Source organism: Desulfosoma caldarium (assembly GCF_003751385.1).
GTDB lineage: Bacteria > Desulfobacterota > Syntrophobacteria > Syntrophobacterales > DSM-9756 > Desulfosoma > Desulfosoma caldarium.
In genome coordinates this window covers 285,081-342,751 of the sequence record NZ_RJVA01000009.1, presented here as the reverse complement: position 1 = coordinate 342,751, position 57,671 = coordinate 285,081, and the positions used below count along the sequence as shown (strand labels likewise).

General features: G+C 57.5%; 33 protein-coding genes (2 of these 33 cut by a window edge). 21 read left to right on the top strand and 12 right to left on the bottom strand.

All coding sequences use genetic code 11. The features are described 5' to 3' along the window. From EDC27_RS02120 to EDC27_RS02105, 4 genes are all read right to left on the bottom strand, one after another. On the bottom strand, positions 1–1,880 hold the 5' portion of the coding sequence (locus EDC27_RS02120) for a TonB-dependent receptor plug domain-containing protein (RefSeq protein WP_170161522.1). 280 nt of this gene lie to the left of the window's left edge; the window shows 1,880 of its 2,160 coding nt (coding positions 1–1,880); its start codon is at positions 1,878–1,880; its stop codon lies beyond the left edge, outside the window. Between the two features lie 106 nt (positions 1,881–1,986). Further along, entirely contained in the window at positions 1,987–3,684 is a 1,698-nt protein-coding gene (locus EDC27_RS02115) for a sensor histidine kinase (protein ID WP_170161521.1), read from the bottom strand. An 82-nt stretch (positions 3,685–3,766) separates the two neighbouring features. After that, positions 3,767–4,666, bottom strand: coding sequence for a hypothetical protein (locus EDC27_RS02110; RefSeq protein ID WP_123288958.1), 900 nt, complete (start codon positions 4,664–4,666; stop codon positions 3,767–3,769). Between the two features lie 114 nt (positions 4,667–4,780). Beyond that, entirely contained in the window at positions 4,781–5,764 is a 984-nt protein-coding gene (locus EDC27_RS02105) for a CAP domain-containing protein (protein ID WP_148045651.1), read from the bottom strand. A 716-nt stretch (positions 5,765–6,480) separates the two neighbouring features. On the opposite strand from EDC27_RS02105, the gene EDC27_RS02100 reads away from it, so the two are divergent. From EDC27_RS02100 to EDC27_RS02065, 8 genes are all read left to right on the top strand, one after another. After that, the gene (locus tag EDC27_RS02100) at positions 6,481–9,582 is read left to right on the top strand and encodes a DUF4214 domain-containing protein (RefSeq protein ID WP_123288956.1); all 3,102 of its coding nucleotides are present in this window, start codon (positions 6,481–6,483) and stop codon (positions 9,580–9,582) included. Positions 9,583–9,829: 247 nt separating this feature from the next. Continuing rightward, the gene (locus EDC27_RS02095; RefSeq protein ID WP_170161520.1) at positions 9,830–12,103 is read left to right on the top strand and encodes a tetratricopeptide repeat-containing sulfotransferase family protein; all 2,274 of its coding nucleotides are present in this window, start codon (positions 9,830–9,832) and stop codon (positions 12,101–12,103) included. A gap of 39 nt (positions 12,104–12,142) precedes the next feature. Continuing rightward, positions 12,143–14,179 carry a tetratricopeptide repeat protein gene (locus EDC27_RS02090; RefSeq protein ID WP_123288954.1) on the top strand — a complete coding sequence of 679 codons (2,037 nt, stop codon included), beginning with the start codon at positions 12,143–12,145 and terminating at the stop codon, positions 14,177–14,179. 878 nt (positions 14,180–15,057) lie between these two features. Continuing rightward, entirely contained in the window at positions 15,058–17,352 is a 2,295-nt protein-coding gene (locus tag EDC27_RS02085; RefSeq protein ID WP_123288953.1) for a tetratricopeptide repeat-containing sulfotransferase family protein, read from the top strand. Positions 17,353–17,371: 19 nt separating this feature from the next. Next, a complete protein-coding gene (locus EDC27_RS02080) occupies positions 17,372–18,952 on the top strand; it encodes a class I SAM-dependent methyltransferase (protein ID WP_170161519.1) in 1,581 nt (526 codons plus the stop codon). Between the two features lie 564 nt (positions 18,953–19,516). Continuing rightward, positions 19,517–19,873 (top strand): hypothetical protein, encoded by a 357-nt coding sequence (locus EDC27_RS02075; protein ID WP_123288951.1) that lies wholly within the window; start codon positions 19,517–19,519, stop codon positions 19,871–19,873. After that, positions 19,827–20,438, top strand: a complete 612-nt coding sequence (locus EDC27_RS02070; RefSeq protein WP_123288950.1) for a class I SAM-dependent methyltransferase — start codon at positions 19,827–19,829, stop codon at positions 20,436–20,438. Before EDC27_RS02075 ends, EDC27_RS02070 begins: the two co-directional genes overlap by 47 nt. A gap of 374 nt (positions 20,439–20,812) precedes the next feature. Next, the gene (locus EDC27_RS02065) at positions 20,813–21,184 is read left to right on the top strand and encodes a hypothetical protein (protein WP_148045648.1); all 372 of its coding nucleotides are present in this window, start codon (positions 20,813–20,815) and stop codon (positions 21,182–21,184) included. A gap of 248 nt (positions 21,185–21,432) precedes the next feature. Here the strand turns inward: EDC27_RS02065 and EDC27_RS02060 are convergent, their stop codons facing one another. Continuing rightward, positions 21,433–21,651, bottom strand: coding sequence for a hypothetical protein (locus EDC27_RS02060; protein WP_148045647.1), 219 nt, complete (start codon positions 21,649–21,651; stop codon positions 21,433–21,435). A 683-nt stretch (positions 21,652–22,334) separates the two neighbouring features. Between EDC27_RS02060 and EDC27_RS02055 the strand changes: the two genes are divergently transcribed. From EDC27_RS02055 to EDC27_RS02025, 6 genes are all read left to right on the top strand, one after another. Continuing rightward, positions 22,335–24,665 (top strand): DUF4214 domain-containing protein, encoded by a 2,331-nt coding sequence (locus EDC27_RS02055; RefSeq protein ID WP_123288947.1) that lies wholly within the window; start codon positions 22,335–22,337, stop codon positions 24,663–24,665. A gap of 807 nt (positions 24,666–25,472) precedes the next feature. Next, a complete protein-coding gene (locus tag EDC27_RS02045) occupies positions 25,473–27,440 on the top strand; it encodes a glycosyltransferase (protein ID WP_170161518.1) in 1,968 nt (655 codons plus the stop codon). Between the two features lie 458 nt (positions 27,441–27,898). Beyond that, positions 27,899–29,545 carry an O-linked N-acetylglucosamine transferase, SPINDLY family protein gene (locus EDC27_RS02040; protein ID WP_123288944.1) on the top strand — a complete coding sequence of 549 codons (1,647 nt, stop codon included), beginning with the start codon at positions 27,899–27,901 and terminating at the stop codon, positions 29,543–29,545. Positions 29,546–30,392: 847 nt separating this feature from the next. Further along, positions 30,393–32,522: a DUF4214 domain-containing protein gene (locus tag EDC27_RS16645; RefSeq protein WP_170161517.1), complete on the top strand. Its 2,130-nt coding sequence runs from the start codon at positions 30,393–30,395 to the stop codon at positions 32,520–32,522. Positions 32,523–33,002: 480 nt separating this feature from the next. After that, positions 33,003–34,250 carry a glycosyltransferase gene (locus EDC27_RS02030; RefSeq protein ID WP_123289152.1) on the top strand — a complete coding sequence of 416 codons (1,248 nt, stop codon included), beginning with the start codon at positions 33,003–33,005 and terminating at the stop codon, positions 34,248–34,250. A gap of 256 nt (positions 34,251–34,506) precedes the next feature. Next, positions 34,507–37,425 carry a glycosyltransferase family 4 protein gene (locus tag EDC27_RS02025; RefSeq protein WP_123288942.1) on the top strand — a complete coding sequence of 973 codons (2,919 nt, stop codon included), beginning with the start codon at positions 34,507–34,509 and terminating at the stop codon, positions 37,423–37,425. Between the two features lie 94 nt (positions 37,426–37,519). Here the strand turns inward: EDC27_RS02025 and EDC27_RS02020 are convergent, their stop codons facing one another. From EDC27_RS02020 to EDC27_RS01990, 7 genes are all read right to left on the bottom strand, one after another. Then, positions 37,520–38,995, bottom strand: coding sequence for a CAP domain-containing protein (locus EDC27_RS02020; RefSeq protein WP_211334741.1), 1,476 nt, complete (start codon positions 38,993–38,995; stop codon positions 37,520–37,522). Positions 38,996–39,892: 897 nt separating this feature from the next. Beyond that, positions 39,893–41,599 (bottom strand): methyltransferase domain-containing protein, encoded by a 1,707-nt coding sequence (locus EDC27_RS02015; protein WP_123288940.1) that lies wholly within the window; start codon positions 41,597–41,599, stop codon positions 39,893–39,895. Between the two features lie 194 nt (positions 41,600–41,793). After that, positions 41,794–42,840 (bottom strand): GDP-mannose 4,6-dehydratase, encoded by a 1,047-nt coding sequence (gene gmd / locus EDC27_RS02010; RefSeq protein WP_123288939.1) that lies wholly within the window; start codon positions 42,838–42,840, stop codon positions 41,794–41,796. Positions 42,841–43,028: 188 nt separating this feature from the next. Further along, positions 43,029–46,748: a glycosyltransferase gene (locus EDC27_RS02005; protein WP_123288938.1), complete on the bottom strand. Its 3,720-nt coding sequence runs from the start codon at positions 46,746–46,748 to the stop codon at positions 43,029–43,031. 666 nt (positions 46,749–47,414) lie between these two features. Continuing rightward, positions 47,415–48,638 (bottom strand): ABC transporter ATP-binding protein, encoded by a 1,224-nt coding sequence (locus EDC27_RS16640; RefSeq protein ID WP_123288937.1) that lies wholly within the window; start codon positions 48,636–48,638, stop codon positions 47,415–47,417. Further along, positions 48,638–49,510, bottom strand: coding sequence for an ABC transporter permease (locus EDC27_RS01995; protein WP_211334740.1), 873 nt, complete (start codon positions 49,508–49,510; stop codon positions 48,638–48,640). Before EDC27_RS01995 ends, EDC27_RS16640 begins: the two co-directional genes overlap by 1 nt. A 17-nt stretch (positions 49,511–49,527) precedes the next feature. After that, positions 49,528–50,685, bottom strand: a complete 1,158-nt coding sequence (locus tag EDC27_RS01990) for a glycosyltransferase family 4 protein (protein WP_123288936.1) — start codon at positions 50,683–50,685, stop codon at positions 49,528–49,530. A 693-nt stretch (positions 50,686–51,378) separates the two neighbouring features. Here EDC27_RS01990 and gspE point away from each other — a divergent pair. From gspE to EDC27_RS01955, 7 genes are all read left to right on the top strand, one after another. After that, entirely contained in the window at positions 51,379–53,025 is a 1,647-nt protein-coding gene (gene gspE / locus EDC27_RS01985) for a type II secretion system ATPase GspE (RefSeq protein WP_148045645.1), read from the top strand. Further along, complete coding sequence (locus tag EDC27_RS01980) at positions 53,025–54,233, top strand: type II secretion system F family protein (RefSeq protein WP_123288934.1); 1,209 nt, start codon at positions 53,025–53,027, stop codon at positions 54,231–54,233. The genes gspE and EDC27_RS01980 overlap by 1 nt, the downstream gene beginning before the upstream one ends. Then, the gene (locus tag EDC27_RS01975) at positions 54,217–54,669 is read left to right on the top strand and encodes a GspH/FimT family pseudopilin (RefSeq protein ID WP_123288933.1); all 453 of its coding nucleotides are present in this window, start codon (positions 54,217–54,219) and stop codon (positions 54,667–54,669) included. The genes EDC27_RS01980 and EDC27_RS01975 overlap by 17 nt, the downstream gene beginning before the upstream one ends. A 37-nt stretch (positions 54,670–54,706) precedes the next feature. Then, positions 54,707–55,168, top strand: a complete 462-nt coding sequence (locus EDC27_RS01970) for a pilus assembly FimT family protein (protein ID WP_148045643.1) — start codon at positions 54,707–54,709, stop codon at positions 55,166–55,168. Positions 55,169–55,170: 2 nt separating this feature from the next. After that, positions 55,171–55,920 carry a PulJ/GspJ family protein gene (locus EDC27_RS01965; protein ID WP_170161516.1) on the top strand — a complete coding sequence of 250 codons (750 nt, stop codon included), beginning with the start codon at positions 55,171–55,173 and terminating at the stop codon, positions 55,918–55,920. Between the two features lie 92 nt (positions 55,921–56,012). Beyond that, positions 56,013–56,858, top strand: a complete 846-nt coding sequence (locus EDC27_RS01960; protein ID WP_170161515.1) for a type II secretion system protein GspK — start codon at positions 56,013–56,015, stop codon at positions 56,856–56,858. 57 nt (positions 56,859–56,915) lie between these two features. Next, positions 56,916–57,671 carry the 5' portion of a PilN domain-containing protein gene (locus EDC27_RS01955; RefSeq protein ID WP_123288929.1) on the top strand. Its footprint extends 555 nt past the window's final position, so 756 of the gene's 1,311 nt are visible here — the first part of the coding sequence; it begins with the start codon at positions 56,916–56,918; its stop codon lies off the right edge, out of view.

Below are 57,671 nucleotides of genomic sequence, written 5' to 3'. Positions count from 1 at the left end.
CCCAGCTGAACGCTCCAGTCCGGGCCCACATCCAAGGGCGATGTCCACGCTTCTTCAATGGGTGAGCGGGTTCCGTCGGGCGCCACGAAAAAGGCCTTGGTGACCCGGTAGTGGACGGCATCATCCGCCACGTCAAAGGCCGCCGCGGACCCGTACAGGTCCCATTGAGGCCCAAAAGCCCAGCGCGCCTTGATTTCCGCACCCGTGATGGCATGGCGAGACGGTTGGGATAGGCCTCCGTAGGGGTCTTCCTGCAGATGGTCGGACACGCGGCTGTGATAGACGGTCAAGGCCACCTGCTTGTCCGCTTCTTTGGTCCAGCTCAGCTCCAGCGCCGCCGTTTCGATGTTTTCGGGATCCAAGAACCGGTCGCCGTAGAGCTGCGCCGCGTAGGGTGTGCGGTAGGCGGTGCCGTAGGTGGCCTTAATCTGCCAGTCGCGCCCCAAAGACCAGGCGGCGCCGGCGCTCAGGGTCGTGGTGGATGCGTAGGTGTCCGTATCATCCAGGCGCAATCCAAGCCAGAGGTCCACGGGACCCAGGCGGCGCCGCACCTGCCCGTAGGCGGAAAGCACGGTGTTTTGAAAGTCGGCCTGCACCACGGACGGCACAAACACGTAATAGGTGGGTTTGAGAAGATCGGGTAAAAACCCGTCCCGCACCACCGCGTTGTGCGTGTCATCGCGACGGTACCCGGCGCCCAGCGTCACGCCGCCGCCTTCGCCCCACGGCCGGTACCAGACCAGATCCGCCGCGACCATGTCGTCCTTTTGCTTTCGAGAAACGTCGGCATCGGTGACGTCCAAAGGTACATGGGTGTAGGACGCGGTAAGGGAAAGGTCCGATGTTCCCAGGCGCTGCCGCAGCGTGCCCTTGAGAAAGGACACAGGCGCCCGCTTTTCTCCGGCCCAGGTGATGCCGTCCGTGTTGGTCATGGTGTAGCGGTGGCGGCCATCGGCCAGGCGCCCGGTGAAGGCGAGGCGATCCCCCACGGTGAGGGTTCCCAGGGCTTCCCACGCGTAGGCGTCATCCACGGTGTTGGCGGTCACCTGGTGGCTCGACATCCCGGCAAATTCATGGCCCGTCGGCTGCAAACTCAGATAGGTGTCCGTCCACGATCGGTATCGCACGCCGTGAACGTTCAGGCGCGCCGACACGGGACCCTGACGCCCCTGCATCGTCCATCCGGCTCCCAATTCGTTCTGGGATCCCGCCCAGGCGCGAACGCCCGCGCCACTCCCGTGAACCATGGATCGCGGCACCACGTTGACAATGCCGGCGTAGGCGTCCGGGCCCCACAGAACGGATCCCGGACCCAGAACAATTTCCACGCGGTCGACCCCGGCCAGGGACAGTTCCTCGTCCAGCGGATGCACGCTTTTCATCATGGGGGATCGCAGCGGCACACCGTCGTAGAGGAACAAAATCCCTTCGCGAACACCCCTGAGATACGGCGTGGATCCGCGTTCTCCCGGCCGCACCACAAAGCCGGCTTCGCTTCGAAGCACATCGGCCAGCGTGCGATACCCTTTGGTGAGGATATCCCGGGCCGTGACCACGCGCACGATGGCCGGCGCCCGCTGCGCCGACTCAGGGCGCCGAGAAGCCACCGTGAGCACCGAAAGGTCTTCGCCGGCAAAAAACACCAGGGGATCCACGTCCTGGGAAGCGCTCACGGCCACCGCCCCCGCAAACCCGTAAAAAGCCAGGCCCAAGGCCACGGCCACAAGAAACACGACGCGACCAAAGATTCGCCGCCGTTGCGTCATGGATTCTTCCGAGTGAACATCAGGCCGCTTCACGCCAACGGTTTCACAAAAACCAAACCCCCAGTGGTGCTCCAAAAATGTGACTCGGCCGCGCCGTGGGCTCATCTTGTCCATGAGACCTCGTGGCCGCGGTGTGCATGCGTTTAAGGCATCCACCTTTGGCGGCGATCCGTCTTTTCGCGCGTGAGGGGCCGTGTTTTTTTTCATCGTTCCCATATTGTCATGACACCTGAAGGACCGCGGGCACCCGCACCACAAATCGAGACCCCTTTCCGCCGAGCCCGGGTGTCCAGAACACCGTGCCGCCGTGGGCTTCCACAATGCGCCGCACCATGGCCAATCCCAAACCGCTTCCCTTGGCTTTGGTGGTAAAAAAGGGTTCAAATATTTTTTCTCGATGTTCTTCCGGAACGCCGGGCCCAGAATCTTCCACGGCAAAGCACCACCAGATGGCTTGATGGCGGGTGGCATCGTCGAAAAGGGCGTTGGGTTCTCCCGCATCCATCCCCTTTTTCGAATAGGCGTGCCGATGAGAGGCCGAAATATCCCTCGGCGCCGCGTCCTTCAACGTGTCTTTTTCGAAATTTTCGGCGGTGTGGCCATCGGGGCTCTGTGCCGCCGTGGCGTGGGGTTCCGTCCAGCTTTTCACGCGCACCAGGCCCCCTTGGCGCGTCGCTTCCAGGGCGTTTCGCACCAAATGGCCCAGGGCCGTTTCCATGAGCGCCGCATCAAAGCGGCCGGCCACGTGACCTTCCCCGGTGATTTCCACGTGCAGCCGATCGCCCCCTTCGGCCAAAAGCCGCATTTTTTCGGAGGCCTTTTGCAGCCACGCCACCCAATTTCCCGGCCGTCGATCGGCCACCACGGGTTTGGCAAAGAGCAGAAAATCCGAAACCAACCGATCCATGCGCCGCACTTCTTCTTCCATGAAGCGAAGGGCCGTGTCGTGGGTCGTGCCGTCGGGATCCGGGCGTTGCAGCACCTGCAGGCTGCCGCGAAGAATGGTCAGCGGGTTTTTGATTTCATGGGCCACCATGCTGGAAAAGCGCCCCACTTCCGCCAGGGCTTCGCGGCGGCACAGGCGGGCGTTAAGCTGTTCCAAATCCTTTTCGCGCCGGGCCAGGGCGTCCAGCATGGCGTTGAACATGTGGGCCACCTGGTCCGTTTCGCGAAGGCCGCTTTGAGGTGCCCGCACGGCAAGGTGCCCCTGGGCCACGTCACGGGCTGCGGCTTCCAGACGACGGAGCGGGTGAGTAAGGCTGCGGGCGATGGCGCCGTAGACCAGGGCGGACACCACAATGAGGCCCGTCGTGAACAGGGCAAACCGAAGCACCAGTTGCCGAAGCAGTCCTTGAAGGGTGTCCAGTCGATAGCCCAAGCGCACCGTGCCGATGCGCCGCGGCGCCGTGTCGGTATCCAAACCCGGCAAAGTGTTCTGAATTTCCCGAGTCCACACGGGAACGTCCACCCAGCGAAGCCTGGCGTCTTCGACCCACGGATGCCGTTGATGGACGTAAACCGGGCGGTCTTTTTCATCCAGCACCTTGATCCCCTGCAAATCGGCCTGGTCCACCAGCGTTTCCACGGCGGATCGCACGACGTCGGGATCCTGCAGCAAAAGCCCCAGTTCCGTGTGCAAGGCCGCGTATTGGGCCAGCACGCGCAGGTGTTCTTGGTAGCGGGCGGTAAGGAAAGCCGATGTGGTTCGAAAACCCAGCGTGGCCACGGCCGAGGCGGTGACGGTAATGAGGATCGCTCCGGCCAGGGTCAGACGCCGGGCCAAAGAGGGCTTCATGGGCCCTGCGGCGCCAATGGAAGGTTCCACCGGGCGACGTCCACGAAAAACCCGCGCCAAGACCGAAGGCCGCTTTGTTGCCGCCGGAGAAGATGCCGAAGGTCGAAACGTCTCATCCGTCATGTCGTCGCGTTGCCCAATCTGGCCATGCATGGCTGTGCCCAATGGGCCGGTGCACCCCGCGCGGGTGGGCCGGCCACGTCCTTTATTCCACAAAAACCTTCAAAGGCAAAGGATCGGGGACCTTGAGATGCAGATGCCGTAGCGTGGACGCTCGAAGCACCACGCGGTAAGGGGCATGCATCACCATGGAATCCCGACCCCAGCCGGGGGACGTTAAAAGCTGCGCCGCCGCCGTGCCCGTGGCTTCGGGATCAAACAAAAAGGCCGCCGCGGCACCCGCTTCCAAAAACAATCGATTGTACCCCACGGCAAGAAGCCGACGAAGCACGGCGTGGCGCACCACGTGGCGAATGACGGCCGTGGACGAAAGCTGCCCATGCGGAAGAAAAAGCACGGCCTGGGCCGATGCCGCGGCGGCTTTCTGAAGCGCCCGTTCCCAGGCCGGGGAATCGGTCACGGCCAGAGGCAGTGTTCGAACCGGAAAAGATGGGGATGGCCCATTGGCAATGCTCTCATGAGGGCCCCGAGGCGGTTCGGTGGCCGAAAGCACGGCCACGGTGGTCACATGAGGAAAAAGGCGATGAATCCACGCCACCTGTTCGTCCACCGGAATGGAGAGAACGATGGCGGACGATGGCGCATGGCCCTGAAGGGCTTCGGGAGCGTGCAGGACCATCAAAGCCAAAATGGGCGCGTTGGGCTGCGATGCGGCCACAAGATCGGTGGCTTCCGGCCCCACGGTCACCACGGCATGAAGCGGGGTGGTGGGATCTCGAAGGGTGTCTGTGATCTGAGAGGGGCCGTCTTCCAGGTAGAGGCGCTGCACCGGGTGGGGGATGGCCTTTTCCAAGGCTTCCACGGCCACAAGGTAGGGCCGAATTTCACGGGATAGGACCACCACCGTGCGGGCCGGTGGTTCCGCTCCACGGGCCGAGGCGCACAGGACAAAAATCAGTGCGGCCAGGCCCCATTGAATCCGCACAGGGTCCGCCTTTCGATGAAATGGACGTGCCACGCCATGGTGCGTGATGGCTCGATGAAAAAGAAACGGCGTGTTCCTTTAAAAAAACCGGAACGCTTTGGCCCCATAGAATCCTTATCTGGTGGGAAAAAGATCCAACCACACATGCACGTCCCCCGCCGCCGCCCTTTCGGCGGCCACCACCTGACCCGTGGTCCGGTTCACCCCTTCCACCACCACAGCCTGCCATTCAGAAAGGGCCGGACAGATGTAGCCGCCCAGAGGATCGGTTCGCGTTTCCCACCACAGGGTGCCGTCGTCGCTGCGACACCGCACGGAAAAGGGTTCCGTCAACGGATTCCAGGGATCGAGAAAGGGCCCGGTGAATCCGTGCGGGCGCACGGACCCCACCACCATGGGAAAAATCTTCAGAGGTCGCCCCACATCGCAGACGGCCAGATAGGCGTGGATTTCCCGGCCGTCCACGACGCCGGTGACGGCTTGAAAATGAACCCCCATGTCCGTGGCCCATAGAGAAAAAAGACGTCGCTGCGCGGGATCAAAAGCGGCCAGGTCGGCCAAAAGCCATTGGCGAAACACGGTCCAGACGGCTTCCAGACCATCCATGAAGGCCACCTGATCCAAAAGACCCAAGAGTTCGTCCACGCGAACGACCCCATAGCCCAGGGCGGCCGCCCGTTCCTCGGGACCCAGGCCTTCCGGAGACCGAGTATCATAATAGGCACGGGCCACCATATCGGCGGCGTGAAAGCGGGCCGAAGCGGCCAAAAGATCATTGGGAGCCAGGGGAGGAAGGCCTGTATCCAGCATCCAGGCATCGGGTCCGAGGGCGTGCCGAGCGGCCGTTTCATCGATCCCGGCGCGCTGAAGCATGGCCAGGGGTACCGTGCGCGCTTCGTTAATGAGGCGCATGAGGGTGGCCGTTTCCAGATTCAGGGGCACGGTTTCTTGGGCTTCCACGTTGGGAACCATGAGGACCATAAGGGCCAGCACCAGGCCGATCCGCGCCGCGCGCCAAGGGGCCACGACGCCCGCAAAAACGAGCCATCTTTTAAAGGAGCCCGCCAACCGGGCCGGCACTGCGCTACAACGGGTCATCACCGGTTATCCTTCTGTTAAAGCTTTCTTCGCGGCCATGACGGCCGGCGAAGGGGTTCCATCGTGTTTTTGTGCGTTTCCTTCAGCCGGGGGCTTAAGAAAGGTATGAGGCCCCGACCATTCATGTTTATACCAAAGTCGTGCCGTTTTGGGGCATTGGGAAAAACCCGGGCGGCCGATAACCCTTGTTAAAAGAACGGCGCACGGCGCCATCGTGGGTGTGGCCCCGCGCCGCAGCGTGCCGATGGCTCGTTTCAACCAAGCACGGTCTAAGGCAACCAGGGGGTTTGATGGCCGGTGCTTTTGTTTTTGGGGTCGAACCGGCCCCGTGGCGTTGACGCCGTGGTGGCGTGCGCCTTGTCATGGCCGTTGGCGACCAGATCGTGGGCGGCTGAGGCCCGTGATGGTGGGGCGTTCATGGCGTTGGCATGTGGGGCACGTCCTTTGCTTGAGGTACGGCGGTGGAAAGAACGCTGTGCCGGAAAAGATGCGCTTTTCCCTTGACAACCCTTTGACCCTGGGGCAATAGGGAAGGCACAATGGCTTGTCATGGAAATCGAACCATCGCTTGAGGCGCACAAAAATTGAACGAATGAAGCTGAAAAAGAAAGGGGTGATGCCAAAAGAGAAACCGCCACGAGAGAAACAGGGGGTTTTTGAAAGGGCTGAACGATGTTTTGTTGGAACGGAATGAAAAACCAGGCGAGGAGGAAAGTATGGCTGATGCATTGACCAACAAACAATGGATTGAAGCATTTTACGTGGCCTATTTTGGGCGCGCCGGGGACCCTGACGGTGTGGCCTACTGGCTCGGTAAGGTGAACAGTGGTGAGTTGGATCTGGAGGGCGTGGCCGAAAACTTTGCGCAGTCAGCCGAAGCCACGGCGCAGTACGCGTATTTCAATATAGTCTACAATCTTCCGGGCTACCCCATTTCCGATGCCTTGTATGAGGGCTTTGTCACGCAGGTTTACCGGAATCTGCTGGAACGGGACCCGGACGACGATGGCCTGGCCTACTGGGTCAATGAGCTGAAGACGGGGAACTCCAGCCCTGGCGCCTTTATCGGCTACATCATCAATGCGGCGCAGGTGGACCAGGACGGTGATTCGGCAGACGATTGGGCCACCATTTATAACAAGGCCCAAGCGGCGGAATACTTCACCGACTACCTGGTGGAGAACAATATCGAATGGACCCAGACGCTGAGCAGCCAGGTGAGCGCCATTTTGGACAATGTGGACAAAGACAGTGACCTGCCCGCGGTGGAGCAGCAGATGGACGACGTCATCAGTGAGTCCGAAGGCGCAACGACCGGTGAGACCTTTGTGCTCACCACGGGTCTGGATACCTTTGAGTCGGTTGGCAACGGTGTGGTGAAAGCCGTTTTGTCGTCAAATACAGGTGAGACGACGTGGGGTGTGGCCGATATCATCTCTGGCGCCACCACCGGCAGCAAGATGGATCTGACGGCCGTCATCGGATCTGGTGGTACGTCCACGGCGGGCCGTTCCGTCGATGGCATTGAAAGCTACGACATCAAATTCGTTGATGACAACACTTCAGGTGGCGACACTCTAACTGTCAATGCATCGACGCTTACCGGCGCCAAGTACTTTACCATCGTGTCGGCCACGGCGTCGTCGGGTGATGGTCAGGAGACTCCGAATGATAAAATCGAATTCCAACAGCTCACCTCGGATCAAGTTGTGACCATTAAGTCCACCGACAGCGACCTTGATGTTGACCTGAGCTACAAGGATGGTGAAGATACCAGTTCCGCCGACACGGCAACGGTTTATCTGAATGGCGCCAAGGCAAACACGATCACCGTCAACGGCGCCTTCGAAACCGTCAAGGTGGATGGCACAGGCACCTCCAGTGTCAAAGAGCTCAATGCGTCGGGCGACGCCATGACCACGCTTGAAGTGACCGGCTCCGGCGCGACGACCCTTTCTGCCGTCAAGGGTTTCTCCGACACCGCAAGTGCGTTGGCGATTGACGCTTCCGCTGCAACCGGCGACGTCACCATCGGCACCAACCTTTCCACCAAATTCACCAGCGTCAAGGGCGGCAGCGGCAACGACACCCTGATTGCCACGAACACCAGTGGCGCCTCAATTACCACCGGCTTTAAGTCGGAAGGTTTCGAGACCATTCTTTTTAAGGAAGATGGCGTCGCGAGCTCTTCCTTGAGCCATACAATTAATTTGACGAATTCGACCGATGTCACCACGGTGGGGCTGCGTGGTAACGCGGGTGCATCTGGTGCTGGCGACACGGTCACCTTTTCCAATATCGCTGACGGAAGCACGATCCTGCTCCAAGGGAACAAACAGGCTGGGAACCAGTACATCGGTAGCGTAACGGCCACGGTAAAAGGCGCAACCCCCACAGCACCGGCTGAAGCCTTGACGGTGGAGATTAACAACCAAGGCAAAGACGTGGGTGTGTCGGGTGGCAACGAGAATAAAATCTATGTCGGTACCGTCACCGCCGATAACGTCAAGAACATCACCATTGACGCCGCCGACGGCGACGTGGCCCAATTCACGCTGGCTGCCAAGAACCTGGTCAGCCTGACCCTGCAAGCCACCGAAGATTTGGTACTCGGCACCGTTGGCTCGAGGGCTACAGGCACCTTGACCACCATCGACGCGACGGGCGTGGCGGGCAAGGCGGAATTCCAATTGGCGAAGGACATGGAGAAAGATTTGGATGTCACCACCGGAGCCGGCAATGACAAGGTGACCCTTGGCGATCAGAGTGGCTCCAGCGCCACCACCATCACGATTGATCTGGGTGACGGCAACGACACTTTCGTCACTGGCGCCGTTAGCGGTGGTGTCACCCTGAATGTGGATATGGGTGCCGGCGACGACACGGTTGAAGTCAGCGATAACAGCGACATCAATACCGATAAAGGTCACAGCATCGACTTTGGAGAAGGTACGGACACCCTGAAGTTTACAGGCACTAGCGGTTCAGACCTCAGCACCGTAGAGATGACCGGCCTCGAAAAGGTGATTTTGACAGGTTCCGGCAATCTGAACGTTCAGGCAGAAAGCTTCAGCGGAAAGGAGATCGAAGTCTCAACATTCAGCACCGGCTTGCTAACGCTCACCGGCACGAGCGGCGCTGATACGATCGACGCGTCGAAGCTGACCATCGTCGGCTCGACGGGCGTTGGCATTGAGGGCGACAGTGGCGCCGACACCATCACCGGCTCCTCCGGCGACGACAGCATCGATGGCGGCGCTGGCGACGACGTCATCTACGGCGGCGCCGGGGCGGATACGTTGACCGGTGGGTCAGGAGCTGACATCTTCACCTACACGGCGGCCAGTGATTCGAATAGTGGTAGCGGTGTTGACACGATCGACTTCAGCGCCAGCGATGGCGACAAGATCGCGTTTGACGCCGCCAGCGGCGGGTTGTTCGCTTCTGCTATCTTTTCTTCTTCTGGTACCAATTATGTAAGGGTCTTGAAATCAGCGTCGGCAAATTCTATTCAATTAATTGATGTAAGCCAGTCGCTTGCATCTGCAAGTGCGATAGCTGGTTTTTTCGGATCTACTGGTTATAATAATGCGACCGCTTTTAAAAATGCTCTTAACACCGTTTCAGACGTGGGCTCGGGTAGGCTCGTAGCTAATGCGTGGTACATTGTATTTGGGAAGGCAAATAATAGCAGCGCAATATGGGTCGCCAAGGCTAAGGCTAATGCATCTGCTAATGCCCTCTCAAGCGCTTCGATTATCATGACGATCAGTCTAACAGGTGGAGCTCCGGCAGCGAATGATATTGTTATTTACTAAAAAGATGTGGATCAACAACGAATGGAAGCGTAAGGGACATCGTTTATTGATCCGACGTCGGTTGAAGACAAACCGGAGTCATTGACTCCATCAGCAAAAAAAGGCGCCTTTACTTCGGTAGAGGCGCCTTTGTCCATCCATCATCGCTGAAAAGAGACATGGTGTGATGCAACCCATACAAGAGTTACTTCATAGTGAAAAATCAGCCGGTCCGGACCTCACCCAACTTCGGCAGTGGCAAAGAAGCATGCAGCCTGAGCTCGTGGTTGCGGCGCTCAAAGATTGTCCCATTGAATCCATGACCCCGAAGGTGAAGGCCGTCTTGGCTTTGGCGCAGGTCACCGCGGGTGCGATGGAATCCCTCGAGCTGTTACAGGAAGTGGCCTCACAGAATCCGGATGCCGAAGACCCTTTCTGGCTTTCCGACGTGGGTTTGGCTTGTCTTCTCACCGGCAATGTGGACAAGGCCTGTGACCTATTGCAACAGGCCACCCGAAGTTCCTTGGCCACAGCCGTCGACTTTGGGCGCTTGGCCGCCGTGTACCTGGCCCAAGGCGATTTGGAACAGGCTCGAATTCATTACCAGGAAGCTGTTGACCGCGAACCGGGCCATGCTGTCTGGCACAGCAACCTTGCGGGGATTTTGGTCCGTCAGCAGCGCCTGGAAGAAGCCCTGGCGCAGTACGAGGCAGCCCTGCGGCTTGATCCCGACCTGGTTCAGGCCCAGCAGGGCCGAACATCGGTCCTGGTTGCCATGGAACGCACGGAAGAACTGGTCGAGGAACTCACAAGCCGGCTGAAGCAGGATCCGGACTCTTTGGAGACACGCCTGCAACTGGCCAGATTGATGGACCTGGACAACCAGTTGACGGAGGCCGTGCGCACCCTTCGCGAGGCCTTTGTTCCGGTTGACGAAATCACGCCACCGCCGGCCGATCTTCCCCTTGAACAAAAGAAGGAAACCGAGTGGTGGAAGCAGATCGCCCTGCGGGCCGAATTGGCCCGGATTTTTATGGAACGCAGTCGACCCGCCATGGCGTTGCACCTTTACCGGCAGATAGAGAAATTACAACCCGAAAATCCCGTGCCGTGTTTTGTGGGCCAGGCGAGTGCACAATGTGAATTGGGTGAGTACCAGGAAGCCCTTGAACTGCTGAGCAAAGCAGAAGCCTTTTTAAAAGAAAAAAGAGAGTTGCCTGAAGCGGTTTTGTTGAGTGCACCATCCCAGAGCCTGCCTGAAACTCCGGGCACGTTTCTCAATATAGAGCTGGTTCGCTCGCATATTTTGTGTGAAAGCGGTGAGTACGAAAAAGCAGAGGAAATACTGCGCGAACAACTCAAGACCTACCCAGGCCATGCAGGGCTTTTATCGTCCCTTGGCCAGACGCTGCTCTGGACCGGTAAACTGGATGAAGCGGCAGAGCTTTTTCAGGAGGCGGCCAAGGTCAACCCCATGGCCCTGGCTCAACTGGTCAGCGCCAGACGCATGCCTGAAGACGAACAATCCATTGAGGTGATGCGCCAGGTTGCGGACAACCCCTTATACAACTATGCCGTCCGCTCCAATATGGCCTTTGCCCTGGCTGAGGTGTTTGAAAAACGAGGGGAATACGCCGACGCGTGGCATTACTTGGATCTGGCCAATTCGCTCGTCAACAAGCGCCTAAACTATGACCCCAAAGCCTTTTCCAGAAGGGTGGATGACAACTGTTTGTTTTTTACAAAGGCCTTTTTTGCCAAACAAGAACGCATTCGGCTCAGTGACCGAACGCCGATCTTTGTGGTTGGGATGCCCAGGTCCGGCACAACCCTGACCGAGCAGATTCTCTGTTCGCATCCCCAGATTTATGGTGCCGGTGAACTGGATATTATGTCCCGGCTGGTTTACCTCATGCCGCGGGTTCTCCAATCCAAAGAACACTACCCCTTCTGCATGGAGGCTTTGACACCGCATCTTCGCGAAGAAGCGGCTCGTTTCTATTTGTACAGGCTAAAATTCTATGACACCGAACACGAATATGTGGTGGACAAGATGCCGCACAACTTTATGCATCTTGGCCTCATCGCCATAATCTTTCCCAAGGCCAAGATCATCCATGTGCGGCGTGATCCCCGCGACACGGCGTTGTCCAACTACCAACAAAATTTCAAGGCCAGACACGGCGGCCTTGGGTATGCTTTTGACCTGGAAAAATTGGCCATGCAGCTTAATGACTACCACCGCATGATGAAACACTGGCGCGCGGTTTTGCCCATTCCCATGTTTGAATTTCGGTATGAAGACCTGGTGGAAGACCTGGCCACCTGGAGCCGCAAGCTGATTGAATTTGTCGGTCTCGAATGGGACGAATCCATGATGGAGTTCTACAAAACCCAACGCGCGGTGCGCACGGCCAGTGTCTCCCAGGTCCGCCAACCGATTTATAAAACGTCCAAGCAAAAATGGCGAAAATACGAAGCCTACATGAAGCCGTTTTTTGACAATCTCAATCCCAAAATACTCGAGGAATGGGAAGCGTAATTTTTTGATGACGTTCCACACGCTCAGGGATAAACACGTATGGAATTTGATGAAATATTCGCCAGGGCCAAGCAGCAGACATATCAGGGCGACTATGATTTAGCCATTCACCTGCTTTCTGATGCGCTTAAAAAACAGCCGGATAACCTTGAAGTGCTGTCGTTTTTGGCTGAAGTTTATATCCTTAAGAACAAAAAAGATGACGCCAAACAATGTCTGGAACGGCTCCAAAGCCTCGACCCCCATTCACCAAAACGCCATCGAGTGACCGCCAGATTATACCTGGCCGAAAACCAGCTTGATGAAGCTCTGGAAGCGGCTTCCAAAGCGGTTCAAGAAGACAACGTGAGTGCGGATAACTATGTGGTGCTGGCGGCGGTCCTCTGCAAAAGGCAGGATTTCGACAAGGCTGAAAATTTCCTGAATATAGCCATTGACCTGGATCCCAAAAACCCTGAGGCACATTATTATAAAGCTGTCCTATCCAACCAAGCCAAGCAGTATGCCTCTTCCATTCGTATCATCAAAAATGTATTGGAAGAATATCCTTCTTTACACAAATTCTGGTATCTTTTGGCCGTGGCGTATAAGGAAACCAATCAGCCGAAATTAGCTTTGGAAGCCATAGATAAAGCTCTCAAACTTCATGCCGACATTCCAGCATACTACCTCTGCAAAGCCGAAATTCTTCCCAACCTGAACCGCAAGGACGAAGCTGTCAACGTGCTTTCTGACTACATGGAAAAATTTGGCGAGGACGCGGAATCCTATACGGTACTGGGTTTTGTTTACAGTACCCTTGCCAAACATGAGGACGCCCTGAATTCTTTTGATAGAGCGATCCACCTGAATCCCAATCACAAACAGGCCTACCTGAAGAAGGCCAGGCTTTTGACGGAAATGCACGAACTGGAAAAAGCCGTGGAGTGCCTTGAACGCCTCGTTCCCATCGATCCTCACGACGCCGGTCTGATCGCTCAAATGGGCCATCTCTACAGCATGATGAATCAACCGGATAGGGCGGTGTCGTTCCTGGACAAAGCCATACGCATGGATGGCCATGATCCCATGGCCTATGTGTATAAAGGACAGCACTTTGTAAGGATGCATGACGTAAAAAGCGCCAAGACCATGTTTCAAAAAGCCATGGATTTGCCCTTAAAATCGCCCATGGCTTATGTGCAACTGGCCCGAATTCACGCTCATGAGGGAAAGTTTTCCGAGGCTCTGGATCTCCTGAACGAAGGATACCGGTTTTTTCCTGGCCACCAGGGGATTATCATGCTCTTTTCGGATGTGGTCGGGTGCGCACCGCCTGACTACCCCCTTTCCAAGGGCTTTTTGGGAAAGGTTCATTTAAACCTGGCCTCCGTTTGGAACAAGTACAATACGGAAAAGTTGCCGGACGATGATGCAATCAAAGACTTTGTAAACAACATATTCAATGTGTTAAGGTCTTTCAGGATTTATAATCTTCCCGTGCAGATATCACAGATATTCAGGGGAGATCCCTTGGAGGCGCACTGCCATAAGTGCAAGGCGTTGTTTGATTACAAGAACGTGATTCCCGAAGTCTGCTTTGGTTGCTACAAAGTGGTCCTGACCTTCAGCAAGCTGACCGATTGTCTTCGATACAATTTTCTGATGGACAGAGTGGATCCCAAGGCGCCCATTCGCCGCAAGCTGATGATTGATTCAAGAGGTTCCAACAAGGGAAGCCTGAAGGGATTTTACTACACTCGAGACTGGGATGAGGCGCACAGAATCGGTGCGCATTTACAAGAAGTCATGGCGGCCCATATGAAGTATGATTTTAGCGTCAAAGTCAAACGCGGCTGTTCTGAGTTTCAAGACGCACACCCTGAATACAATGACTTGGATGAGAACGGTATGTTGGTGATGACGTGCCCGGATTCGTGGAAGCAAATTGAGAAGGACTTTTTCAGCCGCCGAAACTTCGAAGTGCTTGAAGTACGCACCAAATACGATGAATTAGGCCTCACACTACAGGATGCGTTCGTAATCCGTAACTGGCTCAACATAAGAAGATTCCACGGACACGACGACCTCCAATAAGAGCCGGTGGGGGTCAGACCTTTACTTTTGAATCACCTTCTCCTTTGGAATGGAATGAGACTTTCCATTTTCCGCCTCAAATTCCCATAAGTGCGTGACGCACGGTCACCCTGCTCTGCATTCAAGACACATTACTGCGCAATACTAAGTTTAGGCTTTTATTTTTAAACCGCCTGGGGACGCATGAATCCTTGCTGTCTCGCGGGATAGGGAGGCGGCGGATAAATGTGCGCCCGGGATGACACGGAATACGCAATACTGGGGTCAGACCTTTTCTTTTGAGAGTGGGGTGATACTTTTTAGTTTCCGGCGGGTTGATTCAATCTTTTATTGCCCGCCAGGGCATTGAATTCTCACAAGGACGACACGGCAATAAATCATGCGCCGGTGGGAAGATCCTTAGACGGCGACGTCGGCACCCATACGATGGGCCGAGGTTGCGGCGCCGGAAGGGCGCGACCGGCGGTGCCGGCCAGGGCCGCAGGCTGGGCACAACGGCCGTGGATGGCATCAGGCGCAGAGCCGGGGAAGGCGGCGTGATTTTATCGGCCCTTGGCGGCGCCGAAATGATTCACCGCTTCGGGAGGATTAGGACGGACGACGTCTTTTAAGGCCTACCGACCATGATTTCCACCGCCGATGGCCGCCATAGCGTTGTCCGCAACACTAGGGGCACGAAAAAGCGTTCAGGCCATGGCCTTGATGCATGCGCCAAATGATCACCGGGACCACGAGACGGCCCACCCGTTAACCAAAGAAAGCTTTTTCTCAGTGACTACCTGAAGCACATTCACCGAGGATGGTCGGGCTGGGGGGCCTCTTTGGGGCTTGACAAAAGGGGAGGCGGACCGGCTTAACTCGAGGAAGATGGAAACCCCATGAACGACATTGAGGAAATTCGCCGCCGGCAACAGCAGGCGGACAATTCTTACCTTGAAACCTGGCTTTCGGAAAATCCCCACGTGCTTTTTACCGACGAGCCCGCCTGGCGGGCTTTGGTTTCGGTGATTCTTTTCCAACTGGGCCGGGGGGAGGATGCTCGGCCGTTGCTGGAAGGGCTCAGCGAGGCGTCTTTTTCCGAGGATTCGGCGGCGCTTTCCGACTATGGGCTGGCTCTTCTTTATGCCGGCGATGGCGACGGCGCGTTGGCCGCCTTGGAACGGGCGGCATCCCTTCCCGGCGCCGATGCCGTGGCCCATGCGCGCCTGGGTGCGCTGCAGGTGGGCCGCAACGAACTCGCCCTGGCGCGCCGGTCCTTTGAACAAAGCCTGGCCCTGGATCCCCAACGGGCCGAGGTGCTCAGCAACCTTGGGGGGGTGCTGGTTCGAGAATCCCGCCTTCAGGAAGCGCTGGAATACTACAACCGAGCGTTGGCCCTTAAGCCGGATTTGACCATCGCCGCGCAACAGCGTGACCTCATTTTGGCCCAGCTCGGGCGGCTGGACGAAGTGCTTTTGGAACGCCAGGAAGCCCTGGAAAAGAATCCGGACGATCCTGCGGCGCATCTGGCTCTGGCCCGTGTGCAGTGGCAGGCCGATCAGCGTGACGCGGCCGTGGCGACCCTGGAAGCGGCCATCGACCGCCTGCCGGGCAAAGACAGCGTGGTGGTGCGCCAGGTCCTCATCGGGTATCTTTTGCAAGACAAAAAAACCCACAAGGCCGGCGTCCTGCTGAAAGAGTGGCTGGAAGAACCGGACTGGCTGGCCGAGCTTCCGGACGATGAAGCCCATGAGGTCAAGCGCCGGCTGCGGTTGCTTCTCAATGAAGCGCGCATTGAAAGCGGCTTTTTGGATGCCGCCGAGGCGGACCTGGAGGAATTGGGTCAGGAGTGCGACGGCGAGCTGCGTCCTCGATGCCGACTGCTTTGGGCCAAGCTTTTGATTGAACGGCAGCGGGCCGAGGAAGCCGTGGCGGTGCTGGAAGAGATTGTGCATGCGTGGCCGGGGATGGTGGAAGCCTACACGCTGCTTTCCCACACGCTGGCGTCCCTTGGCCGAATGGACGAGGCCGATGCCTGGTCGGATCGCGTGCAGCAGCTCAATCCCATGGCCGTGGTGCAGCAGGTGGAAAAAGACCGGCATCAGGCCGACGAGACCCAGTTTGCAGCCCTCATTCGCATCAAGGACAACGTCATTCTTCCTCGCGAGCAGCGCAGTGCCGCGGCCTTTGCCCTGCACCGCGTGCTGGAAAAACGTGAAGAATACGACCGGGCCTTTGAGGTGCTCATCGAAGCCAACGAGCTCATGAAGCCCTTGCTTTCCTACGACTGGCGGGAGCATCGCCGAGAGACCCTCAAGGTGCTGGAAACCTTTACCCCTGAGTTGGTGGCCGAACTGGCCGGCAAGGGCATGCCCGGACGGCGGCCCATCTTTGTTGTGGGCATGCCGCGATCCGGCACCACGCTGACCGAACAGATTCTCGGCAGCCACAGCCGAGTGTTCGGCGCCGGGGAACTGGGCTGGATACCGCGCATCACTCGGCTAATCCCCAAGGTGGTGGCGAGCCGCCGGCCATGGCCCGCCGGAGTGGCGGACCTGGGCGAAGGGGGCCTCAAGAGCGCCGGAAGCTATTATCTGCAAAAAATCGGCGGGCTCGACAGCACCCATGAGCGCGTGGTGGATAAGATGCCCCACAACTTCGACTACCTGGGCCTCATTGCGCTGGCTCTTCCCGAGGCGAAGATCATTCACTTAAAGCGGGAGCCGCGCGACGTGGCGGTATCCAACTACCAGCAAAACTTTGCCCAGTACCATGGGCTCATGGGCTTTGCCTATGATCTGGAATGGATCGGTGAGATGCTTAACGACCACGACCGAATCATGAGCCACTGGCATGCCCTTTTTCCCGGGCGCATCTTTGAACTGGACTACCAGGAACTGGTCCACGAGCCGGAACGGGTGATTCGAGCCCTTTTGGACTTCTGTGAGCTGCCGTGGGAGGACCAATGCTTGCGGTTTTATGAAAACAAGAGCCAGGTGCGCACGGCGAGCATCCGTCAGGTGCGCCGGCAGCTCTATACGGCTTCCGTGGAAAAATGGCGGCGCTACGAACGTTGGCTCGAACCCCTGGAACGGACGTTGGCCAAAGGGTTTCGGCCTCTGGACGACGAGGAGCAGGCGCCGGAAGAGACGGTGGCCACCCCGACCCTCATCGGCGTCACCCGGGCATGGTGACAAGGAGGAAAGGCTGACCATGGATGAAGCAGGCGCATGGCTTGATCGGGGCGCGTCGGAATATGTGCAGGATGTGGAGTTTCCTTCCGGTTTCGTTGCCGATTTAACGCCGGCCATTTTGAGTGTCGTCGCGGCGTTTGAAGGGTATCAGCCTCCGGACCCGGCCGGTCCCTTTCGCTATGCCGAACTGGGCTGTGGTGACGGCACGACGCTGCTGGCCCTGGCGGCGGTGAACCCGCAGGCAACCTTTGTGGGGGTGGACTTTAATGCGGCCCATATCGCCGAAGCCGAACGGGTTCGCGCCCGGCTGGGCCTGGACAATGTCCGTTTCGTTCAAGGAAGCTTCGCGGAACTGGCGGCGGCATCGGGCCAACCTTTGGGAGACGACCCGTTTGACTATATGGTCAGCAACGGGTGTTACGGCTGGCTGGACCGAAAGCAGCGGCTGGCGGTGGAGGAGCTGGTGAAAGACCGGCTACGGCCCGGTGGCCTGTTGTTTGTGGAGTATTTGGCCCAGCCGGGTAAGGCGGCCATTGCGGCCATGTGGAAGCTGGCCCAGGCTCTGGCGCCGCCCACGGCATTTGACACGTCGCGCCGGCGGGCCGAACATGCCCTGAAAGAGCTTGAAAAGCTGGCCAAGCGAGGCATGGGCTTTTTTGCGGCCTATCCCGGGGCGGCGGCCACCCTTCGCCGCTACCTCACGGGGGGAGCTTTGCAGGGGGACACGGACCGGCTCAACCATTTTGCCCACAATTCCCTGGCCGCCGGTTTTGAACCCAGGTATTTTCACGAAATGTACGACCGCATGGAGGAAATCGGCCTTTCCTACGCCGGAAGCACCATGCTGCATCTCAATGATCCGGAACTGGCCGTGCCGCCGGCCCAGGTGCCCACGCTGCGGGAACAGACCGGGCACCGGCTGCGGGAACTGATCAAGGATTTCATTCGCAACACGCACACCCGGCGCGATGTGTGGGTGATGCGGGCCGAGGCCGACCGGGACGGGGCGGATGCGTGGTTGGCCGGGCTTCGGCTTTTTTCCCGCATGCCGGCCGACGCCATGCCCAGAAGCCTGGCGGTGAACAAGCAGCACCAGGTGCCGCTGGTGGGGCCGCTGTACGAGCAGCTGATCGCCGCATCGGATACACATGCCGGCGCGAGCCTTAAAAATCTTGGGTTGAGTCCGGCCCAGGCGGCGGTTGGGCGCAAGATGCTGCTGAGGCTGCTGGCCAGTGGCGGGTACCTTTTGGGCATTCGCCCGGCGTCGGAGATAGGCCACAGGGGACGGCTGCAGCCGGTGAACCGCTGGTTGTTGGAACGCGCGTTGGAGCGGGGAGGTGGCGGCCATCTGGTGTCGCCGGTGACCGGCGGGGCCGCCATTTCATGCCATGTTGTGGAAACGGCGTTGCTGCTGTCTTTGAACGACGCGGAAGATTGGAACGCGCCGGACCGTGTGTTGCAGCGTGCCCGAGCTCTCCTTGATCAAACCCAAAGCCAGAGAAAGAACCAACCCGAGGTGAAGGAAGACGACCTGCGCAGTGCCTTTGAGCTTCTTGCCGGCCGAAAACGCCTCAACATGCAACGCACCGCCATCATTTGACCATCCTGGGGTCGACGCACATGGGGTCAGACCTTTATTTTTGAGTAGCTGCGTCCCTTTCATCAACCTGACGCACATGGGGTCAGACCTTTATTTTTGAGTAGCTGCGTCCCTTTCATCAACCGACCGAATGTCAGTGCCGGGCCGTGGATTTAGGGCAGGCCGCAGGCCTGCCCCTACAGTTTTGGGGGGGAAATTTTCGGTTTTCGCCGTAGCCATGACACACATGGGGTCAGCCCTTTAACCATCCTGGGGTCAGACCTTTATTTTTGAATGGCCTTCTGCTTGATGAGCCGACCCAACGCGAGGGCCGGGCTGTGGATTTTGGGCAGGCCGCGGGCCTGCCCCTACAGTTTTTGGGGGGGAAATTTTTCGCACATGGGGTCAGATTGAGTTTTGAGCGGTATCCATCGCATGTTTAGGTGAGGCCTTTATTTTCTGTGAGCGGGCGGGGCATCGGCGTCCAATTGGACTGGGGAGTTCCCTCGTGGCGTGGCCTGGCGTCTCTCGATTGGACAACGCCAACATTGACATGGCCGGGCCCCGGGTCCTTTCACCGGTAGAATGACCCGTGTTGAAACCCTGAGGGTGAGCGTGTCGGTCATTGCCAGCCAGCAAAGCCGGTTTATCGGCGAGCAAGCCTATGCTATGGTGAGCCGAATCGGCCCGCCGGTGCCTGCGGCAATGCATGCCTATGCCAATGCGCGCATTGCAGTGGATCTGGCCCGCGAAGGTAAAGGGATGGCCAAACTGCGCGCGACGCCGCAAGACCGAATGGGGGCCACTTCACCGGTGGCCGTGGTTGGGTTTACCTGCCACGAGGAGACGACCTCATGGACCTTTTGCGCATTGGAGGCCAAAAAGGCGCAGCAGCATGAACCCCAAGACCTTCCTCCACATCGGCTGCGGTTCCAAGCGTAAAGACCAGACCACGCGCGGGTTCAACTCACCGGCGTGGCGCGAGATTCGGCTGGATATCGACCCGGCGGTGCAGCCCGACATTGTTGGCACCATGACCGACATGGCGGCCGTTCCCAATGAATCGGTGGATGCCATCTTTTCCAGCCACAACATTGAACATCTCTATCCGCACGAGGTTCCGGTTGCCCTGCACGAGTTTCTGCGCGTGCTTAAGCCGTCAGGGTTTGCCGTCATCACCTGCCCCGATTTGCAATCGGTGTGCGCGCTCATTGCCGAGGACAAGCTCACCGAGCCGGCCTACGTGGCCCCTGCCGGGCCCATTGCGCCCTTGGATATCCTCTACGGGCACCGCCCGTCGCTGGCGCGCGGGAACCTGTACATGGCGCACCGTTGCGGTTTCACGCAAAAGGTGCTGACGGGCACCCTGCTTGCTTCCGGCTTTGCCACTGTCGTGGCCATGCGGCGGGGCAGGCCGTACTATGATCTGTGGGCCATTGGCAGCAAGCGCCCCAGGTCGGACGACGAAATGCGTGCTTTGGCTGCGGAGCACTTTCCGCATACGTAGTGGGGTCAGACCTTTATTTTTGAATGGCCTTCTGCTTGATGAGCCGACCCAACGCGAGGGCCGGGCCGTGTGTTTGGGGCAGGCACAAGGCCTGCCCCTACAGTTTTTTGGGGGAAATTTTCGGTTTTCGCCGTAGCCATGACACACATGGGGTCTATTTTTGAAGGTGGCGAATCCTTCCTGAGGGGTGGCCAAAATCCCTTTGAGATTCATTGCACAAGAGGTATGGCGAGGGCGGCGCAAGCTTTTTTGTTTGGGTGCCAAACCATCGCCCCTGGCGACGGCGAAGACGTAAGTTCCCTTGCCAATTTCGGCGCCCATGACTCCCTGACGGCACCGAGCGGATCGAGATCGGTGCGGGTGATACCGAAGCCGTGAACGCGAACCTGACCAACGCGAAGAAATCCGAGAAGCTCTCGTTCAGCACCATGGGTACGTTGTCAAATGTTTCGGTCAACGCCACCCAGGTTGGTGCGGCGACCCTGGCATTGAACCAAGGCGCGGGCAGCGACACGTTGTATCTGTGCAACCTTACAACAAGTGTGAGTGGTATGCCCCGCATGACGATGACCGGCGCGTCCGGCACGCGTGCGCCGGCCACGATCAACACGAGTGCCACGCCGGCGTTCGGCGACATTTACATGATCTGGGCCATGCGGTTTTGTATCCGGCGTTCTTCCTCCGTGCAGGGCGCCGCTTTTTACGGAAGACGATGGACCCATGCGAGGGTGAAGCGAACGACGTGAGTCGCCTTGGGGTCGTTCGATTCCTTTGAAGACAATTAGGGCCAGAATGGGCGCGTCGGGGTGCGATGAGACCACGAGCTCGGTGGCCGCGGTGCCGTTGGGTCTCAAAGGGCGTCCGTGATATGACGGGGCCGTTTTGAAGAGCGTAACGCGGCACCGGCTGGGTCAGGGCTTTTTCTGAAGCCTCCAAGGTCATAGGGTAGGGGCGCATTTTACGGGAAAGCACGACCACCGTGCGGGCAGACGGCCTAGGGACCGTCCATGAGCGTGACCTTGTGCATGAATCCCAAAAGCACGTCCATCCGCACGGCCGCACAGCCCAGCGCAGAGGCGCGTTCCATAGGATCGAAGCCTTCCGGAGACCGAGAATCGTAAAAGAGTTGGCCCATCACATGGCTGGCGTGGGAATGGCCCGAGGCGGTAAGAGGGTTGTTGGAAGCCAGAGGGGGAAGACCCGTGTCGAGCATCCAGGCGTCGGGTCTGAGAGCTTGCCAGGCCTCCGCCTCATGGATGCCGGCGCGTTGATGCGCGGCACCGGGGCCTGAAGGAAAGTTTGAGACGCCGGCAGGAAAAGCATGTACCAAAGTCGGCGCGACTCGGCACGCTTTGCAAACATAGGCGGCCGATGGTTTCCTCCGTCGGACCGTGCCACGGCGCGGTCTTTGTTGCTAAACTGTGGTGAGTCTTTGTTGTCGCTCGTTTAGACCAACCACGGTTTTGGGCTTCCAAGTGTTTTGTTAGCTTTTGCCTTTGTTTTCTTTCGCATGCCGCTCCCGTCTGCGATTCCCGGCCGCGATTCCTTTCGAGCACGTCGTGTCGCCGTGTTTCGGCTTTTGAACCTTTGGTCTTAGGGCGTCTATGATGTTTTTATGTTGGGGACGTCCTTTGCTTGATCCGCAGGTGTTATGGGGCGCTTGGGCCGTAAGGTGCGCTTTTTCCTTGACAACCCTTTGACTTTGAGAAAATAGAGACGTCAAACTATTGTGTTTTATTAAGCCATGGATCGCTTGAGTTAGTCTCAATGATCAAAGCCAAAAAGGGAACCGAGTGATGCCAAAGAGGAAAAAGCCGCCACGGCAAGAGTAAGAATTTTGCGCGGGGTGAACGGCTTTTTGTTTTCATCGGATGAAGACCAGGCGAGGAGGAAAAAATGGCTGAATTGACCACCAAACAATGGATTGAAGCTTTTTTCGTGGCCTATTTTGGGCGCGCCGGGGATCGTGAGGGTGTGGGTTACTGGTTGAACCTTGTGGAAACCGAGCTGTTGGATCTTGCCGGCGTGGCCGAAAACTTCGCGCCGTCAGAGGAAGCCAAGGCGAAGTATACGTATTTCAACGCCGTGTTCGACTATGAAGGCTACCCCATTACCGATGCCATGTACGAGCAGTTTGTCTCGCAGGTTTACCAGAACCTGTTCGAACGGCTCCCCGACGACGGTGGGAAGGCCTACTGGGTGAATCAGTTAAAGACCGGTGCGTCCAGCCCCGGCGCCTTTATCGCTCACCTCATCAACGCCGCGTACGAGGGCCGGGAGGGCGATTCTACTAGGGATTGGGCCACCATCAGGAACAAGGCCCTGGCGGCGGAATACTTCACCCAGTACGTGGTTGATAATAACATCCAATGGAGCGACGAGCTGAGCCAGCAGTCGATCGCCGTTTTGGACGATGTGGGCAGCGACAGTGACCTGGACGTCGTTTTTCAGCAGATCGAGGACGCCATCACCCAGGTGGGGCCACCCGGCGAGGTCTACACGCTCACTACGGGTGTGGATACCATCGAGGGCACCGCCGGCAATGACACCATCATTGCAGATAATACCGGTACTGCCAAGCAATTGACTGCTGCGGATCAGATCGACGGCGGCGCGGGTAACGACGTGCTCAAGATTTATGCTGCGGGGGATGATAACCTGAGTCAAACCGAGTTCGGCACTCTGAGCAACGTCGAAAACATTTACATCAATAACGGCGTGCTTTTTGGAACGTTGGATGTTTCCGGTTTGACAGGTGTCACCGGTATCGCCCTTGATAGCCCACAGGAGATGAAGGATGGTGACACATTCACATTGAAGACCGCGTCGGAGCAAACCGTATCGCTGGCCAAGGTCACCGGCGAAGGTACCGTTGAGCTCTATGATGCCTCGGATGTGACGCTCAACGGTGTGGATATTAAGCTGGACCTCGCTTCAAAAGGCACCGCATTAAAGCTTACCACCACGGGTGAGCAAAGCGACATTGAGCTCGCCAATACAGGTGGTAATCTCGCAAGCTTGACGATTGTTGCCGACACGGATCTCGAGATCATCGAGTCACTACCTGGGCTTAAAAACATAGACGCATCTAGCAGCACCGGCGATGTAACCATCGACGCCTCGGGACTTCCAAGTGACAACCATCTGACCTTTAAGGGTGGGGCCGGCGAGGACATGGTGATCTTTGCGGAAGGCCATCTTACGGCCAATGACAATCTCGATGGCGGTCCCAACGAAGACTTGATATTGGTCCTTGATAAGGTAATGAACTACGCCGGTATTAATGCAGCCAAAAATTTCGAGGAACTTGGTTTGGGTGCCGACACGACCGTGGATATTGCGCAGATCACCAACGGCATCCAGAAGTTCGGTGCTTTAGGAGGCTTGACGGTAGGCTTCGAAAATGCATTGTCCACGAACAAGTTCTTCATTGTCTATCTTAAAGACACTAGCGACGGAGGTACTATCAGCATTTCCAACAAGGTGGGTGAGACGGCGACCACAGTGATCATTTCCAATGAAAGCGAAGGGGGAAAAACACTGAGTGAGTTGACACTTAACGGCGCACTGAATATTACGCTGATCTCCGAGGGGGAATCGTCGTCGGTTACCAACACCATTCAAAAGTTCAATAATTTAGACAACAGTGCAATTACCGTCGAAGGCAATGCCGATTTAACGTTTGGCCTGGCCTCGGCCACTACCACCGGCTCAAAGGTCGATGCTTCCGCCTTCACGGGGTCATTGACGGTTACCGGGTCAGGGAAGGGTGACGTCCTTATGGGCGGCTCCGGTGACGACACCCTAATCATTGCCGATAATACAAAGGGCATCAGCGAGCTCACGGGTAATGGCGGTAGGGACACATTCGATGTGGGTGGGGCCATCAATACGGGTGAAACCGTCGATGTCGTCATCACCGACGCTGCCGCCGGTGACAAGATTGTCCTCGCCGACAAAGGGTCTGAAACCTGGACCAAGGGTGCGGTGGATGTCAGCAGCGCCGCCAGCCTCGCGGCCGCCCTTGATATTGCCTGCGCGGGTGATGGCAGCACAAACGCCATCATCAAATGGTTCAAGTACGCGGACAATACCTATATCGTCGAGGATATGAGTGCTGATGCGAACTTCGTCGCGGAGACTGACCTGGTCATCAAGCTCACCGGACTTGCCGATCTCTCAGACTCCACTTACGAGCCGGATGCTAATCAGCTGACCATCGTCTGATGTCCAGCGACAGGCACCCGCTGCTCCGCGGGTGCCTCCTTTGCCTCCTTTGGGGTCAGACCTTTAATTTTTACTCGGTAATTATCCACAAGCCCCGCGGACCATGGTCATCCCGGCGCCTATTACAGTCAGACCTCTACATTTTACCGGCCGTCGGATCGTTGGGCTCCCATTAGGCTAAGAATCTCCCTTTTGCGCGAGGGATATGGGAGTAGGGAGCTGTGGACTCCCGCGTGCACGGCTGTGCGGACATGGGGTCAGACCTTTATTTTTTAGGGAGCCGCTTTGCCCGCCGAATTCACCCATCACATCGAACCTTTTCCGTTGATCTTTGAGTTTTAAAGGCGACGCAGCGGGTGGTTCAATGCATGGCGACGACGCGGTCTTTGTGGGCGATTTCACGGGGCCTTTGCGGCAGATCTTTGATGCGATCATGGATCTGGCCGGGTTCGTCATCTTTGAACGATGTGACAACGGCCCTGGCCGGACCGTCGCTCTTCGGGCCCAAAGCCGTTTGTCGAGGCCAGGTGCGAAGGCCGAAAGGGTCACTTCGCGTTGGGCTTGATGCGGAAGGAGAAGCCAAGAGCACCGCGGTCACCATCAAGCCCATTGTGGCCTTGATTCCCGGGGGGCATTACGGTAGCTTGAATCGTCCGTGCGCTACATTCTGAGACGCGGCGCGAAATTCTTTTTTAAGGTGCTGTGAGTATGCCTAAGCCATCCTCGGCGAGACCTCGAAAAATCCTTTGGGCGAATCGGTATTGTCTGCTGGATACGTCCAGCGGGGCATCCATCGAGGTGCGGCAAATGTTGTTGCAGCTTAAGCGCCGTGGGTGGGACGTCCGAATCCTCGGTTGTACGGTTTTTGACTCGGAACGGGGCATGACCCTTCTGAAGCCGCATCTGGACCCCAAACCCACAACACGCTTTGTGAAGGTCAAGGACCCTGACGGACTGGATCATACGCTGGTGGTCACCCAATCGATCCATGCTAAAGAGACGACCAACGACGAACTTAACCAGTTGTTTTCACTCTATTTGACCACGCTGGATGAATTTCAGCCGGATTTTGTGTTTTTTTATGGCGGCAATGCGTTTGATCTTTTGATCGCCGATGAAGCGCGGTGTCGGAACATAAAGACGGTGGCGTATTTGGCCAATTCAAATTACTTGGGCAGTACGCGCTGGTGTCGGGATGTGGATCTGATCTTAACCAATACCAAGGCCACGGCCCGGTTTTATAAGGAAAAGATGCAGCTTGAGGTCACCCCGGTGGGCATCTTTGTTGAGCCCGGCAAGGTGGTTGCAGACCATCACGAGCGCAAACACATTCTCTTCATCAATCCAAGTTTCGAAAAAGGCGGGGCGTTTGTCGCCCAATTGGCCTGGCTGATGAGCAAACGCCGACCGGACATCACTTTTGAAGTGGTGGAATCACGGGGTCTGTGGCAGCCCATACTGCATGCCGTGATGAAAACACTTGGCGAAGACAGGCATGAATTGCCCAATGTCATCGTAACTCCCAATCAAGCGGACATGCGTGTCGTGTATGCACGGGCCCGTCTTGTGTTGATGCCGAGTCTATGTTGGGAGACTGCCGGTCGCGTGCTGGCCGAAGCCATGCTCAACGGCATTCCGGCCATTATCACGGATCATGGCGGCATGCCGGAAATGATCGAGGACGGCGGGATTAAATTCAAACTGGACCCTGATCTCCATGAGCCGCCTTATACCAAGATCCCTAAAGCTTCGCTGCTGGGCCCGCTGATTGACCGCATCATCGCGCTGTATGATAACGAGCCGCTGTATCGGGCTTTTTGCGAGCGTGCATGGCGTGTTGCCCAACGTATTCATAATATTGACAGAAATACGGATCGCCTGATCGAAGTCCTGGAAAAATTAAAACGCAAACCCGACAAGCACAAAACAAGAAAATTCCATAAACAACCGCAGGCGAGAGTCAAGCAAGCGCCGTTCACTCATGAGCGCGTGTGGCAGGAGATCTGTGCACGGTTTCCCATGTTTGCTCCCAACAGTGCCGACTGGACCGGCGGACTTCAGGCACGGGCCGAGCTCACTGCGCAGGCTGCCCCGGCCACTTTCTCGGCGCTGGAAGCCTTGGCAGCTAAACTGACAGGCGTGCCCAGTTTGCAGCCACAGCCTTTGAGTGCGCTCAGGCTCGATGAGGGTCAGCGTGAATTCGCGGCGGTGATGGCCGAGCGTTTTCATCATTACGGTTCTGATAAAGCCCGAGTCCATGGCTACGAACAGCTTTATGCGTGGTTGCTGGCGAAAATGCGGGATCATGAGGGTTCTTTGCTTGAAATCGGCTTGGGCACGAACAACGTGGATACGCCGTCCAATATGGGCGCAGCAGGCAAACCCGGCGCAAGTGTCCGCGCTTTTCGAGACGTGCTTCCTTATTTCCAGATCTACGGAGCCGATGTCGACCGTCGCATCCTGTTTGAAGAAGAGCGTCTGCGCACATTCTATGTGGATCAGACCAACGGCAAGACATTACGGGACCTGCAACGGCAGATCGGCACGCCGCTGGATGTGATCATCGACGACGGCCTGCATGCGCCGCACAGCCAGCTCAACACGCTCCTCTTTGCGCTCGAAGCCCTCAGGCCCGGTGGATATTTAGTTGTTGAAGATATCATGCCTCCCCAGCTACCCATTTGGCGTGTGGCCGGCTCCCTCCTTCAGGGGCTCGGTCATGATGTGACAATCTATCAGTGTCGCGCGGCGCTTGCGCTGCTGCTGCGTAAATAGCACGTGGGGTCAGGCCTTTATTTTTGAATGGCCTTCTGCTTGATGAACCGAGTTAACGCGAGGGCCGGGCCGTGTTTTTTAAGGGGTCAGACCTTTATTTTTGAGTAGGCAGGTCCTTTCCCGACCGAATGTCAGGGCCGTAAAGGCTGGGGTCAGACCTTTAATTTTTACCCTTCGAGCGAACACGCGTGGGGTCAGACCTTTATTTTTGAATGACCTTCTGCTTTCATGAGCCGGCCTAACGTGAGGGCCGGGCCGTGGATTTGGGGCAGGCACAGGGGCCTGCCCCTACAGTTTTTTGTAAAGGCTGGGGTCAGACCTTTAATTTTTAGCCTTCGAGCGCCAGGCGTTGAAACCCATGGCTTTTGGGCGAAGGCACCGCCGTGGATTCCCGTTTTCGCCGTTGACGTCAATGCCCACATGCGGGATCGAATGTTTTTCAGGGAAGGTGAGCTTCCATGCACGATGTGGTCGGCGAATACGAAGGCGATGGGCATGCGCCTATGAAGGCAACCACGGGGCCATCAGGGGCCCCATCCCACGCACGCCTGATGCAGGAAGCGCAACGGTACGCCCGGTCGGGGCGTTTTGCCGAGATGCTGGCGGTGTGCCGTCCCGTCCTCGACGATGCCAAAGCGGATGTGTCCCGCCTGCTGGATATCGGGGCCTTGCTTGCCGGCTGCGGCTTTCTGACAGAGGCTCAAAGCTTTTACCGGCGTGCTCGGGCTCTTGATCCAACCGACCTGCGTGCCGTGCTGAACATGGCCAACCTGGCCCACGATGCGGGCGAACATGCTGCAGCGCGCCGCTTGTATGCGCAACTGCTGCACGCGTTGCCGGACAACCCGGTTGTGCGCCGAAATGCGCTGATAGCTCTGGAATACGACCCCGAGGTAACGGATGCAGAGCGGCTGACGCAGGCCCAAGCTTGGGGCGAGTGGGCCATGGCCCGGGCCGGCGGCGAAAGGCCACGTCCGCCACTCATTCCTTTGGCCGATCGGGCGTTGCGCATCGGTTATGTGTCTGCCGACCTGTGCCAGCACACCGTCGGCCTGTTTGTCAAGGATGTGATCAAAGCGCACGATGTCAGTCGAGTGGAGGTGTTTGCCTACAGTGCCGGGCGGGTGAAGGATTGGGTCACCGAACAAATTCGGGCGGCTTGCCATTTTCGCGACGTCGCCGCACTGGACGACATGGCTCTCGTGGAGCAGATTCAGGCCGACCGCATCGATCTTCTCGTCGATCTTTCCGGCCACACGGCCGGTTCCAGGCTGACCGTCTTCGCCCATCGCCCCGCCCCGGTTATGGTGAGTTGGCTGGGTTACTTTGCGACCACCGGGTTGTCCTGTATGGATGCGGTGCTGCTGGATGCCTGGCACGCTCCGCCCGGCACCGAAGCCCAGTTCGTCGAACCGATTATTCGTTTGCCGAGCGGTCGGTTTTGCTATCAGCCGGTGCCCTGGGCGCCCGCGACGGTGGCTTCGCTGCCTCTTGAGCGGAACGGTTTCATCACCTTCGGTTGTTTCAACAACACGGCCAAGTTCAACGACGGCGTGTTCGATGTGTGGGCGCAGGTGCTGCGAGCGGTCCCCGATGCCCGCTTGATTTTGAAGTGGCGCACCTTCAACGATGAAGGCTTTCGGCACAAGATCACGCAAGCCTTTGTGGACCGTGGGGTTGCCGCCGAGCGCATCGACTTGCGCGGCCCCAGCTTTCATGCCGATCTGCTCAAGGAATACGGCGACGTGGATATAGCCCTCGACCCCTTTCCCTTCACCGGTGGACTGACGAGCTGCGAAGCGCTGTGGATGGGCGTGCCCGTCATCACTTGGCCTCAAAGCCGGGTGGTCAGCCGGCAAACTTACGCTTTTTTGTGCCAGATTGGTCTACCGGAACTGGCGGCGAAGGATGGCGAGGACTATGTGCGCATCGCCGTGAGATTGGCCAAAGACCGCCAACGGCTGCTTCGCCTACGCAGTACCCTGCGTCGGCGCATGCAAGCCTCTTCCCTGTGTGACGTGACCGGCTTTACCCGGCAGCTGGAAGATACGCTGATTGGGCTTTACCGCAAGATTGAACACGTGGAGTCAGACCTTTATTTTTGAATGGCCTATTGCTTGATGAACCGACCCAATGCGAGGGCCGGGCCGTGGGTTTAGGGCAGGCCGCGGGCCTGCCCCTACAGTTATTGGAACACGTGGGGTCAGACCTTTATTTTTGAATGGCCTTCTGGTTGATGAACCGACCCAACGCGAGGGCCGGGCGGACTTTTGGGGCCAGCATAATCACCTCATGTGGTGGCGAAATGGCAACGAAAAGGTTTTGTTTTTCTGCTTAACATCTTGCTTTTTATATACATATTGTGTAGTGAAAATTCCTTCAAAAAGCCGACTCAACGAGTGCGCAGAAGGCGCGCATTCATCGTGGAAAGAATCCAGCGGATTTCCGGAAGGGAAGCCGGCACAGCCAAGACAACATGTTGCGCTTTATCGGCCGGCCAAAGCGAAGAGTGAGCCGACACGGCCGGGCCCATGACACCTTTCGGCGGGTTGAGAGGATCATGGCCCACGGGACGCGTTGAAGCAACCTCGGGATCTCGAACCGTTGGCAAAGGCTCGGCGAAAGAGGTTCGCTCAGGGTTAGCCCAAATGGGCTGATTTTTTTAAAAAAATTGCGAGAAAGAAGATAGGGGTGCCCTTTAATTTGTTTGATGTGGGAATGCCGATGGCGATTTTTAAAAAAACCTCCTGCGGGCATGAGGAAATGCGGGGGGTACGGCTCCACGGCAATGGGTTGTCGTAGACGGCGAAAGATTCGTTGGGTCAGCGCGCAATGGACGGGGAAGCCAAAAAAAGGAAGAGGTGACCCCGAAGAAAAAACCCCGCGCCAGGAATGAGGGGGTTCTGCGGCGTTTTGTTTGAAGGGGATGAAAAATCAGGCAAGGAGGAAAAGATGGCCCGTGCATTGACCACCAAACAATGGATTCAAGCTTTTTATCTGGCTTATTTTGGGCGCGCCGGGGATCCTGACGGGGTGTCCTTCTGGAGCATTCAGGTGAACAATGGAGTTTTGGATCTGGCGGGCGTGGCCGAAAACTTCGCGCAGCAACCGGAAGCCACGGCGCAGTACGCGTATTTCCACGTCGTGTTCAACGCGTCGGGTGAACCCGTGACCGATGCCATGTACGAGGAGTTTATCACGCAGGTTTACCAGAACCTGCTGGAAAGGTTACCCGATGCCCAGGGGATGGCCTACTGGCTGGGTGTGTTGAAAAATGGTGAATCCAGCCCTGGCGCCTTTATCGCCAACATCATCAACGCTGCGATGGCGGGTCAGGAAGAGGATTCATCGGAGGATTGGGGCACGATCTGCAACAAGTCTGAGGTTGCGGAGTCCTTCACAGACTACCTGATCGAGAATAACATCCAGTGGACTCAGGAGCTGAGCGATCAGGTGAGTGCCATTTTGGACGAAGTGGACAGTACAAGAGATCTGAACGAGGTGCAGCAGCAGATCGAGGAGGCCATCAACCAGGTTGTCGGCGACGACGACAACGACACAGGCGACGATAGCGACGATAATGACGACAACAATGATAGCGACGACAGCGACGATGGCGATACGATCACCCCTCGCCCTGGCGATGAAACGATCGCGGGGACCGCGGGCGACGACACCCTTCAGGGGACCGCGGGCAACGACATCATCTACGGCTACGGCGGCGACGACAAAATCTACGGTTATGGCGGCGACGACGCCATCTTCGGTGGAGCCGGTGCCGATCGCATCGACAGCAGCGACGGTGATGACCGTATTGACGGTGGCGATGGCGACGACACCATCTACGGTGGTCCCGGCGCCGACCTTATCGATGGCGGAGCGGGCCGTGACTACATCCGAGGCGACGCCGGCGATGACACGATCTTCGGCGGAGCCGGCGCCGACCTTATCGACGGCGGCGGGGACGCCGACCTCATCGATGGCGGAGCCGGCGACGACACCATTGACGGTGGCGATGGAAACGACACCATTGCCGGCGGGGACGGCAACGACCGCATCCTTGACGCCGCCGGTGACGACAGCATCTCCGGCGGGGATGGCAACGACACCATCAAGGGCAACGCCGGCGATGACAGCATTGACGGCGGAGCCGGCGACGACGTCATCGAGGGCGGGGACGGCGACGACACGATCTTGGGCGGGGATGGAAGTGACACCATTGACGGCGGCTACGGAAACGACAGCATCTCCGGCGGACTCGGCAACGACCGCATCTCAGGCAGCTATGGCGACGACACCATCTTTGGTGATGCCGGCGACGACCGCATTTACGGTGAGAACGGCAACGACCACCTGGACGGCGGAGCGGGCCATGACACCATCGGCGGCAACGTCGGCGACGACACCATCCTGGGCGGAACCGGCAACGACCTTATCGATGGTGGGGACGGCGACGACAGCATGGACGGCGGCGACGGCAACGACCACATTTACGGTGCAAGCGGCGACGACACGATCTTGGGCGGGGAGGGCAACGACACCCTCGACGGTTACGCCGGCGACGACCTTATTCAAGGGGGCGCGGGGGCGGATACCATCATCACGGGAACAGGTAATGACATCGTCATTTTGGACGCTTTTCAGAGCGCCGATAAGATCGTAGACTTTGGCCGCGATGGCGCGGACAAGCTCTACATTGACGTGGCCACGGGCACCACCGGCACCAACGCGGTTCCCGGCGCCGGCACAAAGCGCTCGATCGTGGTCCATAACGCGGCGGCTCCCAATGCGGTTGTGAACGTTGATTTAAATTTCTCCTCTGCCGTGGCGTTGTCCAGCGAAAATTACCTCTTTCAAGCCAACGGCAAGAATTCTCTTTTGAGTTTGATCACAGATCTATCCAACGAGGGCACCGAAGCCTTTTCCGGATTCGCCCTCGGCTATGACCGGGGCGCCGGCAAGTTGTATCTTTTCCACGTGACGGCGGCAGGAGGAGGGGCATTCAACATTACCGCCACCCGAACGCTGGTCACCATTGGTGCATGGACCACGCTGGATGCCGGCGACATTTACATTTTTTAAGGGGTCAGACCTTTATTTTTGAGTAGCCAGGTCCTTTCATCAACTGACCGAATGTCAGGGCCGGGCCGTGGATTTGGGGCAGGCACAAGGCCTGCCCCTACAGTTATTGGGGGGGAAACCTTTCGTTTTTTGCCGCACGCCCAGGCATATGGTTCATGGTGCGGGGAAGCATTTTGTTTTCGCCGTAGCCATGACATACGGGGGAGTCCTTGGGAGCACGCCATTGGGGTCCGGTTTGTCATTTTGCATGCCAGATTCTTGTGGGCCGGCGCAACGTCGCGTCCTTTGAGGGCAAGTTCTAGGGTTCGACGTGTGGTTGTTGGGAGCCGGGTGGTGTGGCGAAGACGCCCGTCTTGGCGGTAAAAAACCCGGGGGGCCAAAGATGGTTCTGCTGGGGTGTCGATTTTTTTCCTTACCGCACGGCGTTGGCCAAATCTTGGATTGCATGGCGAAATCGGTGACCATGCCGAAGGTGTGCGCATGAAGATACTCTTTATTCACCAGAACTTCCCCGGTCAGTTTAAGTTTTTGGCGCCGGCACTGGTTCAACACGGCCACACCGTCGTGGCGATGACGATGCAAAAGACCCAAGCCAGGACGTGGCAGGGTGTGCAATTGGTGCCCTACAGCGTGAGCCGGGGCACGGCGCCCCATGTGCACCCGTGGGTGAGAGATTTCGAGACCAAGGTCATTCGCGCTGAGGCGTGCTTTCGAGCGGCGCTGCGGATGAAGGCGGAGGGTTTTAGTCCGGAGGTCATCATTGCTCACCCCGGCTGGGGCGAGAGCCTGTTTCTCAAGGACGTGTGGCCTCGGGCCAAGCTGGGCATCTACTGTGAGTTTTTTTATCGCCGGCACGGTGCCGATGTGGGCTTTGACCCGGAATTTCCACCCTCGGATGAAGGAGAAGTGTGCCGGCTGCGCCTGAAGAACCTGAACAACCTGCTGCACTTCGATCTGGCCGATGCGGGCATCAGCCCCACCCACTGGCAGGCGAGCACCTTTCCGGAATCCTTTCGAAGCAAGATCACCGTGGTGCATGACGGCATCGACACCGAAACCGTCGTTCCCAACCCACGGGTGAACCTGACCTTGAACGGCACGCTGACGTTGACGAAGGCCGACGAGGTGATCACCTTCGTGAACCGCAATCTGGAGCCCTACCGGGGCTATCACATCTTTATGCGGGCGCTGCCGGAAATCTTGAGGCGACGACCCACGGCGCGCGTGCTGATTGTGGGGGGCAACGACGTGAGCTACGGGGCCAAGCCCGATGCGCAGCGCTACAAGGGGCTTTCCAGCTGGCGCGAGATCTTCGTCGCGGAGGTTCGCCCGCAGATTCCCGATGCCGACTGGGCGCGCGTGCATTTCCTTGGTCGAATTCCTTACCGGTATTTCGTGGCGCTCCTGCAGCTTTCAACAGTGCATGTCTATCTGACCTACCCGTTTGTGCTCTCGTGGAGCCTGCTGGAGGCCATGAGCGCGGGCTGCGCGATTGTGGCCAGCGACACGCCGCCGGTGCGCGAAGCCATTCGGCACGACGAAACCGGTCGGCTGGTGGATTTTTTTGACGTCCCGGCCCTTGCCAACGAAGTGTGCGCGTTGCTCGATGATTCGGCTGCCAGACAACGTCTGGGCGCCCAGGCTCGCGCCTTTGCCCAGGCCACCTACGACCTCAAGAGCGTCTGCCTGCCCAGGCAGCTTGCGTGGGTGGATGGTTTGGGTTTGTAGTAGGGGGGTCAGACCTTTATTTTTGAATAGCCTCCTGAAAACGTGGGGGTCAGACCTTTACTTTTTACTTTCGTGGGAGTGGCGAGGGGGGTGTTTGAGTGAGGGCTCCGGCCCGGGTCGGCGTGACCGACTCGGTGAAGATGCACAGGAGACGGTGCCGGTGAGCGATGGCGCGCGGGTTGCGAAACCGAAAGGCTTTTCGCTATAGTGGCGTGCTCGAATTGTTCCAACACTTGAGACAAAGGGGGGACATGCTGTGCACACCACGGCCGCTTTGCCCGCCGGAACGGCCCACGACATCGAACCTTTCCCTGTGACACCCTATGACGAGCAGACGGCGCATCGATTTCGAGATACCCTGCTGCTTCTCGGCCCGGCTCCTTTTTTTCAAGACGCCGGCCCCGTGGTGGAAGGCTTGCCCTTCCTTGCGGAAAACCTCAAAAATGAGCTCGGTGTCCCTTGCGCCCTGGTTCTTCTTGGGCCGTCGGCCGGTGTGCCGCAAGGTTGGGTGGTGGACCCAAGCCCTCCTTTGGTTCAGGGCGTTTCGCTTTTTTCACGACCCAATGCCGCCGTCACGGCCGCGCTTTTCCGCTGTGCCCAGGCTTTTCTGGCCCTTTGGCCCACGCCCGGTGCCGTGGATTCCTGGATTTACCAGGCCATGGCCCAGCAGGTCCCCGTGATCAGCGGCCCCGAAACGCCTGGGGGCGTGCGCCAGATTCTGGGCGACGCCGCCATGCACCTCACCACGTCAGACCTTTCCTCCCTGGAGGCCTTTCTTCGCGTTTTCTTGAGCGATCGATTGGTGCGCCGCCAGGTCGCCGCCGCTCAGGCCGCTCGACTGGTTCACTTGGGTCACGCCGCCCCTTCGGCTCGGCTGGACTACCTTGTCGACGGACCCTTTGACACCAGCTACAGCCTTGCCCTGGTCAATCGGCAAGGGGCTCGAGCCCTGGATCGCCTGGCTTCAGGCCGCGTGGGGCTCGATTTTCTCGGCCGCCCCGATGGCCATTCACGGTGCACGCCCGGCGCTTTGGAACGCCATCCCGATTTGGCCCACTTTTTTGCCCGAGCCCAAGGCCCCGTCGCCGTGAAGGCGACCCTGTGGAATTCTTATCCGCCCTATGTGAGCGGTCGGCCGGGTTTGGTGAGTGTTCTGCACAGTTACGGATGGGAAGAAACGGGCTACCCGCAGGAATACATTCGGCGGTTTGAGCGCTGTCTGGACGGCATCACGGTCATGTCTTCCGCCGTTCGAAAGATCCTCATCGACAACGGCACGGCGTTGCCCATGGCCGTCAGCGGCCTGGGTGTGGATCACATTCTTCAGACGCCGTGCGTGCCTTACGAAGGGGATTTGGGGGAAGGTTTTCGTTTTCTCTATATTTCGTCGGGCTTTCCACGAAAGGGCCTGGACGTTCTTTTGGACGCCTACGGGCGAGCCTTTACCGGCGCCGATGACGTGACTCTGGTGCTCAAAACCTTTCCCAATCGTCACAACCGCGTGGAGGATCTCGTGCGCGCCTTTCAGGAAAACCACGCCGACCCGCCTCGCGTGGTGGTGATCAATCGAGATCTTCCCGACGGCATGGTGCGGGACCTGTATCGGCGCTGCCACGCCTTTGTCGCCCCCACGCGCGGCGAAGGTTTTGGGCTGCCCATGGCGGAAGCCATGCTTCACGGCCTGCCTGTCATCGTCACGGAAGGAAGTGGGCAGGCGGATTTCTGCACCCATGAGACGGCCTGGCTTATCCCCGCGCGGTGGGCTCGCGCCGCCTCGCACCTCAGTGAACCCGGTTCCCTGTGGCTGGATCCCGATCGCGACGCTTTGGCCAAGACCATGCTCGCCGTGGCCTCGGCGTCTTCGGAAGAGCTGGCACCGCGCTGCCGAGCGGCTCGGCACTTGGTGGCCAGCCAATTTACCTGGGACCGATGGGCCCAAAGAACGCAGCAGGCCGTTGAAACCTTTGGCACGCCGTCCCCGTGGCGCTATCGGCCCATTTCGATGGTGTGGGTGTCCACGTGGGGAGGCCGATGCGGCATCGCCCGCTACAGCCAGTACCTGCTGACGCCGCTCCTTGACCGACCGCACGCCGTTCGGGCCACCGTGCTGGCTCCGGCCTGGGAATCGCCCTTGGTGCCGGATCCTTCATTTGTGCGCCGGGCCCCTCACGGCCCGCAGGTGGTGGAAGATGTTCTTGACGCCGTGGAAGAGACCCAACCCGCCGTTGCCGTGATACAGTATCACCCGGCGTTTTTCGGCGCCGATCGCCTTGCGGCCTTGGTGGATGCCCTGCATGAACGCGGGGTGCTCGTGTGGATCACCTTTCATGCCGTGCGCCAGACGGCCGACGCGCTGAGAGAAAACGCGGCGGTGTTGCGCCGGGCCACCCGGCTGGCGGTGCACACCCTGGAGGACGTCAATTTCTTTCGAAGCCTTGGCCTGGACGACCGCACGGTCTTGTGGCCGCACGGCGTGCCGACCTGCGAACCTCAGGATCTTGACGCGGCCAAGCGGCGTTTTGGCCTGGAAAAGAAGACCGTGGTGGCGACCTTTGGTTTTCTCATGCCGCACAAGGGCGTTTTGCCGCTTTTGGCGGCCTTTCAAAAGCTTCTCGGGCGATTTCTCAATCTTTTTCTGGTGCTGGCTACCTCTTCATACCCCACGGAAGCCTCGGCGCGGCACGCGGATGAGGTGCGCCAAGCCATTCAGGCCATGGGTCTGGAGCGTCGAACCCTCTTTCTCACCGACTTTCTTGAAGACCGGGCGGCTCTGGCCCTGCTGCAGGCGGCAGATCTCATCGTTTTTCCTTACCAGCACACGGAAGAATCCTCCAGTGCGGCGGTGCGCTTCGGGCTTGCCGCCGGTAGGCCAACGGCCTGCACGCCCCTTGGCATCTTTGACGATGTGGCGTCCGTGGTGCATTTTCTGCCGGGAACCGACCCCGAGGCGCTGGCGCAGGGGATTGGGGACCTTTTGGCCGATCCGTCCAAGCGGCATGCCTTGCAGGATCAGCAAACTCGATGGGTTGCCCGCCACGCATGGCCTGTGGTGGCCCACCGCATGGAACGCGTCCTTCGAGCCCTGCTCATGAATCCCGACGCCGCGCGCGACGGCGGGGTGGCGGGCGAGAGGCCTGCTCGAGGTCCAGATCTTCGTGGCAACGGTGCGCCCTAGGTGGAATAAAACCGTCAGGTTTCGGGCGCCCGATTTGCCTTTCGGGGGTTGACAGCTCCTGAAAACGCCGGGCGCCCAAACACTTCACGCGTCCTTAGGGGCGCCCCCCTAATAAAGCGTCCACCAGGGCCATGGCCTGGGCCACCGTGGCAAGATCATCCGTCACTTCCTGCAACGCTGCCACAGCATATTCCCTTAAGGTTTCCGACCACACCAATTCCATTTGGGCGACGCGGTCGGCAAAATACTGGCCCACATCCACCTTGTTTCGAATGACGGCCCAGTCCGAGCCGTGACCTTCCATGGCCGCATTGATGATATGCCCGATGACCTGCCCAGGACCGACCAATCCGGTCGCCAGGGCATCCGCCCAGTACTGCAAACCCGATGCATCCGGTTCGCGATTCAGAAGGTTGAGGTAAACCTGGCGCACGAAGGCCTTACGGTCGGCATCCGTGGCCGCACCGGGGTCGTTCAGATAGGCATAAAGCGCCTTGGCTTCCTGGGTCAAAGCGAACTCTTCCGCCACTTCGATGGCCGAAAGATATCCGTCGGTCACCAGATTGACCCAGAAAGTACGCCCTTCTGGGTCCGGGCATCGGCCCCAGTAGGCCACATAAAAGGAGGCCACCCATTCGGCGGTGTTGAGCCCGTCTGTACCGGGCCATGGCGGGTTGGACGGCGTTGGACAGACCAATACGTTCGCCTTGCGCCCGAAGTTCTGAGTCCAATAGTGCTCATAGGTGGTTCCCGGCGCATAGGCGTACCCAACCCCGATATCACAAAAGGTCCCGTTGAGTATGTAAGCTCGGTGTCCCGCACTGTTCATCCACGCCTCCATGATGGCTTCCGGTGTCGTAAACCCGGCGGCGATACTTTCGCCATAGGTGTTCCATTTGTAGCCCGCTTCGGTGATGCGATCCCCGGGTGTTGACCCGTCCAGACCTATGTGGCCGAAGTAATCCTGCGTCGCCATGTCGTCGGAATGGCCACGGGCCGCTCGAAAAAGACCATCGTCCCAGTCCAGTTCTTTGAGGCCGTACGCACGGCGTTCCACATTGACCAAGGCGGCCGTCTGCCATTCCATAGAAAGCGGCGTCATGGCGCCGGACAAAACGCTGCCGGACGTGCTGATAGCCAATTCTCTCACGACGTGCACGGTTTCCGTGATCGGTCGAATCTGGAATGTGCGTCCAAAAACCTGAAAGGACCCTGCGATGGATGTTTGGCCGACGGCGAGAATTCCCGACACTTCTTGCGTTTCGGGACTCACGCCGCGCACCAGCAGGCTTCCCAGCAAATCCGGCCCGATGGTTTGGATTTTTAAGGTGAGGGAGAGATCGTCAAAGAGCGGTATCTCGAAGACGTCGCCGGGTTGGCCGTCGGAAAAATCCGCCGCGACGTTCACCAAACGCTGCCGAATCACCACCGTGGGATCGGATACCGGCGCTTGGATTTCCTGACTTACATAAGGTGTCACAACCATCACGGGTTGCTCGGCATGGGCTGCAGCCGCCCAAGGCAGAAGGAGGCTGAGTGCCAGCCACAGCGCTGGAATTCTTTTCTTCATCGAGTTTTCCCTGTTCATGGTTCTTCTCCATGCCTTCCAGGGGTTATTCGCGCAGGGTGTCCGGGCATCGAAATTTCGCTTCCGCTGGGGCGTGCATCGCAGGGAGCTGTTGGTTCGAAAGCCGCATGGACGCACAGCGCATGCATGTTGATGGCACCGGTCCACGAAGCCTGGTACGAGCTGTTTCGCCACGGCCCGGTCCTGGGCGCAACTTTATCCTAAGAGCAAGATTCGGTCCAGCACCGCCACCCAGTAGTCGAAACGTTCGCGATGCCACACACGGTCACGGGCCACGAGGCTCCCTTGCAGACCGCCGGGGTCCTTCACGCGAAACACCACCGCTTTCGGCCCATGGACGGCCGCCTTAAGAAAATGCCTCTCACGCCTTTGGCTGCATTCCGGTAAGGAATTTGAGAGTTTTCACAAGAGAGGCCGTAACGATAGGCGGCCACAGGCTAATCCAGCCGGTGCAAACTACGGGGGCGAGCCCCTCACGCACAGATGCCCACGCATGGCGTTTCTCCATGGCTCAAGAGGATAAAATGTGGCTCTTTCGAACCAGAACAACCGTCAAGGTTTTTTCACGCCGGGCCGATGAGGGCACGAGATGGGAAACGGGCTCGGTCCACGCGGCCACGTGCGCTCCTCACGGGGCGCCGGCAAAGGCAGCGGGTGGAAACACAGTCCTGACATTCGGCCCCAGATCATCGGGCCACAATCTTCTCATCCTGTGAACCGGGAGCTGCTCGGAATGCGGGACTTCCCATTGGATCCATTCACCGGTAACGGGCGTTAGGTGATCATGACTCCATGATCTGAAGAGCGGACAACAGCGTGCCTTGCGCCGTCACCCAACGTTTGATGGGAGCATTCAAAAATAAAGGTCTGACCCCAGGTTCAAGGTTTGTAGCCGATGACGGCGTAGTCCTCTTCGGAAAAGAGCAGCTTTCGGAGCAGCGGCGGAAGGTCTGGCTCGTCCTCGGGATGGCTTCCGGCCGCCCTTGGCGGCCGGACCACGGCCACATCGCAAAAACCTCGGGACTCCAGAAGAAACACCGCCACCGGCGGTGGAATGGGATGCCGATGGGTGGGGTCCAGGTAAAAAGAATAGCAAGAGACCATGAGGTTCTCGGGGTTTGGCGTCTCACAGAGAAGCATTCCTCCAGGAGCCAAGGCCTGGTAGGCGGCGTCCAGGAAACGAATGAGTTGGTCCAGCTCCAGGTGTTCGATGAGCTGAAAAGCCGTGATCGCCCCCACGCAGCCCGGCGCCTGGCCTTGAAGGTGCTGAATGGCATCGGCTTCCACCGCGGTCAGGCCCTTTTCCCGGCAGCGGGCCACCATCAGGGGGTTCATGTCCACCCCGATGGCCTGAATGCCTTCCGATTGAAGGAGTTCCAGCCATTCTCCTCGACCGCACCCAGCATCCACAACGGGAACGGGTACGAGATCCAGCGGAAGGCGGCTTACGTAAGGAAGGTAGAAACGAAGTCGTTCATGGATGCTTTCGGTGGAGCCACGGAAAGCGTCTTCCAGGGACGTGTAAAGGGCGTCCAGAAGAGGGTAAGGTTCCTCGGTCACGGAGTGCCCCGTGTGGGTATTCTGCGAAGGGGTATGCAGCCCAACCCGATCCGCAGTGGGTGTGGCGGCGGGCGACGTTCGGCCGGCGACCGAAGTGCCGTGCCAACGTTGATGATCGGCCAAAGCCGCCCGCACCCGCGCTATCGCTTGGGCCTGGTTGTGCAGATGTCCTGGCAGGTCCTTGGACAGAAGATGATCGACTTGTTCCTGAAGACGCTCCAGGCGCCGAAGCACCTCTTCACGAAACCCATGTAAGCCGGCGTCCAAAGCGTCTAGTTTGCCGTCATGGGCTTGAAGGCGCGGATGCACGACTTCACGCAGATGATCCGCCAACTGCTCATAGTTTTCCAAGCGGCGCTGCACGACTTCACGCAAATGACCTACCAACTGCTCATAACTATTGAAGCGGCGCTGCACGGCCTGAAGCACTTCCACGGGGACTGCGGCCATGGAATGTTGGAAGGCGTCCAGCCGGCGAAAAAGTTTTCCGATGCCGGGAATTTTGCGCCAGACAGCGCCTACTAAAGCCGGCAGCAAACCGCGAAGGCGCACGGCGTGGGAGCGGCCTTCAGGGCTTCGGCGCAGTTTCAACACCACTTCCGCTTTGGTGAGGCGGCCGGAGCACAGAGCGTCCCCGAAATGGGTCGCCCCTTTTAAATCCGGCGGTCTTCCCAAAATGGCTCGATAGGCCTGCTCGATAAAATCCGGTCCCCAAAAGGCATCCAGGTCCTTGTAAAATACCTGACCTCCGGGCGGTGTACACGGTAGGGGCTCAGGACAAGGACGGCCCGCGTTGTCGGCCGCGGGCGACGGCGCAGCGTCGGGTCCAGAGTCGGGTCGAGGCTCTGGTGCAGGGTCTGATGCAGAGTCGGGTCGAGGGCCGGGTTCAGGGCCGGGTTCGGGGTCGGGTTCAGGGTGGAGTCCAAGTTCAAGGGAAGGATGCTTGTCGCCGAGTCGTTCCAGTTCCTCGCGAACGCGCTTGACCAAAGTGTCCAAGTCGATTTCCGCGATGTGGGTTTCGAGCACCGATGTTGCCTCCCTGATTGAAATGAGGTGTTTCGGACTCCCGGAAGGGCCGTCCATTCGGTTGTGCGATGCCGAGAAATGGCTCGGCAGGAGCCGTCGGGTCCGCGTTGCGGTTCGTGCGAAGCGGAGGCCCGAAGGACTCGGTTACGGGGAAGTGTGTAGGAAGCATTGTGGGGCCGTCCCAAGAAACAGTCTTAGAATCGCAAGGCCTGCAAGACGCCGCGGGCCGCGCGCTCCAGATCGGCGCGCATCATATGTTCCACGAGCTGGTCAAAGGTCATTTCGGGTCTCCAGCCCAGAACCCTCTTGGCCTTGGACGCGTCGCCGCAGAGCCGATCCACTTCCGCCGGACGATAATAAGCCGGGTTTACGCGAATCACAGTTTTTCCTGTGCGGCGATCTCGTCCTCGCGTTTGAGCTCCCTCGCCTTCCCACTGCAGGTCAAAGCCGGCGCATTGTGCCGCCTTTTCGCAAAATTCTCGAACGGAATGCATTTCCCCGGTGGCCAACACATAGTCATCGCCATGGGGCTGCTGCAGCATGAGGTGCATGCCGCGCACATAGTCCCCGGCAAATCCCCAATCCCTATAGGCGTCCAGATTACCCAGTTCCAGCACATCCTGCTGGCCATGGCGGATTTTGGCCAAAGAGGCCGTGATCTTACGCGTGACGAATTCGCGACCGCGCAGCGGGGATTCATGATTGAACAGAATGCCGCAGGTCGCGTGCAGGCCGTGCGCTTCTCGGTAATTGATCGTCATGTAATGGGCGTAGACTTTCGCCACAGCGTAGGGGCTTCGCGGGTAAAAGGGGGTGTTCTCGTTTTGGGGCATGGCGCGCACCTTGCCGAACATTTCCGACGTGGACGCTTGGTAGAACCGAATGCCAGAGTCCACCGTGCGGATGGCTTCCAGAAGGTAGCACACGCCGATGGCGTTAACCTGGCTGGTGTAGACGGATTGTTCAAAGGAGACCCCGACGAAGCTCTGGGCGGCCAAATTGTAGATTTCCGAGGGTTGAACCCTTTGGACCACGCGAACAATGTTGGTTAATTCCAGAAGGTCCATGGGAAGCATTTCGACGCGATCCAGGATGCCCAGTTCTTCCAGTCGCCACATGTTGGAAGAGGCGGTGCGTCGAAAAGTTCCAACGACGTGGTAGCCATGATCCAAAAGGTATTTGGCGAGGTAAGCTGCATCTTGGCCTGTAATTCCTGTAATGAGGGCCTTTCGTTGGGCCATGGAATCCTCCTCACGGGGACAATCGAATTGATCCAGCTAAATTTGACACCGGGGCATGCTATGAAGCGGTTCTGGGCAAGTCAAGCGCAATTGCCGCCTGTTACGGCCCTTGGGAACCAAGACCTAAATTTGCAACATTGGGTCCGCGATGCTCTTGGCTTGTCCGGTCCGCATCAAGAGCAACGACATCATTGCTGAAGCTTAGGACCGCCGGCGCAGTGGCAAACCCCACGAGCTGCACCGGCGCGCGTAAAAGCCGTCTGATACAATGCAACGAGCATATTGTAAAACCGAGGACTTAGAACTGAATATCTATGCATTGACCTCCATCTCTCTGCGGATTTAAGAATATCGAGTGCAAATGAATCTTCATTAAGCAGGTAATGCCAAAATAATTGGATACCCTCAGCGATCTCTTGCGGCGTGAAGCCCGGGAGGCGAAAGGTTACCTCCTTCACATCGTCAAAAATACTCAAAGGCGTGACGGCAACAGGTCTCCCGCTGGCCAATCCATGTCGGACGGCTCCACTTGCTGACTCTCCGGTGTTTTGATAAGGAAATACGATCAAATCCGCTTCACTAAGCCTGGAAAGGCTCGACGAATCTTCAAGATATTGTGTGCAGATGGATACGATGCCATCCAAGTTCTTCGTGCTGATGAGCTCCTTAGCTTGTTCGATACATCGTTTCGATTCCGGGACCGGGTATTCGGCATTAATCATACGGAGTTCTACAGGCAGGCCTTGATCACGAAGGATAGCAACAGATTCGATCAATTCATGAAGCCCTTTATGAGGCAAGAAAAAGCCATAGGATGCCAAAATAAGTTTTTCCTCATTGGCAAGCTTTTCCTTGGCCGGTGGCACATAGTCAATAACACCGTGAGGAAACAATGCGACGTTATCGACCAAGCCGAGAGATTTCAGGCGGTTCATGTCGTTCACGCTATGTACCAGTAAACGATGGCAACGGGAAAGTGCTGGGACCATCAACTCGATTTTTTTATGCGGTTCATGCACCGGGTCTGTGGTTGAATGTAGCTCGACAACAACAACTCGGCCAAGCTCAATTTGGTCAATCAAAAACTCGGATAGGGTGTCAAGCCTAAAAAAACCGTAGTTGAATTGTATGACAAGTGTGTCAATATCTAACTGATCAACAGCGACACGAAGATTATCCAAGGGATCAGACTCACCGACGGACCAGCATCGATGAACATTGTCTTGGTCATGCGCGGTTGACACGTCAGAATGGGCCGCCAATACGGTCACACGGCTTGGCATGTTCCTAATGAGATGCTCGGAATATGCGGCAATGCCGCAACGGGTGTTCCACGTCGTCACCCAACCTATTCGCGGCGTGGGTGTGTCTTTCACACATGCCCATGAGCGTGCAGACTCCACCAAGCGTTTGGCCACATCCACCCAACGGAATTTCTCTAGAAGTAATCGACGACCCGAAACACTTCGGGCTTTCCGTTGGGCCTCCGGCATTTCATATATCTCGCGCATAACACCGGCCAAATGTTCGATGTCCGGATTAGCCCAAACCGAGCTAAACAAATGAAAATGGCTTTTGGCCCATTCAAACCGATAATCAACGAGCCATGCGGTCTCCTTGTTGCAGAACTCTAGTTGACCACCCCACCCTGTTGTGATTACCGGCAGGCCGGAAATCATGGCCTCGGCCATGGGTAGTCCAAAACCCTCCGCACGGCTGGGCATCACGAGTGCATGACACTGCTCATAAAGTGCCTTAAGTTGGGCTTCTGTGTAGTCTCCTTCAAGGATAAGAACATCCGGGAAATCAGGTCTTTCATCGCGGGCCTCCTTCAGCCAGCGATGGATTTTGTTGTGGGGGTTCGGGAATGTTTTAATGATCAGGGTAACGTCATCATGAATGGTGAATGCGCGTCCATACGCTTGAAGAAGGGAATCAACACCTTTTCGAGGAAAACAGGACGATACGTGCAAGAAGCGAAACTTTTTGGCTTGAACAACAAGTCTCTTATCTGGCTCGATGCGTTCCCAATGATCCACGCCGATTCCGGTGACCACAACCGGCACCGTGACACCATTGTCAACCATGACCTTTTTAACATGCTCGGACATTACGGTCATACCCTGCAAACTTTGATTGAACAACTGGACCCATTCTTGCGGAAACCCTGACTCCTCCCAACCATAAGAATGAAGCAGATTCAAGCGACATTTCATGTCGGCGACGCGTGGAGGATACAGGTTGCGACTCGTTACATCCGCCGTGTCCTGTGGCAGCGATGTAGAACGAGCGTACATCTCGGCTAGGTCAGGGTTTTGTGACAAGAACTGCTCATTGGCAGGAAAATCTCCGGGTCCTTCGGTTGAATGCAATACAACGGTATGGCCCAGGCTTTCAAGGGCGCGTGCCGTTTCCCGATTCACCAGTGCCAAGCTATAGCTGCTATCGAAAGGGCCTTCAATGCGCCATACGGTTTGTTTCGGTAGCGGCTTTGACCGTAAATAGCTTTCTATTTGTTGTTCGCATCGTGCCATACATTCCGCTAACCGGCATAATTCCTCTTCGGACGGATGGCGCCCCGATGTGAGTAACATTGCAATTTCATCAATCAGCCTCTGCTGATTCGTGATGAAATTGTGGTATGTGGCTGCCCACGACTGTCTAAGTCGTCGAATGTCTTGTTTACCCGAGTCATGGAAGTTTTCCCATGCCAGCCAAGCTCTTTGGGCGCATTGCTCCCAGTTGAATTTGTTGGCCTGCTCCAGGGCGTGGCGTTCGAGGTCATGGCGAAAGGCGTCGTCGGTGAGCACCTGCCGGATCTTTTGGGCGATGGCATGCACGTCGAAAGGGTCAAAGAGCGCATCCTGCCGCCCCACCACTTCCGGCAGGCTGGAGGTGTTGCTGGCGATGACCGCCTTGCCGCATTCCATCGCTTCCAGGACCGGCAAACCAAAGCCTTCGTGCCAAGAGGGAAAGACAAAAACTTTGCAGAGATTCAGCAATAGATTGATTTCTTCATCGGGCAGCCAAGGAAGAATAACCACATCCTTTCCCGGCTTTAAGCCGGCTTTCCGCACATGCTGTTCGAACACCGTCTGGTGTCCCGTGAGTACCCCGGCCAAGGCCAACTGGTGGCCCTGACGTAACGATTCGGGAAGCTGTGCCCAGGCCTTGATGAGGCGCGGGTGGTTTTTCCGCTCATCCGAGGCGCTGAAATAGAATGCGAAGGGTCGGTGAAGCCCAAGCCTTTCCCGCAGCGCCCTTTCCTCATGGGGTTGAACGGTCACGGGTTTGAAGTTCCCGGCGCTGGCCGTACCGATATGGACCACATGCGCCGAATCGAAGCCCAAGTGCGCCACGGCCTCCTGACCGGCGTATGCCGAAATGCCGAAAAGTCGGTCGGCCCGTTTGAGGTGATCGATCTTGCGCAGGTAATAGGCACGGTACGCCGGCTTGGGGTCGAGATAATGTTTACCGTTTGTCAAGGGAATAAGATCATACAGCGTCACGCTGACCGGCGTGTGGTGGTCGAAGGTCTTGATGCTGGTGACACCGTCATCCACAAAGCCCTCGAAGAGGCTGGACACGTGAATGACATCCGGCTGCAGCGCGGCCAGAAAGGCCTCGCGGATTTTTTCGGCCACTTCGCGGCGGGTGTGGTTGTCCGGCTCGCACTCGCGCACCGGGCCGGGCGCCTCCCAGACGCGGATGTTCTCTTGCGGCAGCAGGCCGTCGAAGGCGGCGCGCAGGGGCTCGATGGTGTCGGGAAAGAGGCCGCTCAAGGCCAGAACCACCTCATGTTCACCGCGGTTGCGCACCACGGCCTGGGCAAAGGATAGGGTATAGCGTCCGATGCCGCGGAATCGGCTCTCTGTCTGTGAGCCCTGCATGTCTATCACGATGCGCATCCGTAATGTTCACCCTCTGTGTTGATATTCTTCATGAAGTCAAACCGGCTCGTGTGTGTCGCCTCGTTTCCAAAAACCACTAGCAGGATGAGCTTTTATTATGCTCAACAGCTACTTTCAGCTTTTCATAAATCTGCCTAGCTCTGGGACTGAGATTGTGCACAGAATCCGAGTCATTGTATGTTGGCATGTCCGACCCCGAATCCATGTTTGTCTGAGCCGCTCCATCCAAAAAAATTTTTCTGTTGACGGCAAAATTGTAAAGTTTCCAGTAAATCCATGGAAACCGAACGAGCTGCCGATGAAGGAATTGTCGTAATCCCGGACGATTCAAAACGAACTTTATTGCTCCACTAAGAATCCATTTAAATGGGTAAGTTGTGATGTGCCATATGTTATGAACGCAATGAAGACAGAATTGTTTTAACATGATTAGTCCACCAAGGTCGCGTCTCTAGCAATGGTTATTATCCAAGACCGGGTGTGATAGAGGGCATGCACGGTGTATTCTAAGGCGGTGCCTCTTGATTCCAAATTGTCTTTGATGTTCTTTAGTGACTTCTTGATATCCGCGGTGACGTTTTTCAAATGCTCTGTCAAAGTCTTTATCCAGGCCCATATACGACTCGATGATTTAAACCATGACCATATTATAAAGGGTTCACATCAATTTAATATGCACCAGTTAGGCACGACCTGAAGATTGCAGCTTCCAATGGAATAGGGACCGTTGTCAGGGACGACCTGAAACACCAGCGCCCTGTCCCACCAATCGTAGTTGCCGGCAACGTGACTGTCCTTTTTATGAAGCGCGACGGTCAGGCTATAACTGCCTGTTCCAAGCTGAAGTCGAGGGAAATAAAAATCAACACATACCATTCTGCCAGGTTCAAGTCCTTTCATTTCTATGCCATGGTGCCAGGTATTTGTGCCAAAAATATCGTTTCCAAGACGATCCCTTATCAAAATGCCCACAGTAAGATCATCAACCAATACACGAGACACACATTGGATGCGGATGGTTACAGCCTCACCACTTTGTACAGCTCTTGTGGGCAACCCATCCTGAAGCATTTCCACGGACGAGATGGAGACATGCGTGTTGCCGGAGCGAGTTGATTTTCTACCTCTTTGTGTCTCGGTCTGCATGATTTTTTGATGTTCTTCGTGCTTGACAATAATGGCATTATAGTAGTCGAGTGTGGCTTCTGGTGTATCATCTTTTATGATAAGACCGTTATCTATAAGTAACGCACGGTTACAAAGGGTTTTAACGGCCCCGGGGTCGTGAGACACAAAAAGAAGGGTTGTTCCAGCATCTCGAAACTGTCGAATGCGATTAAAACTTTTATGCTGAAAAGCGGCATCCCCCACACTGAGGGCCTCATCGACGATCAGAATATGCGGTCTCATGGCCGTGGCGACAGAGAAGGCCAGGCGCACCTGCATGCCGCTGGAATAAACCCGTACCGGCTGATCAAAGTAATCGCCGATGTCGGCAAAGTGTTCGATTTCTTCGATCTTGGCGTCAAGTTCCTTCTTACTGAGCCCCCGAAGCTGACCGGACGTGTAGACATTTTCGCGACCCGTAAAATCTGGATGAAAACCCGTGCCGAGCTCGAGAAGGGCAGACACGCGCCCCCCCAGGTCCACAAAACCTGTGGTGGGTTTGACGACCCCTGCGATGATCTTGAGCAAGGTGGACTTTCCTGCGCCGTTTAAACCGATAATGCCGACAGACTCGCCGGGTTCGACGTCAAAACTTACGTGGCGAAGCACCCATCTCAGGTCGTGATGCACGCCGAGCCCGAGCCATTCCAGCAATCTGCCATGTTTCGACCTGTAACGCTTGTAAGCCTTGCCCAAATTCCTGACCCTGATGTAACCCATCACAGTTCATCCACAATTTCGCCGTGAAGCCTCCAGAAAGAAAACATTCCAAGGAAAACCACAATGAGAGACAGCACACAAGGGTAAATCAGCGTCCTCCAGATAGGGTAAGCGCCTTCAACAAAAATTCGATGCATCGCATTAATGACAGGCCAGATGGGATTCACCGCAAGGAAAGACTTTGCAATCTGGGGAAGACTCATGTCAAAGTAAACAATCGGTGTCAGCCAGAACCAAAACTGAAGAACGATCCCCATGGTCTGTTCCACGTCTCGGTAGAAAACGTTGATGACGCCGAGAAACACTCCGAGCCCAACGGTTAAAGCGATTAAAACGGCGAGGGGCGGAACACAACCTATGATGACCACTCCTGGGAACTCTCCGGTAAGGAGTAAAAAGCCTACAAATATAGCCATAATAATGGCAAAATCCACAAGGCTTGAAAAGATCGCCACGAGAGGAAGACATAACTTTGGAAAATGGATTTTCTTCAGAAGATGCGCGTTGTGGACAAAGATGCCAATGGAGCGGTTGAGAAGGTTAGAAAAGAGGCTCCACGTCAGAAGGCCCGAACACAGATAGATACTGTAAGCAAACTTAGAAGCTTTGCCGGGAAGGGACGGCTTCATAAGTTCTGAAAAGATCAGCGTATAAATCAAGATCATGGCAAGCGGCTGAAGCACGAGCCATAAAATGCCCAGGCGCGCGTTCACAAATCGAGAGTGAAATTCCCGCTTGACGCTGGAAATCACGAAACCCCTAAAGGCCCACACATCCTTGAGCATCCCTAGGGATATGATGCCTCCTGCGGCGGGCTTTAAGGCCTTGTCGGAGATGGAGTTTTTGTCCATCGGCGCCTGATAAGGTTCCATCAAACATCCATCCTTCGTTACGATCGCGCCTCTGAAAGAATCGCCTGGAAGACGGATCGGGTCTGGCGGGCTGTGCGTTCCCAACTAAAGCCGGCGGCCCGCTTGAGGCCCGCTCGAATGAGGTGTTGACGATAGTCCGACGCGTCCAGCACCTGGTCGATGGCCGAGGCCAAGTCTTGTGGATCGAGCGGATCAATGAGGTGTGCCGCCTCGCCGGCCACTTCGGGCATGCTGGAGGTGTTGGAGCAGATCACGGGACAACCGCAGGCCATGGCCTCCAGAATCGGAAGACCGAATCCCTCGTAGAGGCTTGGATACACCAGGGCGGTGGCGCCGCTGTAGAGGCACGCCAGAGTTTCATCGTCCGTATAGCCAAGGGCGATGAGACGAGGTCGCCGTCGATGCAGTTGAGCCTCCGCAAGCCATCTCTTATCCCCCCATGCCGTCCATCCCACCAACACAAGGGGAATATCGTGTCGGCATCGCGTAAGGGCCTGCACGGCGAGGCCGATATTCTTGCGCGGTTCAAGGGAACCCACAAAAAGCAGATATTCCTTTGGAAGGCCCAGGCGTTTTCGAACCAAGGCCACCGCCTCGAGCGGCCTGGGTGAAAAATGCCGGGCAGGAGCCAAGGGAACCGCGGTGACCTTTTCCTCAGGCCACCCCAGGAGCCGGCAAATTTCTTCGCGCATGTACTGAGAGATTGTCAGGATGTGGGTGGCATAGTCCAGTCGACGACGGCTCCAGTACCGAAAGAACCACACCCTTTCTGTTGGGTGAGTCTGAGGGTAGCATATCAAAGACAAGTCGTAGAGGCTGAAAACCTGCGGGATGTCTGTAACCGCCGCCGGAACGAAGGAGGTTGCGTGATACAGGTCGTAGGAGCCAGGCTTGGTTATTCGTTGGAGTTGCTGTTCGTAAGCGATCCAACGCGCGCACCGAAGGGTGAAGGTGACGGGAGCGGGAAGCCGCCACAGGGCCGTGACAGCTTTTGACCACCTGGCCGGCTGAGCTGCCCGAGGGATGGACAGATGGGTTTTTCTGCCGTCAAAATAAACAATGTCCATGGACGGCGGGTCAGGTAATGCCTCTATGGTCCCGTAGAGATTTCTCAGATATCTCGCTATGCCCGTGTCCAACCCGACAAGGGGAAGAACGTCGACTAAAATTCTCATCTCGTCCATCCTCACGTCTCAATTCATCTCGAGCATGGGTGACTTTTCCCGCCTTCGATGTTCGGCGCCCATGCCTCCTGCTTTGGCGCGAAAACCGGCCCTATCTTTGACCCAGGGGCCATTACCACAGGGGATAGTTGCAGACAAGGTTTTCTCTCCTTCCCAAATCCATCATCCTCGGTCAGATCGGGCAAATTCGGTGCCAGGACGATGTGCCGGTCACCCCAACCTTGTCGTTTCCCTTCCCGAATCTTCAAGAGCCGCCTATTCGCATCGCGCACCCTTCCCGTCTGCTCCACGTCGAGATGGGCGGGGAGTCCCCCAGCGCGGTGAATCCGGCAACATTGTCCTCTTCTTTGGACTCAGTAGGGAGAACACCCTGTGCCAGAGTTGTTCAGTTCGTTTGGTTATTTGTTGTTTTTTATGATCGAATTCTCGCTAACTGAATTGACCAGGACATATGGGTTGTTTTTTTACGATGATGGATCTGGGAGGATCCACCAGGAGCCGCCGCTTTGCGGGCAAACTTTCCAAGCCGCATTGATCAAATCCGTGCACCACGAAGGCCGAGCTTTTCACCGATGATTTTGTTCTGGCGCCTTTCAAAGGCGCCGGAAACGACTAGGCTTGACCTTTATTGTCCCACGTGTGCTATTTTGCAAAAGTCGCCGTGAACATGGAGATTTTGCTCCCGTGCCGGAGTCGAGAGCAAAGATGATGGATGGGGTGCGATCGGTGTGGCACAGAATGCGCCGAAGATCGGCGGAAAGTGTAGGGTCTTTGCCGGGCGGCAACGGCCCAGCGCCCCTGGAAGGTCTGCCGGAGTTTCCGTTCATGGACGAAGGCGATTTTCCGGACCATCCACCTCGGTACAATCCCCTGCCCGTGGCTTATCTCAAGCGCTTCAAGGTCTTGCCGGTGATGGAGACCGATGAGGCCGTCACCGTCGTCATGGCAAATCCCATGGATTTGGCCACGCAAGAAGTGGTGCGCCGGGCTTACGGAAAACCTTTGAAAGTCTATCGAACCACGGCGGAAGTGATCGCCCAGTTCACCTATCAGTGGTATGAGGCGGACACGGCCTTGCAGGAATCCGAAGCGCAAGCCGAAGAAAACCCCGATCTGGATGCGCACCTTTGGGACAACCCGGAACACCTTCGGGACATGGCCTCCGAAGCCCCCATTGTCCGCCTCGTGAACCATATCATCACCCGCGCCGTGGATGTGGGCGCCTCGGACATTCACATCGAACCGCTCAAAAAACTGGTCAAGGTCCGTTATCGCATCGACGGTGTGCTTCATGACCAGGACGATCTTCCCAAGAAGTTTCAGGCGGCCATCGCCTCGAGAATCAAACTCATGGCGCGCATGAACATCGCCGAAATGCGCCTGCCTCAGGACGGCCGTATCAAGTTTAAACTCACCAAAAAAGAAATCGACATCCGCGTTTCCAGCCTGCCCACGGTGTTTGGGGAAAGCCTGGTGCTGCGCCTGCTTCAAAAGGAAGACATTCTGCTGGACCTGGATGCTCTGGGCTTTCCCAAAGATCTTCTGAACCGATTCAAGCAGATCATCGCGTTGCCCTACGGCATTGTGCTGGTCACGGGCCCCACCGGATCCGGAAAAACCACCACGCTTTACGCCGCCATCAACGAAATCAACACGCCGGACCGCAAGATCGTCACCGTGGAAGACCCCGTGGAATACCAACTGGACGGCGTCAATCAGGTGCAGGTGCAGCCCAAGATCGGCCTAACCTTCGCCCATTGTTTGCGCTCTTTTCTGCGCCAGGACCCCGATGTGATGCTTGTGGGAGAAATCCGCGATTTGGAAACGGCGGAGATCGCCATTCAGGCAGCCCTGACCGGCCACATGGTTTTTTCCACGCTGCACACCAATGACGCGGCCGGCGCCATCACGCGATTGGAAGACATGGGCGTGGAACCCTTTATGATCACATCTGCGGTGGTGGCCGTTTTGGCCCAAAGGCTTGTTCGACGCGTGTGTTCGAAGTGTGTCCGTGAGGTCACCGTGGGCGAGGAGGAGCGGCGAATATTGGCCCACGAGTTTGGCGTGCCCTTGGAGGCTGTGCCGGCGTCCTATCGCAAGGGGCAAGGCTGCGAGCATTGCGGCGGTACCGGTTACCGAGGGCGCATCGGCCTTTTTGAGTTTCTGCCGTTGGATGAACCCATTCAGCGGGAGATTCTCAAAGGGTCCGATCGCCACGCCATCGTGGCCAAGGCCGTGGGCTTAGGGATGGGAACCTTGAGGCAGGACGGGCTGGAGAAGGTGGTCTCCGGCATGACCACCTTTGAAGAGGTCATTCGAGTCACACGGTGATGCAAAAATTTTTTTTCGAAGGCGTGGATGCGCGCGGGCGCAAAGTCAGGGGTACCGAAGAAGCTTCGGACCGGGAAAGCCTTCTGGTGAGCCTCAGTGCCAAGGGGGTGCATGTTCTGCGCTGGTCCGAGAGGCCCCTGGGATGGGACGGTCTTTCCTTTCTTCGAAAAAACCGCCTCAGCGCTCGGCAAAGGCTGGAATTCATTTCGGAACTGGCCCATCTGGTGCGTTCCGGAGTGCCCATTGACCGGTGCCTTCAAATCCTTGCCGATGCCACCACGGCGGAACGTGTGCGTCAGCTTGCGCTCACGCTTCGTGAAGGGATTCGCGGCGGCCAGAGTTTCTCCCAAGCCGTGGCCCAGAAAGCCCCCGAATTTGGTGAACTGACGGTGAGCATGATTCGCGTGGGGGAAGCGGGGGGTGTTCTGGATGAGGCGCTGGAAAAACTGGCCGGCTTTTTAGCACGCACCGAAGAGATCAAAAGATTTATCATCTCTTCTTCCATCTATCCCGTGGTGCTTCTTTTGGTGGGAATCGCCTCCGTCTCGGCCATTCTCGGATTTGTGATTCCCAAATTCGCCGCGATTTTGGAAGATCTGGGCCCGAACATTCCGGCCGCGACGCGGGCCTTGATCGCCTTGAGCGGGGTTTTTCGCACCTTTTGGTGGCTCCTGGCTCTTGTGCCCGTGTGCCTTGCCTTGGGGATCACTGCCTATGCGAAAAAGCATGAAAACCGACGACGCCTGCATGCCGTGCTTCTCAAATTGCCTTTCCTGGGGCGACTCGTCCTGGAAGTGGAACTGGCCCGCATGACGCGCACACTCGGCACCCTCCTGGAAAGCGGTGTGCCGCTCCTCAAATCCTTGAGTATTGCCCAGGCCGTGGCCCGCAACGTGCTCCTCAAGGAAGCCCTTCAGGAAATCCACGAGAAAGTGCAGCAGGGCGTGGCCATGAGCACCCTCATGCGGGCGTCGCCGATTTTTCCACCCAAGGTCGTGCACATGACGTCCATCGGCGAGGAAACCGGGGACCTGGGACGGGTCCTGGGCAGTGTGGCCGACAGCCTGGAAAAAGAGATTCAGAACAAGACCAAGGCGGCTCTGGCCCTTTTGGAGCCCGTGGTCATCGTCTTCATGGGAATTCTTATCGGCGGCATGGTCATTTCCATGCTTTTGGCCATTTTTGGCATCCATGAAATCTCATTTTAAAGATACCGGTTTGACTCTGGTGGAACTGCTGGTGGTCCTGGCCATCGTGGCCGTGTCGCTCACCTTGGTCTTCACCACCGTGGGAACCGGTCTCGGCCGCAAACAGGACCGCCGTTTTGTTCTGGACCTGGGCGGTGTTCTGAGTAAAGCCAGAACCCAGGCCGTCTCCAATGGTCAAGTCACGGCCGTGGTGTTTTCCGAAAACGATCGCCAATGCTGGATCGCCGAATCCCGGGATAAAGCCCTCGGGATTCCCGAGGACCTGGAGATTCAAGCTCGAGGCGTCCTTTACGCCGACGACGTCTTTTACGTGCTGTTTTATCCCGATGGGGCGTCCAGTGGAGCGGAACTGGTTGTGGCCCGTCGTGGGACGGTCTTGGGTCGCCTTCGCGTGGATTCACTGACGGGCTTGGCCATGGCGGCGGAAGGAATGTGAGGGTCAAAGGAACGCTTTGGAATTTCAAGACGCATCCATGAAACGTAGGCGACCGTCGGCCGTGAAACCGAAACCCCGATTCTTGGAAGGCGGTGCCCTTGGGGCACGCGTTCAAGGGTTTAGTCTTCTTGAGGTGCTGGTTGCCTTGACGATTATGGGTATCACGGTGGCCGTGCTGTTTTACGGGTTCTCGCAGTCGGCTCGGCTTCGGACGCAAGCCCAGGAAGTGTTGGAGGCGTCCAGGGTGGCCCGAACGATTCTCACAGATTCCGCGCTTATGGCCGAGGCGGTGCGCCGCGGCGTTCTGCAGGGGCCGGTGAGCGATGAGCCGGGGTGGTTTTACAGGCTGGAAGCTCACCCTTTGGTGGTTCCTTTGGAACGGGACACGGAAGCGTACGAGGATCCCAACATGGTGGAATTGACCTTGTGCGTCTATGGGGAATCGCAAAGGTCACGCGCTTCGCGGTGTGTGGTGAGCTGGTACGAGAGGAAAGGATAAACGTGCGTGCCAGGCCGGTGTTTCAACCTCGCGCCGACGAGCCACAAAGCCCCGGTGGGCGCTGTGGACAGGACACCCATGGGGCTGATTTCACGCCCTTCGGGTTCACTTTGGTGGAGGTTTTGGTGGCCATGGTCTTGACGGCCATGGTCATCACCCTGCTGAGTTCGGCCATGCGCTTTGGGCTTCTGTCCTGGCGCAAATTGGGACCTGAAAACCATGCGGACATCTTGGCCTACGCCGTGCCGGTTTCCCTGGAGAGATATCTGGAATGGGCCGCCACGGAAGCCACGGTGTGGAGGGGCCGGCCGGGTTACGTGTTTCCCTTGTGTGGCACGGCGCACGGACTAGCTTTCTACAGCACCTATGGTCCTCCGGGGTCGGACCGACAAGGGCTTCGCCTCATCGGCTACCTCTACGATGCTTCCCGTCATGTCCTTGAGGTTTACGATGTGGATCTTGTCGAAAAAGAGGGCGAAGTGACGGATTGGGTCCGTTTGGCCGAAGAGCTGGTTCACGGCGCGCACGACGCGGGACCACCTCTGAGCCGCTACGGCAACGTCACCGCCTTTGAACTGGCCTATGCGGAGACGGATCCTTCGGATTCCACACGAGAGGCGATTGGATGGAAGGATCGGTGGACGTGCGAAGAAAACCTGAAACTTCCTCGAAGGGTTCGTCTGATTTTCGGCGTCGGCACGGGATCTTCGAAAAAAGTGAGCTCGTGGGTTTTTTCCACAGAAGTTCCCTAGAGGGCCGGGGGAAAGTGTGCTCGAAGAAGGTTGTCGTGCGGGAGCGCGTGCCTGTGGACCCTGAAGAAACCAGGCGACACGTTGGAGCTTTCATGGAAAAGACATCCATGCACACAGTCCCAGGGGTTTGTTTGAAAAGGCAACCCGGGTGGGGAGAATCGGGGGCGGTGCTGGTCTTTGTTCTGTGGGCCTTGGCCTTACTTTCTTTTCTGGGCCTGCAGACCGCGGTGGCCTCCCGGCTTCGAGCCTCGGAAGCGCTTTCGGCATGGGAACAGCTGCAAAGAGGGGAAGCGCTGCGCTCGGTGATGCGTTACGTCGCGGTGACAGGGAAAAACCACCATATCATGAGGCCCGGTTTATGGTATCGGTGGATTGTGGGCGGCCAGGAAGTGTGGGTTCTTTACGAGAAGGAGTCATCCAAGATACGGCCCACGGACGCCAACGATGCCGAGATGCGACGGGCGTTCGTCGAATTCTTGCCTCTTGCGGATGTTCGGGAAGCGGACGAGCTGACCGACGCTCTGCTGGATTGGCAGGATGCCGATGACATGGTGCGGCTTCAGGGAGCGGAGGCGCCATGGTACCTTCAAAGAGGTTTAAAGCCGCCGACGAATCGCCCGTTTTCAAGTCTATGTGAAATCCAGAAGGTTCGAGGGGTTGGACCGGAGTTGTTTTGGGGGGATTTTCTGGAAAAGGCCGAGAGGGCTTGGGAACAGCGAGACGTGCAAGGGCAGAGGGAGATGCTTGAGCCCGAGAGGCGTTCTCTGGTGGAGCTTCTGACCGTTACGGGATCCAAAGCGGACCGTTTGACGGTGCTTTTGCCGTTGAATGCCACGACGTACGAGGTGGCGGTGATTGTGGGAAAAGCCGACAGAGACGGATGGAGCGTGGCGGATCGATGCCAGGGATTTGTGCGATCCACACCAGTTTTCCCATAAAGGGCCGGGCTGAAGACGGCGTGCAAGGGCGACCGAGAAAGGAAAACGAGGCGAGGGGTGTTCGGGGCCAAGGGCATACTTGGAATTTATGTGGACGAAGACAGGCTGGATTATGTCCATGCGGTGAAAAAAGCGGGGCGCGTGCGGCTGCATTCGCTCGCTGACGGCGTGCCCGCCCATGGAGCCCTTCTTTCCGGTGGTGCCAAGGGACTGGAAGCCTTTCTGCGCGAGCTGCCCTTGACGCCGCATCGGCGCGTCGCCATCGCTCTGCCGCGCAGCCTCTTTTTCGTTCGCGAGGTGGAGGTTCCGCCGGTGCCCATGGAAGATGCTCTGGACGTGGTGCGAAACGCTCTGCCCATTCATGTCCATCTTTCCGTGGACGACATCTACTGGAGCGTGGATCTTGTTCGGCGCCGGAACAAGGCCATTGCGGCAACCTTGGTCTACGTGGAAAAGAAAGTCGTGGACCCTGTACTGGCGGTGTTGGCCGACACCGGGTACAGGGAGTCGCTGCAAGGCTTGTTTCCCATTTCCTTTGGCCTTGCCGCCTGGCTGCGCTCGGCATCCTCTGGGCCCGTGGGCCTGGTGCGTCGAGACCAAGCGATGCGCGAACTACTTGCCGTCGATGCCGACGGCGTGGTGTGTTCACAGCTTGTGGATCCATTGGAAGGGGTCTGGGATCGCGATGGAATCCATGCATGGTTTCGGGCTCAAGGGGGCGTGCCGCCCGACAGGATTTACGACTGGAGCGACGCTTCACAGCTCGAGCCGGCCATGCCGCCCAAATTTTCCGCCGATTGGCCGCATCCGATG

Excerpts from the sequence above, each read along its gene's own strand:
- EDC27_RS02090 (WP_123288954.1), top strand. The coding sequence starts at position 12,143 with ATGGAATTTGATGAAATATTCGCCAGGGCCAAGCAGCAGACATATCAG.
- EDC27_RS02030 (WP_123289152.1), top strand. The coding sequence starts at position 33,003 with ATGAAGATACTCTTTATTCACCAGAACTTCCCCGGTCAGTTTAAGTTT.
- EDC27_RS02075 (WP_123288951.1), top strand. The coding sequence starts at position 19,517 with ATGACCCGTGTTGAAACCCTGAGGGTGAGCGTGTCGGTCATTGCCAGC.
- EDC27_RS01975 (WP_123288933.1), top strand. The coding sequence starts at position 54,217 with ATGAAATCTCATTTTAAAGATACCGGTTTGACTCTGGTGGAACTGCTG.
- EDC27_RS01970 (WP_148045643.1), top strand. The coding sequence starts at position 54,707 with ATGAAACGTAGGCGACCGTCGGCCGTGAAACCGAAACCCCGATTCTTG.
- EDC27_RS16640 (WP_123288937.1), bottom strand. The coding sequence starts at position 48,638 with ATGGGTTACATCAGGGTCAGGAATTTGGGCAAGGCTTACAAGCGTTAC.
- gmd (WP_123288939.1), bottom strand. The coding sequence starts at position 42,840 with ATGGCCCAACGAAAGGCCCTCATTACAGGAATTACAGGCCAAGATGCA.
- EDC27_RS02100 (WP_123288956.1), top strand. The coding sequence starts at position 6,481 with ATGGCTGATGCATTGACCAACAAACAATGGATTGAAGCATTTTACGTG.
- EDC27_RS02095 (WP_170161520.1), top strand. The coding sequence starts at position 9,830 with ATGCAGCCTGAGCTCGTGGTTGCGGCGCTCAAAGATTGTCCCATTGAA.
- EDC27_RS02045 (WP_170161518.1), top strand. The coding sequence starts at position 25,473 with ATGTTGTTGCAGCTTAAGCGCCGTGGGTGGGACGTCCGAATCCTCGGT.
- EDC27_RS02115 (WP_170161521.1), bottom strand. The coding sequence starts at position 3,684 with ATGACGGATGAGACGTTTCGACCTTCGGCATCTTCTCCGGCGGCAACA.
- EDC27_RS02055 (WP_123288947.1), top strand. The coding sequence starts at position 22,335 with ATGGCTGAATTGACCACCAAACAATGGATTGAAGCTTTTTTCGTGGCC.
- EDC27_RS02070 (WP_123288950.1), top strand. The coding sequence starts at position 19,827 with ATGAACCCCAAGACCTTCCTCCACATCGGCTGCGGTTCCAAGCGTAAA.
- EDC27_RS02040 (WP_123288944.1), top strand. The coding sequence starts at position 27,899 with ATGCACGATGTGGTCGGCGAATACGAAGGCGATGGGCATGCGCCTATG.
- EDC27_RS01960 (WP_170161515.1), top strand. The coding sequence starts at position 56,013 with ATGGAAAAGACATCCATGCACACAGTCCCAGGGGTTTGTTTGAAAAGG.
- EDC27_RS02105 (WP_148045651.1), bottom strand. The coding sequence starts at position 5,764 with ATGACCCGTTGTAGCGCAGTGCCGGCCCGGTTGGCGGGCTCCTTTAAA.
- EDC27_RS02020 (WP_211334741.1), bottom strand. The coding sequence starts at position 38,995 with ATGAAGAAAAGAATTCCAGCGCTGTGGCTGGCACTCAGCCTCCTTCTG.
- EDC27_RS02005 (WP_123288938.1), bottom strand. The coding sequence starts at position 46,748 with ATGCGCATCGTGATAGACATGCAGGGCTCACAGACAGAGAGCCGATTC.
- EDC27_RS02085 (WP_123288953.1), top strand. The coding sequence starts at position 15,058 with ATGAACGACATTGAGGAAATTCGCCGCCGGCAACAGCAGGCGGACAAT.
- EDC27_RS01995 (WP_211334740.1), bottom strand. The coding sequence starts at position 49,510 with ATGGAACCTTATCAGGCGCCGATGGACAAAAACTCCATCTCCGACAAG.
- EDC27_RS02060 (WP_148045647.1), bottom strand. The coding sequence starts at position 21,651 with ATGCTCGACACGGGTCTTCCCCCTCTGGCTTCCAACAACCCTCTTACC.
- EDC27_RS16645 (WP_170161517.1), top strand. The coding sequence starts at position 30,393 with ATGGCCCGTGCATTGACCACCAAACAATGGATTCAAGCTTTTTATCTG.
- EDC27_RS02080 (WP_170161519.1), top strand. The coding sequence starts at position 17,372 with ATGGATGAAGCAGGCGCATGGCTTGATCGGGGCGCGTCGGAATATGTG.
- EDC27_RS01990 (WP_123288936.1), bottom strand. The coding sequence starts at position 50,685 with ATGAGAATTTTAGTCGACGTTCTTCCCCTTGTCGGGTTGGACACGGGC.
- EDC27_RS01980 (WP_123288934.1), top strand. The coding sequence starts at position 53,025 with ATGCAAAAATTTTTTTTCGAAGGCGTGGATGCGCGCGGGCGCAAAGTC.